General features: G+C 68.9%; 54 protein-coding genes (2 of these 54 only partly in view). 24 read left to right on the top strand and 30 right to left on the bottom strand.

Annotation, left to right across the window (positions count from 1 at the left end; genetic code table 11):
* The 3 genes in view from ACQSSQ_RS18220 to ACQSSQ_RS18230 are tightly spaced (at most 18 nt apart) and all read left to right on the top strand, a layout consistent with a single transcriptional unit that may run on beyond the window.
* Positions 1–258, top strand: the 3' end of a protein-coding gene (locus tag ACQSSQ_RS18220) for a hypothetical protein (protein ID WP_431328541.1). The gene continues 690 nt to the left of window position 1, outside the view; the window shows 258 of its 948 coding nt (coding positions 691–948); its start codon lies beyond the left edge, outside the window; it ends in the stop codon at positions 256–258.
* Between the two features lie 18 nt (positions 259–276).
* Entirely contained in the window at positions 277–519 is a 243-nt protein-coding gene (locus tag ACQSSQ_RS18225) for a hypothetical protein (RefSeq protein WP_431328542.1), read from the top strand.
* On the top strand, positions 516–944 hold the full coding sequence (locus ACQSSQ_RS18230; protein WP_431328543.1) for a TA system VapC family ribonuclease toxin: 429 nt from the start codon (positions 516–518) through the stop codon (positions 942–944). Before ACQSSQ_RS18225 ends, ACQSSQ_RS18230 begins: the two co-directional genes overlap by 4 nt.
* Before the next feature lie 34 nt (positions 945–978).
* Here ACQSSQ_RS18230 and ACQSSQ_RS18235 read toward each other — a convergent pair whose 3' ends face one another.
* Positions 979–1,179: a hypothetical protein gene (locus ACQSSQ_RS18235; RefSeq protein ID WP_431328544.1), complete on the bottom strand. Its 201-nt coding sequence runs from the start codon at positions 1,177–1,179 to the stop codon at positions 979–981.
* A gap of 26 nt (positions 1,180–1,205) precedes the next feature.
* Between ACQSSQ_RS18235 and ACQSSQ_RS18240 the strand changes: the two genes are divergently transcribed.
* The gene (locus tag ACQSSQ_RS18240) at positions 1,206–1,751 is read left to right on the top strand and encodes a CGNR zinc finger domain-containing protein (protein ID WP_431328545.1); all 546 of its coding nucleotides are present in this window, start codon (positions 1,206–1,208) and stop codon (positions 1,749–1,751) included.
* A gap of 75 nt (positions 1,752–1,826) precedes the next feature.
* Here the strand turns inward: ACQSSQ_RS18240 and ACQSSQ_RS18245 are convergent, their stop codons facing one another.
* Positions 1,827–3,737 (bottom strand): hypothetical protein, encoded by a 1,911-nt coding sequence (locus tag ACQSSQ_RS18245; RefSeq protein ID WP_431328546.1) that lies wholly within the window; start codon positions 3,735–3,737, stop codon positions 1,827–1,829.
* Between the two features lie 65 nt (positions 3,738–3,802).
* Positions 3,803–4,729 carry a MurR/RpiR family transcriptional regulator gene (locus tag ACQSSQ_RS18250; RefSeq protein WP_431328547.1) on the bottom strand — a complete coding sequence of 309 codons (927 nt, stop codon included), beginning with the start codon at positions 4,727–4,729 and terminating at the stop codon, positions 3,803–3,805.
* A gap of 110 nt (positions 4,730–4,839) precedes the next feature.
* Between ACQSSQ_RS18250 and ACQSSQ_RS18255 the strand changes: the two genes are divergently transcribed.
* On the top strand, positions 4,840–5,349 hold the full coding sequence (locus ACQSSQ_RS18255) for a hypothetical protein (RefSeq protein WP_431328548.1): 510 nt from the start codon (positions 4,840–4,842) through the stop codon (positions 5,347–5,349).
* A gap of 420 nt (positions 5,350–5,769) precedes the next feature.
* Here ACQSSQ_RS18255 and ACQSSQ_RS18260 read toward each other — a convergent pair whose 3' ends face one another.
* The 4 genes from ACQSSQ_RS18260 to ACQSSQ_RS18275 all read right to left on the bottom strand — a co-directional run bounded on the left by ACQSSQ_RS18260 (position 5,770) and on the right by ACQSSQ_RS18275 (position 12,701).
* A complete protein-coding gene (locus ACQSSQ_RS18260; RefSeq protein WP_431328549.1) occupies positions 5,770–7,137 on the bottom strand; it encodes a restriction endonuclease in 1,368 nt (455 codons plus the stop codon).
* 118 nt (positions 7,138–7,255) lie between these two features.
* Positions 7,256–10,204 carry a Z1 domain-containing protein gene (locus ACQSSQ_RS18265; protein ID WP_431328550.1) on the bottom strand — a complete coding sequence of 983 codons (2,949 nt, stop codon included), beginning with the start codon at positions 10,202–10,204 and terminating at the stop codon, positions 7,256–7,258.
* 4 nt (positions 10,205–10,208) lie between these two features.
* Complete coding sequence (locus ACQSSQ_RS18270; RefSeq protein WP_431328551.1) at positions 10,209–11,192, bottom strand: PD-(D/E)XK motif protein; 984 nt, start codon at positions 11,190–11,192, stop codon at positions 10,209–10,211.
* 9 nt (positions 11,193–11,201) lie between these two features.
* Complete coding sequence (locus ACQSSQ_RS18275; protein WP_431328552.1) at positions 11,202–12,701, bottom strand: ATP-binding protein; 1,500 nt, start codon at positions 12,699–12,701, stop codon at positions 11,202–11,204.
* A 437-nt stretch (positions 12,702–13,138) separates the two neighbouring features.
* Here ACQSSQ_RS18275 and ACQSSQ_RS18280 point away from each other — a divergent pair, with 437 nt between their 5' ends.
* Entirely contained in the window at positions 13,139–14,077 is a 939-nt protein-coding gene (locus ACQSSQ_RS18280) for a NaeI family type II restriction endonuclease (protein ID WP_431328553.1), read from the top strand.
* Between the two features lie 19 nt (positions 14,078–14,096).
* On the opposite strand, the gene ACQSSQ_RS18285 is transcribed toward ACQSSQ_RS18280, so the two are convergent.
* Positions 14,097–15,230, bottom strand: coding sequence for a DNA cytosine methyltransferase (locus tag ACQSSQ_RS18285; RefSeq protein WP_431328554.1), 1,134 nt, complete (start codon positions 15,228–15,230; stop codon positions 14,097–14,099).
* 117 nt (positions 15,231–15,347) lie between these two features.
* Between ACQSSQ_RS18285 and ACQSSQ_RS18290 the strand changes: the two genes are divergently transcribed.
* On the top strand, positions 15,348–16,247 hold the full coding sequence (locus ACQSSQ_RS18290; protein ID WP_431328555.1) for an NgoMIV family type II restriction endonuclease: 900 nt from the start codon (positions 15,348–15,350) through the stop codon (positions 16,245–16,247).
* A 2-nt stretch (positions 16,248–16,249) separates the two neighbouring features.
* A complete protein-coding gene (locus ACQSSQ_RS18295) occupies positions 16,250–16,663 on the top strand; it encodes a very short patch repair endonuclease (protein ID WP_431328556.1) in 414 nt (137 codons plus the stop codon).
* A 77-nt stretch (positions 16,664–16,740) separates the two neighbouring features.
* Here the strand turns inward: ACQSSQ_RS18295 and ACQSSQ_RS18300 are convergent, their stop codons facing one another.
* From ACQSSQ_RS18300 to ACQSSQ_RS18345, 10 genes are all read right to left on the bottom strand, one after another.
* Positions 16,741–19,671, bottom strand: a complete 2,931-nt coding sequence (locus ACQSSQ_RS18300) for a vitamin B12-dependent ribonucleotide reductase (protein WP_431328557.1) — start codon at positions 19,669–19,671, stop codon at positions 16,741–16,743.
* A gap of 154 nt (positions 19,672–19,825) precedes the next feature.
* On the bottom strand, positions 19,826–20,308 hold the full coding sequence (gene nrdR / locus ACQSSQ_RS18305) for a transcriptional regulator NrdR (protein ID WP_431328558.1): 483 nt from the start codon (positions 20,306–20,308) through the stop codon (positions 19,826–19,828).
* A gap of 238 nt (positions 20,309–20,546) precedes the next feature.
* Entirely contained in the window at positions 20,547–20,837 is a 291-nt protein-coding gene (locus ACQSSQ_RS18310) for a DUF6343 family protein (protein ID WP_431328559.1), read from the bottom strand.
* Positions 20,838–21,107: 270 nt separating this feature from the next.
* Entirely contained in the window at positions 21,108–22,763 is a 1,656-nt protein-coding gene (locus ACQSSQ_RS18315; RefSeq protein WP_431328560.1) for an ABC transporter ATP-binding protein, read from the bottom strand.
* Positions 22,760–23,923, bottom strand: a complete 1,164-nt coding sequence (locus ACQSSQ_RS18320) for a serine hydrolase domain-containing protein (protein ID WP_431328561.1) — start codon at positions 23,921–23,923, stop codon at positions 22,760–22,762. The genes ACQSSQ_RS18315 and ACQSSQ_RS18320 overlap by 4 nt, the downstream gene beginning before the upstream one ends.
* Complete coding sequence (locus ACQSSQ_RS18325) at positions 23,920–25,119, bottom strand: anhydro-N-acetylmuramic acid kinase (protein ID WP_431328562.1); 1,200 nt, start codon at positions 25,117–25,119, stop codon at positions 23,920–23,922. Before ACQSSQ_RS18325 ends, ACQSSQ_RS18320 begins: the two co-directional genes overlap by 4 nt.
* Positions 25,119–26,054 (bottom strand): N-acetylmuramic acid 6-phosphate etherase, encoded by a 936-nt coding sequence (gene murQ, locus ACQSSQ_RS18330; protein WP_431328563.1) that lies wholly within the window; start codon positions 26,052–26,054, stop codon positions 25,119–25,121. Before murQ ends, ACQSSQ_RS18325 begins: the two co-directional genes overlap by 1 nt.
* The gene (locus ACQSSQ_RS18335; RefSeq protein ID WP_431328564.1) at positions 26,054–26,929 is read right to left on the bottom strand and encodes an ABC transporter permease; all 876 of its coding nucleotides are present in this window, start codon (positions 26,927–26,929) and stop codon (positions 26,054–26,056) included. The genes murQ and ACQSSQ_RS18335 overlap by 1 nt, the downstream gene beginning before the upstream one ends.
* 14 nt (positions 26,930–26,943) lie before the next feature.
* On the bottom strand, positions 26,944–27,903 hold the full coding sequence (locus ACQSSQ_RS18340; RefSeq protein ID WP_431328565.1) for an ABC transporter permease: 960 nt from the start codon (positions 27,901–27,903) through the stop codon (positions 26,944–26,946).
* Between the two features lie 77 nt (positions 27,904–27,980).
* On the bottom strand, positions 27,981–29,519 hold the full coding sequence (locus ACQSSQ_RS18345) for an ABC transporter substrate-binding protein (protein ID WP_431328566.1): 1,539 nt from the start codon (positions 29,517–29,519) through the stop codon (positions 27,981–27,983).
* 194 nt (positions 29,520–29,713) lie between these two features.
* On the opposite strand from ACQSSQ_RS18345, the gene ACQSSQ_RS18350 reads away from it, so the two are divergent.
* The gene (locus ACQSSQ_RS18350; RefSeq protein ID WP_431328567.1) at positions 29,714–30,580 is read left to right on the top strand and encodes a MurR/RpiR family transcriptional regulator; all 867 of its coding nucleotides are present in this window, start codon (positions 29,714–29,716) and stop codon (positions 30,578–30,580) included.
* Here the strand turns inward: ACQSSQ_RS18350 and ACQSSQ_RS18355 are convergent.
* From ACQSSQ_RS18355 to ACQSSQ_RS18365, 3 genes are read right to left on the bottom strand one after another with little or no spacing between them, the layout of a single operon-like run.
* Positions 30,573–31,085 (bottom strand): GNAT family N-acetyltransferase, encoded by a 513-nt coding sequence (locus tag ACQSSQ_RS18355; RefSeq protein ID WP_431328568.1) that lies wholly within the window; start codon positions 31,083–31,085, stop codon positions 30,573–30,575. The two genes, ACQSSQ_RS18350 and ACQSSQ_RS18355, sit on opposite strands and share 8 nt — an antisense overlap.
* Positions 31,082–31,816: a M50 family metallopeptidase gene (locus ACQSSQ_RS18360; protein ID WP_431328569.1), complete on the bottom strand. Its 735-nt coding sequence runs from the start codon at positions 31,814–31,816 to the stop codon at positions 31,082–31,084. The genes ACQSSQ_RS18355 and ACQSSQ_RS18360 overlap by 4 nt, the downstream gene beginning before the upstream one ends.
* 25 nt (positions 31,817–31,841) lie before the next feature.
* Positions 31,842–32,252, bottom strand: coding sequence for an MmcQ/YjbR family DNA-binding protein (locus ACQSSQ_RS18365; protein WP_431328570.1), 411 nt, complete (start codon positions 32,250–32,252; stop codon positions 31,842–31,844).
* A 111-nt stretch (positions 32,253–32,363) separates the two neighbouring features.
* Between ACQSSQ_RS18365 and ACQSSQ_RS18370 the strand changes: the two genes are divergently transcribed.
* Both ACQSSQ_RS18370 and ACQSSQ_RS18375 read left to right on the top strand, forming a co-directional pair.
* The gene (locus tag ACQSSQ_RS18370) at positions 32,364–32,930 is read left to right on the top strand and encodes a DUF6318 family protein (RefSeq protein ID WP_431328571.1); all 567 of its coding nucleotides are present in this window, start codon (positions 32,364–32,366) and stop codon (positions 32,928–32,930) included.
* A 353-nt stretch (positions 32,931–33,283) separates the two neighbouring features.
* Positions 33,284–33,703, top strand: coding sequence for a PKD domain-containing protein (locus ACQSSQ_RS18375; RefSeq protein WP_431328572.1), 420 nt, complete (start codon positions 33,284–33,286; stop codon positions 33,701–33,703).
* Positions 33,704–33,755: 52 nt separating this feature from the next.
* On the opposite strand, the gene ACQSSQ_RS18380 is transcribed toward ACQSSQ_RS18375, so the two are convergent.
* From ACQSSQ_RS18380 to ACQSSQ_RS18405, 6 genes are all read right to left on the bottom strand, one after another.
* Positions 33,756–35,003, bottom strand: coding sequence for a hypothetical protein (locus tag ACQSSQ_RS18380; RefSeq protein WP_431328573.1), 1,248 nt, complete (start codon positions 35,001–35,003; stop codon positions 33,756–33,758).
* Positions 35,000–36,250 (bottom strand): hypothetical protein, encoded by a 1,251-nt coding sequence (locus ACQSSQ_RS18385; protein WP_431328574.1) that lies wholly within the window; start codon positions 36,248–36,250, stop codon positions 35,000–35,002. Before ACQSSQ_RS18385 ends, ACQSSQ_RS18380 begins: the two co-directional genes overlap by 4 nt.
* A 106-nt stretch (positions 36,251–36,356) precedes the next feature.
* On the bottom strand, positions 36,357–37,010 hold the full coding sequence (locus tag ACQSSQ_RS18390; RefSeq protein ID WP_431328575.1) for a potassium channel family protein: 654 nt from the start codon (positions 37,008–37,010) through the stop codon (positions 36,357–36,359).
* 58 nt (positions 37,011–37,068) lie between these two features.
* Complete coding sequence (locus ACQSSQ_RS18395) at positions 37,069–38,271, bottom strand: hypothetical protein (RefSeq protein WP_431328576.1); 1,203 nt, start codon at positions 38,269–38,271, stop codon at positions 37,069–37,071.
* A gap of 249 nt (positions 38,272–38,520) precedes the next feature.
* Positions 38,521–39,813 carry an NHL repeat-containing protein gene (locus ACQSSQ_RS18400; protein ID WP_431328577.1) on the bottom strand — a complete coding sequence of 431 codons (1,293 nt, stop codon included), beginning with the start codon at positions 39,811–39,813 and terminating at the stop codon, positions 38,521–38,523.
* Between the two features lie 124 nt (positions 39,814–39,937).
* Complete coding sequence (locus ACQSSQ_RS18405; RefSeq protein ID WP_431328578.1) at positions 39,938–41,200, bottom strand: hypothetical protein; 1,263 nt, start codon at positions 41,198–41,200, stop codon at positions 39,938–39,940.
* 81 nt (positions 41,201–41,281) lie between these two features.
* On the opposite strand from ACQSSQ_RS18405, the gene ACQSSQ_RS18410 reads away from it, so the two are divergent.
* Together ACQSSQ_RS18410 and ACQSSQ_RS18415 are read left to right on the top strand one after the other, a co-directional pair.
* Positions 41,282–42,934, top strand: a complete 1,653-nt coding sequence (locus ACQSSQ_RS18410; protein WP_431328579.1) for an FUSC family protein — start codon at positions 41,282–41,284, stop codon at positions 42,932–42,934.
* Between the two features lie 62 nt (positions 42,935–42,996).
* Positions 42,997–43,806, top strand: a complete 810-nt coding sequence (locus tag ACQSSQ_RS18415) for a mechanosensitive ion channel family protein (protein WP_431328580.1) — start codon at positions 42,997–42,999, stop codon at positions 43,804–43,806.
* Positions 43,807–43,813: 7 nt separating this feature from the next.
* Here ACQSSQ_RS18415 and ACQSSQ_RS18420 read toward each other — a convergent pair whose 3' ends face one another.
* Entirely contained in the window at positions 43,814–44,143 is a 330-nt protein-coding gene (locus tag ACQSSQ_RS18420; protein ID WP_431328581.1) for a DUF1330 domain-containing protein, read from the bottom strand.
* 161 nt (positions 44,144–44,304) lie between these two features.
* On the opposite strand from ACQSSQ_RS18420, the gene ACQSSQ_RS18425 reads away from it, so the two are divergent.
* The 5 genes from ACQSSQ_RS18425 to ACQSSQ_RS18445 all read left to right on the top strand — a co-directional run bounded on the left by ACQSSQ_RS18425 (position 44,305) and on the right by ACQSSQ_RS18445 (position 47,506).
* Positions 44,305–44,664 carry an ArsR/SmtB family transcription factor gene (locus ACQSSQ_RS18425; protein ID WP_431328582.1) on the top strand — a complete coding sequence of 120 codons (360 nt, stop codon included), beginning with the start codon at positions 44,305–44,307 and terminating at the stop codon, positions 44,662–44,664.
* 29 nt (positions 44,665–44,693) lie between these two features.
* Positions 44,694–45,170: an SRPBCC domain-containing protein gene (locus ACQSSQ_RS18430; RefSeq protein WP_431328583.1), complete on the top strand. Its 477-nt coding sequence runs from the start codon at positions 44,694–44,696 to the stop codon at positions 45,168–45,170.
* Positions 45,171–45,282: 112 nt separating this feature from the next.
* Positions 45,283–46,368 carry a threonine aldolase family protein gene (locus tag ACQSSQ_RS18435; RefSeq protein WP_431328584.1) on the top strand — a complete coding sequence of 362 codons (1,086 nt, stop codon included), beginning with the start codon at positions 45,283–45,285 and terminating at the stop codon, positions 46,366–46,368.
* Entirely contained in the window at positions 46,365–46,667 is a 303-nt protein-coding gene (locus ACQSSQ_RS18440; RefSeq protein ID WP_431328585.1) for an Rdx family protein, read from the top strand. Before ACQSSQ_RS18435 ends, ACQSSQ_RS18440 begins: the two co-directional genes overlap by 4 nt.
* Positions 46,664–47,506: a serine hydrolase gene (locus ACQSSQ_RS18445; protein ID WP_431328586.1), complete on the top strand. Its 843-nt coding sequence runs from the start codon at positions 46,664–46,666 to the stop codon at positions 47,504–47,506. Before ACQSSQ_RS18440 ends, ACQSSQ_RS18445 begins: the two co-directional genes overlap by 4 nt.
* On the opposite strand, the gene ACQSSQ_RS18450 is transcribed toward ACQSSQ_RS18445, so the two are convergent.
* Positions 47,500–47,979 carry a LysM peptidoglycan-binding domain-containing protein gene (locus ACQSSQ_RS18450; protein ID WP_431328587.1) on the bottom strand — a complete coding sequence of 160 codons (480 nt, stop codon included), beginning with the start codon at positions 47,977–47,979 and terminating at the stop codon, positions 47,500–47,502. The two genes, ACQSSQ_RS18445 and ACQSSQ_RS18450, sit on opposite strands and share 7 nt — an antisense overlap.
* A 246-nt stretch (positions 47,980–48,225) precedes the next feature.
* Between ACQSSQ_RS18450 and lexA the strand changes: the two genes are divergently transcribed.
* On the top strand, positions 48,226–48,939 hold the full coding sequence (gene lexA, locus ACQSSQ_RS18455; RefSeq protein WP_431328588.1) for a transcriptional repressor LexA: 714 nt from the start codon (positions 48,226–48,228) through the stop codon (positions 48,937–48,939).
* 192 nt (positions 48,940–49,131) lie between these two features.
* Here lexA and ACQSSQ_RS18460 read toward each other — a convergent pair whose 3' ends face one another.
* Positions 49,132–51,228, bottom strand: coding sequence for an ATP-dependent DNA helicase (locus ACQSSQ_RS18460; protein ID WP_431328589.1), 2,097 nt, complete (start codon positions 51,226–51,228; stop codon positions 49,132–49,134).
* A 247-nt stretch (positions 51,229–51,475) separates the two neighbouring features.
* Here ACQSSQ_RS18460 and ACQSSQ_RS18465 point away from each other — a divergent pair, with 247 nt between their 5' ends.
* The 5 genes in view from ACQSSQ_RS18465 to ACQSSQ_RS18485 are tightly spaced (at most 11 nt apart) and all read left to right on the top strand, a layout consistent with a single transcriptional unit that may run on beyond the window.
* Positions 51,476–52,375 (top strand): ABC transporter ATP-binding protein, encoded by a 900-nt coding sequence (locus ACQSSQ_RS18465; protein ID WP_431328590.1) that lies wholly within the window; start codon positions 51,476–51,478, stop codon positions 52,373–52,375.
* Entirely contained in the window at positions 52,372–53,097 is a 726-nt protein-coding gene (locus ACQSSQ_RS18470) for an ABC transporter ATP-binding protein (protein WP_431328591.1), read from the top strand. Before ACQSSQ_RS18465 ends, ACQSSQ_RS18470 begins: the two co-directional genes overlap by 4 nt.
* A gap of 11 nt (positions 53,098–53,108) precedes the next feature.
* Positions 53,109–53,987, top strand: coding sequence for a branched-chain amino acid ABC transporter permease (locus ACQSSQ_RS18475; protein WP_431328592.1), 879 nt, complete (start codon positions 53,109–53,111; stop codon positions 53,985–53,987).
* Entirely contained in the window at positions 53,987–55,096 is a 1,110-nt protein-coding gene (locus ACQSSQ_RS18480) for a branched-chain amino acid ABC transporter permease (protein WP_431328593.1), read from the top strand. Before ACQSSQ_RS18475 ends, ACQSSQ_RS18480 begins: the two co-directional genes overlap by 1 nt.
* 5 nt (positions 55,097–55,101) lie before the next feature.
* Positions 55,102–56,326, top strand: the 5' portion of a protein-coding gene (locus tag ACQSSQ_RS18485; protein WP_431328594.1) for an ABC transporter substrate-binding protein. It continues 98 nt past the right edge of the window; the window shows 1,225 of its 1,323 coding nt (coding positions 1–1,225); it begins with the start codon at positions 55,102–55,104; its stop codon lies off the right edge, out of view.

Below are 56,326 nucleotides of genomic sequence, written 5' to 3' on the forward strand. Positions count from 1 at the left end.
CCGCTCGACCGCGACCAGGACAAGTTCCTCTGGCGCGAACGGGCCGCCGTCCTCCATGGATTCAACGTGAGCTTCTCGATCCAGGGGATGCCAGAGAACCTGCATCACGAGCTCAAGCGGCGGTCAGACGTCTACGGCATGTCCTTCGACCAGTACGTGATTGCGGTGCTCGGGCACCTTGCATGGCGGACGCCGTTCGCGGAGGACCTCGGTCCCGTCGAGCAGTGGTGGCCAGAGAGCCCGGTTGACGAGGCTTGATGCGCTAGCATCATGTGCGTGCGCACCACGCTGGATATCGACGACGACGTGCTCCGGGCCGTGAAGGAGCGCGCGCGGCGTGAGCGTCGAAGCGCGGGCGCCGTGATCTCCGAGCTCGCACGGGACGCGCTCACACGTGCGGCCGGCACGGCGAGCCGGCGCGGTGACGACGACTTCTTCGGCTTCTCGCCGCTACCGCACCGCGGCTCCGTCGTGTCCAACGCCGCGATCGACGAGCTTCGCGAGGAGATCGGCGAGTGAGGGCGCTGCTCGACATCAACGTCCTGCTCGCTCTCCTCGATCGCGACCATGCCGACCACGATCGGGCACGTGCCTGGCTGACCGACGAGATCCGCCAGGGATGGGCGTCATGTCCCCTCACGCAGAACGGGTTCGTCCGCGTCATCAGCCAACCGCGATACCCGAGCCCCGTCCCAGTCGCGCAGGCGATCGAGCTGCTGTCCCATGCATGCGCCACCGAGCATCACGAGCTCTGGCCGAACGCCCTCAGCCTGCTCGACGACGACCACTTCGCGCACACGCGGATCCACGGGCCGCGGCAGGTGACGGACGTCTACCTCCTGGCGACCGCGGTGGCTCAGGGCGGGAGGTTCGTGACCTTCGACCGCGCGATCCCGCTGTCAGCGGTGCCCCGCGCGACCGCCGAGAACCTCGTCGTCCTGTAGGAGCGCGCGCGTGCGGGCGATCCCGTATCGGCGATCAGACGACCTCGCGACTCGTGGCGACCGGCGGCACGTCCGGGTGGGGCAGGAGGTCGACCCGCCGTACGCCGCACTCAGAGCACCGTACGTAGTGGACCATCCCCTCGGACGTGGCGTGGCGGGACTCCGTACGCCAGCCGTGCTCGTGGGTGCGGACCTGCTCGTGCGAGGTGGCGTCTGTGCGGTGGCATGTGCTCATGAGGTCAACGGTGCTGTAATGGTCTTATGCATCTCAACCCTTACGGCGAGTACGCGGTGCTGCTGGCCGCGTCGCTCGCGAACGACTGGCCCGATGACCGCGACGGCATCGCCGCACGGGCCCGCGAGCTGGGCATGACGATGACGTTCCCCGTGGGACCCGACGATCACGCAGGCACCCGCCGCGTCATCGACGACTGGCTGACGATCGTCGACGCCACCGATCCGACCGAACGCGCGCGGCTCCTCAACGCGCAGATGGCCACGGTCGCCGCGTACCCACGACTCACCGACCACAACCGCGAGGGCTGGCACCTGCACTATCGCGACGACAACGACGCCCTCCCCCACGTGCTCCGCGCCGTCATCAGCGTCGGCACTGCCCTGCACCTGACCACGCGCGGCATGCACCGGCTGAGCCGCTGCGAAGCCGGCAACGCCCCCGACGATCCCTGCACCAACGTCGTCGTCGACGTCACCCGCAACGGCCGGCAGCGCTACTGCTCGGTCCGGTGCGCCAACCGCGCCGCCGTACGCCGGCACCGCGCGCGCTCGGTCACCGCCCGCGCGTAGCGCAGCGGGCGCGCAGTCGGACAACGCGCGTGTGCGGGCGATCCCCCCATCGCCCGCACACGCGCGGCTCGCGGGTTACCGCGCCCGGAGCAGCACCGACTCCCCCGCCTTCAGGTTGAGCTGGCCGTCGCCCGCGCTCTCCCAGCGGTCCTCGTCGGGCACGTACGCATCGGCACCGGCGGGCAGCGTCAGCCGTACGCGGGCCCGCTCGTGGCGGGAGTAGTTCGCGACCAGCGTGTGGAGCGTGCCGTCGGAGTCGGTGAAGCGGCCGAGCACGACCGGGTCACCACTGACCGCCGACACCAACCCGTCCGCCGCGAACGGGTCGAGCCCGGCCGGTGGACTCGCGATCCCCGCGGCCTGGACGGCGGTCGAGGTGAGTCCGAGCATCTGCTTGCCGAGCGGGGCGAGGAACGTCGTGTTGATCTCCTTCGACCAGCGGTACAGCGCCGTACGCTTCCCCTCGACCGTGATGAGCCCGGTCGTGAACGCCTCTCCGCGGGCCGGGTCGGGGGTCCAGTACGTGAAGTACTGGATGCCCTTGCACCCGTAGGCGAGGCTGATCGAGATCTGCCAGAGGATGTCGGCCTTGGTCGGGATCGCGTGGTTCGCGTAGCCGACGCTCTGGATGTAGACCCACGAGTCGCGTCCGTGCTTGAGCGCGGCGGCGCGCACCTCGGCCCAGTTCTGGAAGTAGCCGAGGTCCTCGCCGTTCGCCACGATCGGATAGCGGTCGAACGAGAGCACCGGCGACTGGATGTCGCGCGCGGCCTGCTCGTACCCGGCCCCGAAGCCCGGCAGCATGTTCACGTACGACAGCGCGTCCGGGTACGCCGCGTTGGCCATCGCGACGGCCTTCGCCATCAGCGGGAGCTGGCCGACGCCCGGCTCGTCGTACAGGTGCATGCCGGCGAACGACGCGTACCCCGATCCGGCCGGCAGCCGCCACGCGCTCAGCCCGCCGTCGAAGTCGTCCTCGAAGAGCGTCGCTCCCCCGGGGCCGGTGATGACGACGTTGTCGAAGTACGCCGACTCGGGGCCGGCCTCGCGGAACCCGGCCGAGCCCGAGGCGAACTTGGTGTCCGTCGTCGTGTCGACCAGGACGCCGTCGATGCGGGTCGTGAACGTCGAGCCGCTGACCGTCGTCTCGACGTGGTAGCTCTTGCCCGGCTCGAGCTGGTACGGCAGCGCGACCTGCGTGACCGTCGGTGCGCCGTTGACGAACACCGCCTTCTTGAGCACCGCCTTGCCGTTGGAGCCCTGGGTCGAGAGCAGCCACACGTACGCGTTGCCCTCGTCCTTGACGCGGAACGCCCAGCCGGCCTGCGCGTATCCGCCGACGCCGGTGCGCAGCGGCTCGGTGTCGAAGGCGAACGTGTAGTCGGTCCAGGCCGACCCCTCCGCGACCCAGCCGATCGACCCGTTGCCGCTGCCGCTGGAGATGTGGAGGCGACCACCGACCGCGCGCCACGCGGGGGCGTACCGGTTGACCGCGGCGGTGATCCGCTGGCGCAGCTCGTCCTCGCTGATGGTGTTCGGCTGGGCCGGGTCGCCGACGTTCATGTTCTTGAGGACCCACTTGATGTCGGGGTCCTCGACGAGCACCCGCACGCCGGCCTCGTCGGCGACGCGGAGCATGTGGGTGGTGATCTGGACGTCGGAGTTGGAGTAGTTGCCGCCGTGGACGTAGCCGAAGCCGGCCTCCGCGATCTCGCGGTAACGCTCGACGGTGGTCTCGGTGGGCGGCGGCGGCCAGAACAGGCCGATCGGGAAGCGGCCGTCGTTCAGGAGCGGGCCGCCGGTGGTGCCGGTCGCGGCTCCGGCGGCTGCGACTGCGGCGGCTGCTGCCGTGCTGGTGGGCGCAGCGGCGTTGGCTGCCGACGCTCCTCCGAACGGGTTGACGACGCCGGCTGCGGCCAGCGCTCCTCCGATCTGGAGGATGGAGCGGCGGCTGAGGCCGTGGGGCTGGTCGGATTCCGGGGTCATGGTTCCTCCAGGTGTCAGCGGGTGAGCTGCGTGGATGTGCTGCGTGGGTGGGTCAGCGTGGTGGGTCAGCGTGCGTCGGTGCGGGTGGAGCGGGTACGGCGTTCGGGGCGGCGCGGTCGTACGGCGCGCTCGGTCTCGGACAGGAGCTGGACGGTGCGGTCGTAGTCGTGCTGGCCGACGGCGAGGTAGAGCATCTCGACGACGGCGAGCTCGGAGTGCCGGGACGCGAGCGGGCCGTCCTGGAACGTGGTCTCCTCGGCGACGGTGACGAGGACGTGGTCGGCGAGCGTGGCGAGGCGCGAGCGCGGTCCGGCGGTGATCGCGACCGTGTGCGCGCCGTGGTCGCGTGCGGTGGCGAGCATGTCGAGCGTCTCGTCGGTCTCGCCGGAGTACGAGACGGCGATCGCGACGTCGCGGTCGGTGAGCTGAGCGGCGGCGACGAGGCCGTCGTGGACGTCGGCGTACGTCCAGCACGCGACGCCGATGCGGCCCAGCCGGAGCTCGAGCTCGCGCGCCATCACGCCGCTGCCGCTGACGGCGTACACGTTGACGCGGGTCGCTCCGCTGATCGCTGCGGCCGCCGCCGCGACGGCGTCGAGGTCGAGGCCGGCGAGCGTGGTGTGTACGGCGCGGGCCTGGACCGCTTCGAGCGTGCGGGCCACGTCGGCGAGCGAGTCGTTGGGGCCGATCTCGCGGCTGATGTCGGCGTTCCAGCTCCCGTACGCCGTCGCGGCCGCCTCGGTGATGACGCTGACGCGGAGTGCTGGGTAGCCGTCGAGGCCGAGCGCGCGGCACAGGCGGGAGACGGCGCCGGTGGACGTGCCTGCGCTAGCGGCGAGGTCGTTGATCGTGCCGGCCACAGCAGAGCGCGGGTCGTCGAGGATGCGCTGGGCGGTGTGGCGCGTGGAGTCAGGGAGGTCCGGGAGAAGGAGGCGCATGCGCGCGAGGACGCCGTCAGGGGCGATCGGCTCTGTGGCGGAGGTCACAGCCATGACAAGAACTATCGCGTTGTGCGGGCCGTTGCGCAAGAGCCGATATTTCGTTTCGGGTGCACCCGTCAAATGCGGGCGACAGAAATGACGAGCCTCGGCATCCTTGAGGGATGTCTCACGGCCCCATCCGCAAGCTCATGGTGAAGCTCAACCCCCTCCTTGTGCGGGCCGGCTTCTCCGAGGCTCAGGGCGGCGGTGACACCGCCCTTTACTGCGCCGCGTTCGACGACATTGCAGACCGCTACCCCCACCTGCCCCAAGCACACGACGAGCAAGCTGAGGCCATGTCGTTCGCTTGCGTTGACCTGACCTTCGATCTCGCAGCCGGCGGGCTGCTTAAGAGCATCCAGTTCGAGAGCTACGACCTCGAGGACACGCTCGCGCTCACCGGCGCGACCGACGATGCCTGGCTGGTGCTCAACGCGTACGACCAGCCGGTCGGCGAGGTGGTCGACACGCTGCACAATGTGCTCGCCCGGCTCTTCGCGACCCAGAATGCCGATCGCCCGCGCACCTACGAGGCCGGAGTGACAGTGGTCGACGATCAGCTCGAGGAGGCCCTACGCGCGAGGCGCCAACGCCGACTTGACGACCCCCGTCGGGAGCCGCCTTTCGCATAGGCACGCGGTAGACGAGACTCGTGCGCGTGGGCTGATGGGGTGGCCAGTTGGAAGATCCGCGTGAGAGGTTGGGGACGCGAGCTGGGCACCGCTTACACGGACCGTCACCACACCTCGACGACGAAGATGGGCATGGGTACTGACTAGACGCGCGCTGGGCGGTTACCGACCGGAGCACGTCCTTCGGACATGGCCCGATGCCGTCGCTGCCGTCGCGGTGCCAAGCGGGTTACTGGGAGGCGCGTCGAGCGGATCGGAGGGCGACGGAGACGAGTCAACAGCGGCAGGAGTGAGTCCTAGACAGGCATGCACTCCACCGCGGCTCTCATTCCGTCAACCAAATGACGCGAATCTCTCATTGCGAAGCGCAGCCGTACCGGCCATGAAACGGGCTCCGACGGCGCATTGGGCATCGAGCAGCTACATGGACAGGACCTCCTCAGGCCGGCGGTGCGTCACGGCCGTCCCGTACCCGTCGACGGTGGTCTCCAGGAGCGCGCCAAGATCCCCTCCGTGGTTGGCCTCGGCCATTTGTCTGACCGCGGTCGCCAACGTCCGGCCCGAGATGAGGACCACGGGGTACTGATCGTCGATGATCTCGACTTGGGCCTGTCGAGAGAATGACCCCGTGGTGACGTAGACGCCAATCCAACCCCGTCGCAGGCGGGCGACGACGCGCGCAACCTGCTCCGGCGAGATCAAGGAGGTCGGCAAGATGCACTTCGCCTGGCCGAGCACGACTACTGGAGTACTCGCGGCGAGGGAGCCGACATCGATGCGTCCAATGAAATCGACCCCGCCGTCGCCCGAGGACCGTGACAACCAGCCCTCCTTGTAGCGCGCTCCGGAATCACGAAGTACCGCGGCGGCGACCCTCGACGCGAGTAGCTCGAAGGCGTGTTTTCGGCCGTCGTAGAACGCGTAGACCTCCTGCAGGACCCGGTCTTCCGCACTCCCGGATTCCGGCTGCTGATCCTTCGTCGAACGCACGGCGCTTGCGAGGACGCGCCGGCGGATCCCTGGAACGGCGATGCGTCCTTGTTTCACCCACCGAATCCAGGATTCGGGCGCATACCTCAACGCCTGCTCCGCAGTCAGTTTGTGGTCTCGCCTGTCGTCAATCCATCGCAGGTCGATTCCGTCGACCTCTCCACCGGATACCACTGCCAGGTCAAGAGCGAGATTCGGAAAGCTCCGCCCGGTCGCCGGGTCGCGCTGCACCACGTGCTCCAGGCGTTCGATGATCGCGGCGCCGCAGAACTCGACGTGCCCCTTGACGACGGCTCGACCCTCGCGATGAATGGTGACACTCCTGAATAGCAAGAGCGGCGGGGCCAGCAGACGCTCTTCTCGGCTTGTGCCAGCGTGGAGTCGCGTGGCTTCGAGGAGCATGCGGTTGCCCTTGGTAGCTCCAGGCAATCCGGCGGTTCTCGGCTTGTGGTCTCCGAAGTACCGCACGTGACCGTGGTCAAGATCGAACTCGTCGTGCCAGGGATTAGTCTCGTGGCCCGCCTTCCACGGACTTGAACGGATCGCAATCAGAGCCCGCCTGCCGCCGTCCGGCGCCGCCACCTCTGCGGGCGAGTTGATGCCCGCCTCGAGCATCACCATCGGGCGGCCAAGATGGGCGGGGCTCATCAGCCAGTGGTAGTTCAGAAAGCCGTCATGATCGACATGAACTTGGTTCGAGCGGCGGGCGTACCGCAACTCGTCGTGAACCAAGACGAATCGAGGGCCGCTGCCCGTCGAGAACCCGGGCCAGCCCATGTCCACCCGCAACTTTTCCACGCGCGCCCCTTCCCTCTCCCGGTCGGAGATACCAAGCTAGCGAGCCGGGACCAGCCACGATGGTCAATCGCTCCCACCCACACGCTGACGTCGTGCTGGCAACCCATCCGGCGCCGGGCTACTCCAAGTCGACAGTGGCGTCCCCTTCATGCGACTTGACTCGAACGGTCCATTGGACCAGATCGCGCTTGTGGGGAGTTGCCGATGCTGGAACTGCGAACGAGAGCAGCGGAACCACATTGTCAGGCGCCAACCTCCCTAGCTTGTGGCCGCGGTTATCTTCAGGTCGATCATCGGCGAGATACACGAGGACGACACCACGGCCGGGGGCGCCGGGGAGCCCACGCACGTCCTCGCCACGGGCAATTGCCTCGAGCGCCTTCGTGTGCTTCCTGTCCGAACCGATGAAGTCGATACGGGGGTCAGCGCGACGCCGGCGTGTGACGACCTTGGACTCGCCAAGGCCTGCAAGGTTGACCGAGCCTGCGACCTTCGTGGGCTGATGCCACGCAACCACCCACTCCCTAATCCGGCCGTCAGAGGTTGCGTGCTCAAGAAAGGTCTTGAACGGCGTGATGACTTGCGCATAGTCCGGGTGCCATGTGTATTGCTTCAGCAAACCCATGAAGTCGGCGGCAAGGATCGTCCCGATCTTGAAAGTCTCTTGCCCGGTCGTGCGGTCCTCCAGCACAAATTGCAGGGCGAGCGTCTTGTCAGCGTAGCGGAGAAGCGGAACTCCAACCGCGCTCAGGTTCGAACCGTTCGCAGCATCGCCCCGCGGCGGCAGACTGAAGCGATCTTGGAATCCGCCCGCCGTCGCCTTCGCCGCCACGACAGCGTTCCACATCTTGTTACGTGCCGTTGGCTTGAGCCAAGGGAGATGCTGGCTCACGAGCGGCGGGATCTGACGGGGTTCGAGCCGAGGCATTCCGTCCTCATCGAAGCCTTCGTACTGTTCGAGTTCTTCGCGAAATGCCTCCTCGTCAAGGAGGAGGGCTTCGAATGCGTCGTAGAGGTCGACTGTGCTATCGCGTCGGATGTACAGCCGCACGAGATCCTGGTACCCGGGCCGGAAGCCAAACCACCGACCAGCTTGCATTAGGGTGTCCGCTTGGCCAGCTTTCCTTCGAAAATAGGATACCGTCAGACCCTCTACCGTGAAGCCCCGGCTGAGTTGCGTGCCACCGACCAGTATCCGCCAGACCTTATCGGCCTCGAAGTCAAGCTTCTTCTGCTGTGCCTTGATCTGAGCGTCCGAGTTGACAATGAGGATCGGATCGCCGTCGATCATTATCTGCGCATAGGCCTGTGCGATGAACGGCTTCAGTTCATCGAAGGACGACGGCACCGAGGCACCCGCGGAGCGCGCTAACATCACCGGATGATAGTCGGCATCGTAAAGTTTCTTGAGACGCGCGTGTCCCTCCGTCGACGTGAACTTCGACCCATGCCACAAAGCTCTGACGTCCATAGCCATCGCCTCGTGCTCGGCTCGCTTTACTGACTCGTGAACAAGCATGGTGTGATGCCGGTACTGTTTCGCGTCGGTGGTTTCTCGAAATTTCTTGATCGCCCCTGAAAGAACCCAGGCATCGATTGCCTCCTGCAGTTCTTGGATTCTGCCAGTCGGATTGGTTGCCGCGTCGCCGAAAAGCCCGCGAACGTGCGCCTTCTCATTGGAAGTCGTAAAGGTCTTCTCATCGTCATCCCACCTCTGACCGAGGTCGTGAAATTCCTGCACGCCCATGTATCCCGGAGGCCTACGGAGTGACAACACGAAGTCGGATGGGAAGAGGTCGCGTTCGTCGTCAGGGTCGACGAACACATTGGCGAAGGGCGTCGCCGTGTATCCGACATATTGGGCCCGATGGCAAATCGTGAGGATATCCGTTATGAGACGATTGATCGTCGTGCGTTCACGATTCTTCGCCGAGTTTTTGTTCCACTTGGCTGGGTTGGTGGTGTCGACCGAAGCCTGATCAGACTCGTCATCGATGATGAGCACAGGCAGTTGCGCTAAATCTCCCTTATGAGGCTTTAGGTCGGCGAGCAGCTTCTCCAAGGGCGCTTTATTCTTTTTGATGACAGCAACATAGGCATCAGCGTTGAAGAGATTAGAAGGATCGTTCAGTGGCTTCTGCTTATCCGTCCGGAAGAACCGCAACTTTGTAAGACCCTGCGGCAGGCGCTTGTAGTCGCTCCTATGGGTCGTGACCCGGTCGACGTGCACTACACCGGGCTGGGCGAGCGCCGCGCCGTGCTTGACAAACCTGTCCGCAAGCCAGTCCTTGTCCTGCTGGTAATCGAGCTCCCGGGCGACCATCGGATCGGTCGGATCAAGACCGCGAAGGATGTTCTCCCGACCGATCAGCTCCATATCCATCCGTCGTTGGGTCTGCGCACGAAGGATCTCAATCGTTCCAGTCAAGACGATGATCAGGCGGTACCCGGCATCGACCGCCTTGGCAACGACCCCAGTGAAGTTGGCAGTCTTGCCACTCTGCACGTATCCGACTACTAGTCCCTTCGTCTGCTTGACCTCAGCTCGAACTGGATCGCTGAGCCGTTCGACGACCTCAGTCGTTGTCTGATCGAGAGATGCGATCGCCGATGCGTCCCAGTTCTTGACGTCGCGCAGGTAGGTCTCGTAGGCGTCCCAGTAGACATTGGTACGCTCTTTTCGTGCGTTGGCGTACCAAGGCTGGAAGACCTTCGAGATGACAATCGCTGGCGCTTCATAGACCGGGAAGTGTTCCGCGAATGCGTCCGTCATCGCGCTTGAGATTCGTAGCGCAGCGTAGATGGACTCGCGCCGGCCCGCAGTTCGCGCAACAGTATCTAGCGTTGGGTCTTCGTCGGAGTCCCACTTAGCCAGCGCCAGTCTGATCTGGGTGCAAGTCGGGTCGTTGACTCCGGCATTGTTGAGGAAGTCCAACAGTTGGGCGTCCGAGACGACCGTACCCGACATCGCGGTGAGGAGCTCACCTAACGGCGCCGGTCGCTGATGCGCGAGTGCGAGGAAGACATTCTTGAGGGCGTCGGCCCAAGCAGGGCGCTGGTACGTCACGGCGTCAATTCTCCTTCGCTTCGGCAAAGTCGGCCAGTGGATAAGGAAGCGAGTCATATTCGAGGTGGGTGAGGTCCAGTCTGTAGGAAACATCCGATATCAGACCGAAACTCGGGATGACCGGACCGACGACGTCGGGCGTCATCAATGGGAAGTCTCCGCGCACCGCGTAAGCCCGCGGTTCGTTGCGGAGGACCCAGGACGTGGGATAGAGATCAGCATCGGCGGTCCGCCACCCGAAGGTGTCGAGCTTAGCGTCGACAGCGACTTGGTGTCCGCCAGCCAGCGAGCGGATCTGTGCGATCAACTGCGGCAGTGTACGTCCCCAGTCGGGCGCGCTCCGGGTGAGCTGAATTGAAAGAAGGCTGAGTGGCACGCCGCGCACGGCGACGAGCTGGTCCATGCCGTGAATCACGTGCCTGCGACCGTCGCCGCTCGTCGTCTTGACCTCGACATCAACCGAGCCGAGCGTGAAGTCGTGTTCCTCCGACAGCGGCCCCTGCCATGCTGCAATAGCCGGACCAGCGCCCATGACGGGGATCAAAAACTCGAGGAAGAGCAGTTCACCGAAGAGGCCCACCTCCTTCTCCGTGGTGAGCGCTCCCCGGCCAGCCAGCACCTCGCGATGTCGTGCGACCCCAGCAGCCACAGCAACTGCCAGCGGGAGCTTTTGGACCTGGAGCTGGTCGGCGATTGTGGCGAGCAGCCCGTACGCGCCGTGTACGTTTCCAGCGATCCGTACCGTAAGTTCTGCCAGGTCTTCTTCTCCCGAGGAAACTGCGTCGAATCCGACGTTCAAGAGATTTGCGACCTCGGGTTCCGGCTTCTCGTACGCCGTGATGAGCGTGATGAGCCCGTTCCTCGGATCGAGCCGGAGCCGGCACGGTGGGTCTCCCTCGATCGGTAGCATCATGGGGGCGCCGCTGCTCCAGAGTTGATCGAGGGTCGTGAACGTTAGGTGTCGGGCGTCGTCCGGCGAAGCGGTCATCCGTTCGTCCTACTCCCCGCGCATGCGCGCCTCGGCCATCACCGCAGCGCCGAGGACGCTCTTCCAGAGCGCGATCTCATCCTTGTCCCTCGAGCCAAGATGCCGCCCCTCGAAGACCTCGTGTGTCAGCAAGAACATCAATGCCTTTAACACAGGTGCGTCGTTGAGGCTTCCCCCGTGCGGCGCAAACAGTGGGCGGTAGCGGCTGTTAAGCCAGAGAGTCTTGGTTGACAGCTGAACGTCGAAGAACTCCTCGGCCGGCATGCGCCGCCACTTGAGGTCGATCGAATCACCATCGATGAACGGGAGCTCTTTGCCAATACGCTTGCGGAGATCCGGAGCGAAACCCTTGTCTGGGCGAATAACTGGCCGTCGCCGACGCTTCCGTTTGTTGGCATTGGTGTAGACCGACTCGGCGACCTGCAGGTACTCGATGAACGTGGTGCCGTCAGTGGCCGCCGCTCGACCGATGGCGTCGTGGAAGATCGGCTCGAACTTGAGCCCACTCTTCTCTGGGTTCATGGTGAGGAACGAACCGATGGCCTGACCGTCCTCCAACACGACGCGAGCCAACTGTCGTGCGGGACTTGGATTTGCCGTGTCGGACCAGCCGCCAGCCTGCAGCAGCCGATCATTCCGATAGATGTAAAAGCCTTGAAACTGCTCGCCGGATTTTGTCCCGATACGGAACCCGGTGATGTCGGATTTGGCTGGCCAGACATGACAATTCAACTTGACCTGCGTGTCGCCTGCCTTCGCAATCAGGGCCTTCGGATAGGCAGGGTGCCCGGTCGTCGCATATCCGAACGGATCGATTGGAAGCACCGGTACCCCGGGGGCAGCCAACGCGTCGCCTAGCTCGTCGATAAGCACATCGATGTGGAGGCGTCCATCTGTCAGTAGACGATGAAACGTCACTCCCAGGTGCGCCCGCAACGCTTCATTCCGGGTCGCGAGCCATCGGCGAGCCTCGTCAGAAGCATTGCCACGGTAGGCATTGCGCACCTCCGTCCATATGATCGACGTCCCAACGTCCGAGCCAATGATGGCGCTTCTGTGCTCGGAATGCTCCATCGCCGCCTCGGACGAAAGCACCTCACAGGTGAAGTCCTTCGAGAAGTCGGCTCGCCGGATTCTGCGACCGACAGGTGAAGCGTCGAGCTTGGTCGACCAGACGGTCAGAGTGTCAGCGTGCCCGAAGGAGGCTGCCTTCAGACCCATGCCAAAGTGACCAAGATCGTTCTGACGATAGTCTCGTTGGTGGCCGATGGTCATAGCTGCGTTTATGGCGTCTGAATCCATTCCTCTGCCGTCGTCGAGGACCTCGACCTGAGTGAGTCGATCCCTGCGTGTGAGCAATCGCACTGACACGCGCGTCGCTCCAGCGTCGACGCTGTTATCAACCAAGTCGGCGACGGCAGATTCCAGAGTGTGATTCGCGCCTAAGCTCCTTACCAGTCCCGCGTCGGGAGCGAGCCTGATCCGCTGGACAACGTCATCACGCTCCATCTGAGTCGCTCCTGTTGGCCCGAGAGGCGCCGATGTTTTCCCACACGGTCCTCGTACTCGATTCAAACAAACTGTGCATCCTCTCCGCGCCCACGTCGAGCGCGGAGTCGCCGCTGCAGACACACGAGGGCGCCGCGGTGAACCTGCATTTCACACTGATCCCCCGGTCTCAAACCGTCGCAGCCAGGCGCCGGCTCCGACGACATGCGTACTACTGAAGCCCGACAGAACCCGCTGACCCTTAGGTGACCACGTCGAATACCGCCTCACAACACACATGGTTCCAGATGCCGCACTGTCGCCGCCTCAGTTCGACCAGATCTGGATCGGTGCCATTGTCCCCTCCCCGTTCCAGATCCGTGCCGCGACATGCCTCACTATGCAGGCGGCTCGAAGCCCGCGTGAACGCATGAGCGATCCCTAGATAGGTTTCAGCTGTGCCGCGACCTCTGAAACCAGCCCTCGCCAAACCCGGTGACGAGTGTGTCTCCGACCACTCAGGGCCGCCACACGCCATCTCTCATCCAGCCGACGACCACGACCTCCAGCAGGTGCTCACCTGGCTAGAGAGCAGGCCGGTCGAGCAACTGATGACTGTTGCTGTCGTCGAGGCGATTGAGTACGTGCTTGACGGTGCCAGAACGTTCCGGTTCGATCTCGAATCACCCGAAGTCGATTCTGATGAGAGACGCACCGTCGGAGTGAAGCTTCAGTATCGGATCCTCGAGGCGTTCGGCCTACCGAAAGAGCGCCCGCTAGACACAACCATCCTCGGGGTCCCTGTCGAGCTGAAGGCAACGATCGGCGGCAACTGGGCGATCCCGCGGGAAGGCCAGTGCCAGATCTGCCTTCTCACGCAGGTTGACGCCAAGAACGATCGCTACCGAACGTTCCTCATGCGTACGCACCGCCGTTGGCTCAATGAGGGCAAGAACCAGGATTCAAAGCGGACGATCCGTGCGGACGCACGAGACGCTTACGCCATCCCGGTCGTCGCATGGACACCACTTCCCCGCAACCCTCTGAAAGACCTGACGCCCGAGCAAGTCGCGGTGGTCTTCGAGCCTCGGGTTGGAATCAAACGGCGCGTGACGGCGCTCTTCGGGTTCCTACCAGAGGTCGTGATTCCGCGTGTCGCGATCGAGACGGTGGCGGCGATGGCGAAGGATCCGCTCCGTCGTGCTCGGCAGGCCAAGCCGGACATCTTCTTCAATCACGACCTCGTGGTGCTCATGGGCACATGGACCCCCCAGCGGGAGCTCGCCGCCGAACACGGATTCGATCTATCCGGAGACGCCTGGGTTGCGGTTCGTCCCGAGACTCTCGGCGCCGACCTCGCAGCAGCTAAGGCGATGATGGATCGGACGGACAGTTAGCCCGAGGAAAGAATCCCTCTCAAGCGATGAATGGCTTGATCTGACGAGCGATCGCGCGGGCGAGCCCGGAAGGCACGGCGTTCCCGATCTGCTTGGCGATGGCGACCTTCGATCCGACCCACAGGTAGTCCGACGGAAAATCCTGAATGAGAGACGCCTCGTAATGCGTCACGACCCGGTCGACCGACAGCTCCGGATCGCCCTTTATGAATCGTGAGCCTTCGTCAGTGCGCTGCTTTCCAGGCACCCACTGCGGATGGAGATAGGCGCCCTTCTCAGGCTTGAAGAACTCCGTGCGGATCGTGTGCGACGGAAAGTCCCACCGCATCCGACCCATGACGTCCGTCGTGCCTGTCGGCTTCTCCCGCCAACACCTAGGTAGTAGCTCGGTCGGCACATCAAAGCGACCGCCACCTGGTGGCACGAAGGAGTACCGCTCAAGCGATAGCGGGTTGGGGGTACGGCGAAAGTGAATATCCAATCCCTTGAATACACCCGGCATCGCTTCGCCAAAGATCTCGGTCACTGAATCTGGAAGTTCGGTGGAGTCGGGCCGGATCGGCAGGCCCTCGATCACATCACGGACGGTCCGCCAAGGCCGCAGTCCGTTCCCTCCGTCCCTGGCGTGAGTCGGGTCTGGCAGATCGATTGGCCCAACCCGGGATCCGATGACGATGGTGCGACGGCGGCGTTGCGAAACGCCGTAGTCTGCCGCGTTCAGCACACCGTATGAGATCTCGTAGTCCTTGAGCAGACCGTGGTCGACTTCTCCGACCAGCATCTGAAACTCGGGCGACTTAGAGAACCGATCGACGTTCTCGATCACAAAGACCTGCGGCCGAGCTGTTCGAATGAAACGCATGTACTCCCGCCACAGCTGATTCCGCGGGTCCCCGAGTGCTTTCAGCCCGAGATTGGAGAAGCCTTGACACGGCGGACCGCCGATCATGAGGTCCGCCGTCGGGATCTGGCTCGCCGTAACCTCAGCAATGTCACCAGGGATGACGTGGTCCTCGCCCCAGTTGGCCGCGTATGTCGCGGCCGCGAAGCGGTCCCACTCCACCGCGAGCACGGGCTCGAAGCCTTCGCTCGCGAAGCCGATCGTCATACCGCCGCAGCCGGCGAAGAGGTCGATCACGGTGGGGGTGCTCATGACACACGATCGTATGTCGAGGCTCTGACACTCCGTCGCAGCCTCGCCGTGGCGGAAACCGTGACGCCTGACGCGATGCCAACTGCCTTCGCTGCTGGCATCAGGATAGGTTCGGCGGTGTCTGATTCGAAGGGAACCTCCGTGCCTGCGACTTTCGCGAAGGACTTGTGCGTCTACCGCGCCACGAACAACAAGCCGAACACCTCGGACGCCAGCGAGCGCTTCTCCGTCGAGCTGGGTGAGGCTCTGTTCGATGCTCTCCATGTTTCCCCCGACGCCCGCGGCAGTGAGCCTACGGGCGATCCGTTCTCGAAGAAGGTCGCCGCCGCGCTGAGCGCTCAACTCGGAGACCGCGGGTGCAGTCTGGTCATCGAACCTGAGCGTGCACTGAACCAGTTCGAGCAGTTCCGTCACGTAGGTGCATTGCGCGACATGAAAGCAGAGCCGTCGCGCGAGTTCGTCAAGGCCTGGACGTCACTCGGTCGCTTCGCGGGCAGGAGGCTGACAGACCCGAACGATCAGGAGCGCTTTGCGAGCCTTGCGGCGGAGGTCGACGCTGCAGTCGCGAAGGAGTCCGATGCTCGCCGGATCCTTTTGGAGGAGGTTGGGGAGGAGTCATTGCTGAACCTTGATGTCACGGCCTCTCGACAGCGTCCAGGGCCGAAGACACCCAGCCTTGAGATCGGGCTGTCGCTCAAGTGGTCGCTGCGTACCGACCGCGCACAAGATTGCCGCTCGCAGGGCGCGAAGATGGCATCCCTGAGACGTGGACGCATGCCTCACTTTGCAGTCGTCACCATGGAGCCGCGTCCGTACATGCTGAACCTTCTTGGGGGTGGTTCCGGGGAGATCGACTGCGTCTACCACCTGGACCTTCCCGCTCTGCGGTCCGCAGTCGAGCAGACCTGCAGGGGACGGCCGCGACGCCGTGCAACTCTCGATACCTTCAACCGCTTGGTGGCTCAGCGCCGCCTCCGTGACTGGGACGAGCTTGTGGACTACGCGGCCACACTGTGAGTATGAGCGAGTCGTGGGCATCCTCCCCCGCCGTCCGCCGCGGTATGCAGGCGAACCGCGGTCGCGACACGAAGCCTGAGCTGGCGGTCCGACGGGCCGCGCACGCGGCAGGGCTGCGCTATCGCGTCGACCGACGTCCGATCCCAACTTTCAATCGGCGTGCGGACCTCGTCTTCACCCGCTCTAAGGTCGCCGTCTTCGTCGACGGCTGCTTCTGGCACGGCTGTCCCGAGCACCACACCATCGCCAAGTCAAACGCGACCTTCTGGGCGGAGAAAGTCCGGCGAAACCGTGAACGGGACGCCGAGACCGATAGTGCGCTTACTGCGGCGGGTTGGACGGTGATCAGAGCATGGGAGCACGAAACACCTGACGACGTAGTCGAAAGGATATTGTCGGCCGTCTCGAAAGCGTAATTCACCGGAGTCCGTGCAGCTGAAGTGACTCGGCGCCGTCCCCGGGCTCAGCCAGGGGACGGCGCCGTATGCCAATCTCAGCTGCAACCGCTCGTCGCCCCGCAGCCCTCGCACACATGGCAGGAGCCCGCTGGGCGCATCTTCGTACCGCAGGTGAAGCACAGCGGCGCGTCGACCTCAGTCCCGGAGATCACCTGTAGTAGCTCCGCACTCGTGTGCGCCTGCTTCGGCGCCGGTCGCGCGGCCTCGGCGACGATCTCCGCGTCGGCGGCGTCGACCTGGGCCTCACGCTCGAGCTCGGCCTCGGCGGCCTCGTCGATGTTCGGCGTGGTCGTCTTCAGGGACTCGGCCTCGGACGGCTCCTCCTCCACCGGCTCGTACGAACCCGTGTCGAGCTGGCGCTGACGCTCCTCCGCCGAGTAGATCCCCAGCTGCGAGCGGGTCTCGAACGACAGGTAGTCCAGCGCGAGCCTGCGGAAGATGTAGTCCATGATCGACTGCGACATCCGCACGTCCGGGTCGTCGGTCAGACCGGCCGGCTCGAACTTGAGGTTCGTGAACTTCTGGACGTAGGTCTCGAGCGGCACGCCGTACTGGAGGCCGATCGACACCGCGATCGAGAACGCGTCCATCACGCCGGCGAGGGTCGAGCCCTGCTTGCCGAGCTTGAGGAACACCTCGCCGAGGCCGTCATCCGGGTAGGAGCCCGAGGTCATGTAACCCTCGGCACCACCGACGCTGAACGACTGCGTGATCGACGGACGCTTCTTCGGGAGCCGCTTGCGGACCGGCTTCTCGATGATGACCGTCTTGACCTCGGGCTCCGCAGCCGCGGCAGACGACTTGTTCGCGTCCGTGCCCTTGTTCTCGCCCTTGCCGGTCGAGAGCGGCTGACCGACCTTGCAGTTGTCGCGGTAGACCGCGAGCGCCTTGAGGCCGAGCTTCCAGCCCTGGAAGTAGATGTCCTCGATCTCCTCAACCGACGCCGCCTCCGGCATGTTGACGGTCTTGGAGATGGCACCCGACAGGAACGGCTGCGCCGCCGCCATCATCCGGACGTGGCCCATCGGCTTGATGGCCCGCTCCCCCATCGCGCAGTCGAAGACCTCGTAGTGCTCGGTCTTCAGGCCCGGCGCGTCGATGACGTGACCGTGCTCCGCGATGTACTCGACGATCGCCTCGATCGTCTCGTTGGTGTAGCCGAGCTTCTTGAGCGCGACCGGGATCGTCTGGTTGACGATCTGCATCGAGCCGCCGCCGACGAGCTTCTTGAACTTGACCAGCGAGAAGTCCGGCTCGATGCCGGTCGTGTCGCAGTCCATCATGAAGCCGATCGTGCCGGTCGGAGCGAGCACGGACGCCTGCGCGTTGCGCCAGCCCTGCTTCGTCCCGATCTCGATGCCCTTGGCCCACTGCTTCGTGGCCTCACGGTGCACGGCGATGTCCATCGCGTGCATCGTGCGGACCGCGTCGTTGGCGGCCTGGTGCTTGCGCATCACGCGAGCGTGCGGCTCGGCGTTCTGCTTGAAGCCCTCGTACGGGCCGACGACACCGGCGAGCTCCGCCGAGCGACGGTAGGAGGTGCCCGTCATCAGCGACGTGATCGCGGCAGCGAGCGCACGGCCGCCGTCGGAGTCGTACGCGAGACCCGACGCCATGAGCAGCGCGCCGAGGTTGGCGTAGCCGATGCCGAGCTGACGGAACTTGCGCGTCGTGTCACCGATCGCCTCGGTCGGGAAGTCGGCGAACGTGATCGAGATGTCCATCGCGGTGATGATCAGCTCGACGGACTTCACGAAGCGCTCGACGTCGAACGAGCCGTCGTCCTGCAGGAACTTCAGCAGGTTGAGCGAGGCCAGGTTGCACGACGAGTTGTCGAGGTGCATGTATTCCGAGCACGGGTTGGACGCCGTGATGCGACCCGTCTCCGGCGTGGTGTGCCAGTCGTTGATCGTCGAGTCGTACTGGATGCCCGGGTCCGCACACTCCCATGCGGCCTGCGCGATGTCCTTGAAGAGCTTCTTGGCGTCGATCGTCTCGATGACCTCGCCGGTGGTCCGAGCGCGGAGCCCGTAGTCGCCGCCCTCCTCGACCGCACGCATGAACTCGTCGTTCACGCGGACCGAGTTGTTGGCGTTCTGGTACTGCACGGACGAGATGTCGTGCCCGCCGAGGTCCATGTCGAAGCCGGCGTCGCGGAGGACGCGGATCTTGTCCTCCTCGCGCGCCTTCGTCTGCACGAACTCCTCGATGTCGGGGTGGTCGACGTCAAGCACGACCATCTTGGCCGCGCGACGCGTCGCGCCGCCCGACTTGATCGTCCCCGCGGACGCGTCGGCGCCGCGCATGAACGACACGGGACCCGAGGCCGTACCGCCCGAGGAGTGCAGCAGCTCCTTGCTCGAGCGGATGCGCGACAGGTTGAGGCCGGCGCCCGAGCCGCCCTTGAAGATCAGACCCTCTTCCTTGTACCAGTTGAGGATCGAGTCCATCGAGTCGTCGACCGCGAGGATGAAACAGGCCGAGACCTGCTGCGGGCTCGAGGTGCCAACGTTGAACCAGACCGGGCTGTTGAAGCTGAAGACCTGGTGCAGAAGCATGTAGGTGAGCTCGTGCTCGAAGAGCTCGGCGTCGGCCTCGGTCGCGAAGTAGCCGTTGTCCTTGCCGGCCTTCACGTACGTCAGGACGACGCGGTCGAGGAGCTGCTTGAGCGACTGCTCGCGCTGGTCGGTGCCGACGGCGCCACGGAAGTACTTCGTGGTGACGATCGTGGACGCGTTGACGCTCCAGAAGTCGGGGAACTCCACCCCGCGCTGCTCGAAGACCGTCGCGCCGGTCTTCCAGTTGGTCTGCACGACGTCGCGACGCTCCCACGTCACCTCGTCGTACGGGTGCACACCCTCCGTGGTGTAGACCCGGTCGATCGTCAGGCCCTTGCCGGCGCTCGCGCGCTTCGTCGTCTTGCGCGAGCGCGGCGCCCCGCTCGGACCGCTGACCGTCTCCGTCATCTGCTGTGCCCCTTCTCCCCGTGTGCCCCGTGAATGTGAGTGGTGCGTCGTACGTCGTGCGTGGTGCTGTGGTCTGTGGTCTGTGGTCTCGATACGCCGGCTCGTTCCTCGCCGGGCTACTCGACCACCTGTTGCTGCTCGACCACCTGTTGCTCTACGCGCGGTCGGTCTCCTTGACGAGCTCGCAGTCGGCGTCGGCCGCCATCAGCACGGCGATCTCGTCGGCGAAGTCCGCCACGTCGGTGAAGTTCTTGTAGACGCTGGCGAATCGCAGGTATGCGACCTTGTCCAGCGCCTTCAGCGGCTCGAGGACGGCGAGCCCCACCTCGTGCGAGCTCACCTCCGCTCCCCCGGCCGCCCGCAGCGCATGCTCGACCTGCTGGCCCAGCCGCGCGAGATCGTCCTCGTCCACCGGGCGCCCCTTGCACGCCTTGCGCACGCCGGACACCGCCTTGTCCCGCGAGAACGGCTCCGTCGCCCCCGAGCGCTTGCAGACGGTGAGCTGGATCTGCTCGACGGTCGTGAAGCGCTTGTTGCACTCGGTGCAGCTCCGGCGCCGGCGGATCGCTCCCCCGTCGTCGGCGACGCGGCTGTCGAGGACCCGGGTGTCGGTGTGCCGGCAGTATGGGCAGTGCATCCGCGACTCCTCTCTCGCTGTGGACGAAATGTGGAGAACCCCGTGTTTTCTGTGGGCTTCACCACGGTCCATGTGGACTAGATGTGGATAACTACATCCGTGTAAGTACTAGATGTAGTGGCTACCGTACGCGTCTGCCCCAAGCCATGCAACTCATGTTCCTCGTCGGAACTGACATTTCTGTCGTCGCAGGTCAGAGGCGGTTTTGGAGGTACGGCGCGGCGTGTCGCGGCGATTTCTAACCTCGATGGCGAGGCTCCGGACCCTTGTGCGGCTGACCGTTGCGCATCCGCCTCACGATCGTCACGAGATCAAGCGCGGCGAACACCGCGATGAACACACACGCGACGCCCACCACGTCGGCGACGAACGTCGTCCCCGGCGTCAGCAGCACCCACAACGCGATCGCCGCAGCGCCGATCAGGCCGAACAGCGCCAGCGCGAGCCGCAGCCCGTACGCACTCAGGGCCGACTTCGGCTCCGAGCCGGTGTGCCGCAGCCGTGGGAAGTGGGGGTGGGACGAGCTCATGGCGCACCTCCTTCGGGTGTCACCAGTACAACGTCTGACATGTCCCGATTCATCCCAGTCTACGCCGCTCGCGTGTGGGCAAAACAGGCCGCTGACCTGCGAAAACGCGGCTGCCGCAGATAGCTCGGTGACGCCTGAACCGTGTCCGACCCGGCCGACCGAGCGCCGGACAAGTGCATCGAGCGCCGCGAATACCCGACGCTCGGTGCGCGTATGCGGCGCTCGGTGCGATGAAGGTGATCGCGCCACCTACCCCGCCGCCGCGCTCGCTCAACTGGCGGCGGAGGTCACCCCGTGCGGGATCGCGGCGATGAGCTCCTTCGTGTAGTCCTCGCGCGGCGCACGGAACAGCTCCGCCGGATCGCCGCTCTCCACGACCCGCCCCTCGCGCATCACGTACACCTGGTGCGACACGAGGCGGACGACGGCGAGGTCGTGGCTGATGAAGAGGTACGACAGCCCCATCTCCTGCTGCAGCGTCACCATCAGGTCGAGGATCTGCTCCTGGACGAGCACGTCGAGCGCGCTGACCGCCTCGTCCATCACGACCAGCTCGGGATCGAGCGCGAGGGCCCGCGCGATCGCGACCCGCTGGCGCTGCCCGCCGGACAGCTCGTGCGGATAGCGGTCCGCGAACGACCCCGGCAGCGCCACCTTGTCCAGCAGGTCCGCGACCCGCTTGCGCCGGCTCGCCTTGTCGCCGATCTTGTGGACGCGCAGCGGCTCGGAGACGGCCTCCTCGATCGTGTAGCGGGGGTCGAGGGACGCGTACGGGTTCTGGAACACCGGCTGCACCGACCTGCGGAACGCCAGCAGCTCCTTCCCCTTCAGCGACGCCACGTCCGCCCCGCGATAGCGGACCGTGCCCTCGTCGGCCTTCTCGAGGCGCAGCGCCAACCGAGCCGTGGTCGACTTCCCCGAGCCCGACTCCCCCACGATCGCCACGGTCTGCCCCCGCGGGATGACGAGGTCGACCTCGTCGACGGCGCGGAACGGCTCGTGCTGGCCGCGGAGGCGGTACGTCTTGACGGCGCCGCTGACCTCGAGCAAGTTGTCGCGCTCTAACGCCGCAGACTCACCTCGTACGGCGGGGGTCGCTGCGATCTTCACGCTCGCCATGCTGGGGGCGGCGGCGAGGAGGCGCTTCGTGTACTCGTGCTCCGGTGCGCTCACCACCCGCGCCGCGGTCCCGGTCTCGACGACCTCGCCGCGGAACATCACGACGATCCGGTCCGCCCGCTCCGCCGCGAGCGCGAGGTCGTGCGTGATGAGCAGCACGGCCGCGCCCATGTCGGCGGCGAGCGCGCCCATCTGGTCCAGCACGATCCGCTGCACCGTCACGTCGAGCGCGGACGTCGGCTCGTCGGCGAGCAGCACCTCGGGTCGGCAGGCGAGCGCCATCGCGATGAGGGCGCGCTGGCGCATGCCGCCGGAGAACTCGTGCGGGTACTGGTGGTAGCGCGCCGCCGCGTCCCGGATCCCCGCCTGCTCCAGCAGCTCGGTCGCCCGCTCCTTGGCCGCGTCGCCCTTCGCGAGGCCGTGTACCAGCAGCGCCTCGGCGATCTGGTCGCCGATCTTCATGACGGGGTTGAGGTTCGTCATCGGGTCCTGCGGGACCATGCCGATCCGGCCGCCGCGGATCCGCGTCATCACGTTCTCCGACGCACCCGTGACGTCGACGTCGCCGAGGGTGATCGTGCCCTGCGAGATCCGGCCGTTGTCCGCAAGGAGGCGGTTCACGGCCGCCGCGAGCGTCGACTTGCCCGACCCCGACTCCCCCACGACGGCCACCGTCTCGCCGGCAGCGATGTCGAGGCTCACGTCGCGGACCGCCTCGACCTCGCCGCGGGAGGTGGCGAAGGTGACGGTGAGGTTCTCGACGCGCAGGACCGGCTCGCGGTCGTGCGTACGGGCAGTGGTGGTCATGGGTTCCTCACCGCAGGTCGGGGGTTCAGCAGCCGGAGGCCCGCCTCGAGCACCACGGCCTGGATCTGGTCGCTGGGGATCAGGTCGGGCAACGCCGTCGGGGGCGGGTCGTACGCGATCGGGCCGACCGTGCCGTACAGGCGCATCGCGGCACCCGCGACGACGAGGTCGCGCTCGAGCGTGAACCCGAAGGACGTGCCCGTGAAGCCGGGGTGGTGCAGCAACGTGACGTCCTCGCCGTCGACGCTCAGCACGCGACGCCGGAAGCCGACGGCCTGCTCCGCGTTCGCGGCCGACGGCTCCGCGAAGCGTGCCAGCACGTCGTGAGGCACGATCTCCCCGCGTCGTACGGCGGTGCCGAGCGTCAGCAGGTCGTCGACGGTCGCGAACAGGCCGGCGTGCCCGGCGACACCACCGAGCGCATGCGCCGCGTTGCCGTCCCGGACGGCTCCCCGCAGCGGCGTCTCGCGCCAGCCTACGAACCGCTCCGGCCCGAACGGCACCGCGTACGGCGTGCCGGTCGTGACCATCGCGTACTCGTACGCGTCGTCGTCCGCGCTCACCGCCGCCCGCTCTGGCGCGACCGGGCCTAACTGCGCCCGAAGGCCGAGCGGCTCGGCGACCCTCGTCCGGAAGGCCTCGCCCAGCGGCATCGCCGTGACCTCCTCGACGACGCGGCCGGCGAGGATGAGCCCGAGGTCGGAGTACGCCCACGCGGTGCCGGGCGCGGACACCAGCGGCGCCGCCTCCACCCACCGCACGGCGGCGTCGCGGTCGGTGGTCTCGGCGTACAGCGGCCACCACGGCCGCAGCCCCGCCGTGTGCGTCAGCAGGTGCTCGAGCGTGACGTCGTCCTTGCCGTCACCGGCGAAGGCGGGAAGGTACCGGCGTACGGGGTCGGCCAGGTCGAGCCGGCCGTCGGCGACCAGCTGCATGACGAGCAGCGTCGTGACGGCGACCTTCGTGACCGACGCCAGATCGATCAGGGTGTCACGGGACATCGGCACGCCGGGCCCGTCGCCGTCGGGCAGGACGGCCCATCCGCCGACGGCGACCTCGCGCGACTCCCCCGCGACCACGCCGAGGGCCGCACTCGCCGGGTGCCGTCCGTCCGGCCCCAGGGCGAGCAGCCGCTCGATGCCGGGGGCGAGCGCGGTCACGGCCGCCCCTCGAACGCGAGCGCCTCCGGCCACGCCGCCAGCGACGCCCCCGCCGTCAGCCCGTCGCGACCCGGCGTGACACGGCCGAGCACGCGCGGGCCGGACGCACCGGTGCAGCTCGGCACGTTCGACGGCAGGCCGTGCAACGTCGCCCAGCCGATCATCGCGAACGCGACCGCTTCCTTCTCGTCCGACGGCACCCCGAACGCGTCCGTCGTCGTCACCTCGACGCCCGGCAGGAGGTCGGCGAGACGCACCATCAGCACGGGGTTGCGGACACCGCCGCCGGACGCGACCAGCGTGGTGACCTCCGCGGCTCGTACGGCGTCGGCGACCGTCACCGCGGTCAGCTCGGTCAGTGTCGCGACCAGGTCCTCCAGGCTCGGCTCCAGGCCGGTCCGCTTCAGCGCCTCGGCGACGTACCCGCCGTGGAACAGCTCCTTGCCCGAGCTCTTCGGCGGCGTGAGCGCGTAGTACGGCTCGGCCAGCAGGTGCTCGAGCAGCGGGGCCACCACGGAGCCCGCAGCGGCGAGCGCGCCGTCGCGGTCGTACGACGCCTCGCCCGCTGTCGCGTCGACGACCGCCGCGTCGATGAGGGCGTTGGCGGGGCCGATGTCCCAGGCGACCGGATCCCGGTCGGGGTCGCAGACCGTCATGTTGGAGATGCCGCCGAGGTTCAGGGCCGCCGCACGCTCGCCGCGAGCGACCCGCGGGGCGAGCAGCTGGGTGTCGAGGATCGGGACCAGCGGCGCGCCGTGTCCGCCGGCGGCGATGTCGGCCGCACGGACGTCGGAGACGACCGTCAGGCCGGTCGCCTCGGCGATCCATGCGGGCTGGCCCAGCTGCAGCGTGCCGAGCGCGTGCGCGCCGTCGACCCAGTGGAAGACGGTCTGGCCGTGCGAGCAGATCGCGTCGACCGCTCCCCCGCCGGCGCCCGCGTGGTCCGCCAGCGCCTGCACCGCCGCGCCCGCGAACGCCTGACCGAGCAGCGTGTCGAGCGCGCAGGCCTCGTCGAACCCGACCGGTGACGGCGGCAGCGCGGCCACGAGCCGGCGCCGCAGTGCGGGGTCGTACGGGATGGAGGCCGTGTGCTCGATCCGCGCCGACAGGGCGGATCGGCCGGACGCGTCGAAATCCACCACCGCGACGTCGATGCCGTCGTGGGACGTGCCGGAGATCATGCCGAGAACGCGCATCAGGCCTCTTCCTTCGTGGGTCGGTCGTCGATGACGGCGCGCAGGACACCGCCTGCCTCAGCCAGCGCCGTACGCGCGTCGTCCGCGTCGCGGCCGGTCGCGAGCATCGCGATCGCGAGCTTCGCGTGCCAGTCCGCCGCCTCGAGCGTGCGTGCGGCCACGTCGGCGTCGACGCCGGTCGCGAGCATCACGATCCGCACCGTGCGGCGGCGCAGCTTGGCGTTGGTCGCGCGGACGTCGACCATCAGCGTCCGGTAGGTCTTGCCGAGCCGGATCATGCTGATCGTCGAGAACATGTTGAGCACCATCTTGGTCGCGGTGCCGGCCCCGAGCCGCGTCGATCCCGTCACGACCTCGGGTCCGACCGGAACCTCGATCGGGTGGTGCGTCACCGACGACAGCGGCGTGTCCACGTTGCACGAGATCCCGACCGTCAGCGCGCCGCGCGCCGAGGCGCGACGGACAGCGCCGAGGACGTACGGCGTGCGTCCGCTCGACGCGATCCCGACGACCGTGTCGAGCGCGCCGATCTCGTGCGCGTCCATGTCCGCGGCGCCGGCGGCCTCGCTGTCCTCGACGGACTCCACGGCGCTCACCAGCGCGTCGTACCCTCCGGCGATGACGCCGAGGACCAGCTCGGGGTTCGTGCCGAACGTCGGCGGGATCTCGGACGCGTCGAGCACCCCGAGACGGCCCGACGTGCCCGCTCCGACGTAGACGAGTCGTCCGCCGCGCTGCATCCGCTCGGCGGTCGCCTCGACGGCGAGGGTGATCGCGGGGAGCGCCTCGCGTACGGCGCCGGCGATGTGCTGGTCGCGCTCGTTCATCAGCGCGACGAGCTCACCCGTGCCGAGCTCGTCGAGCGCCAGGTGGTCGTCCACGACCGACTCGGTCTCCAGCGCGTCGAGGCGCGCGAGGTGGGGCGGCAGCGACATCAGCGGCCTCCGGTCTTCGGGTCGAGCGCGGCCCGCAGGCTGTCGCCGACGAGGTTCAGCCCGATCACCGCGACGATCAGCGCGAGGCCCGGGAAGATCAGCATCCACGGAGCCACCGACGTGAGCGCCTGCGCGTCGTACACCATCCCGCCGAGCGACGCGGCCGGCGGCGGGGTGCCGAAGCCGAGGAAGCTCAGCGACGCCTCCGTGAGGATCGCCCACGACAGCGACAGCGTCACCTGCACGACCAGGATGCCGGACATGTTCGGCAGGACGTGCTCGAACAGCGTCGACAGCCTGCTGCGCCCGATCGCCGTCGACGCGAGCACGTAGTCCGCCGAGCGCAGCGTCAGCACCGGCCCGCGCGCCACCCGCGCGAAGATCGGCAGGTAGACGACCGCGATCGCGAGGCTCACCGTCACCCAGCTCCGCTCCAGCGTCGCCGCCAGCGCGAGCGCCAGCAGCAGCGACGGGAACGCGAAGAGCACGTTCGTGATCACGCCGACGCCGCGGTCGACCAGACCCTGGTAGTAGCCCGCGACCACGCCGAGGAACGTGCCGACGACCGCGGCGGCCGCGACCGAGACGACCGCGACCCGCAGGGAGTTCGCGAGTCCCGAGCACACCCGGGAGAAGATGTCGCGCCCGAACTGGTCGGTGCCGAACCAGTGGCTCGCGCTCGGTCCCTGCAGCGACACCGCGACGTCCTGGTGCGCGGGATCGTGCGGAGTCAGGTTGAACGCCGCCAGCAGCGACAGGACCACGACGATCCCCATGAGGACCAGCCCGATGATCCCCGACGGCGTACGGAACGCCGCGATCCACGCCCGCGACCGCCGGCTCGTGTCGAGCGCGACGTCGGGGACGTTGCTCATGTCCGCCGCGGCGCTCACTGGGCACGCACCCGCGGGTCGACGAGCCGGTAGACGAGATCGGTCAGGAGGTTCACGAGGACGAACATCGCCGCGATGATCAGGACGGTGCTCTGCACGACGGCGTACTCCTTCTGCTCGAGACCGAGGAGGACCTGGCGCCCGATGCCGGGGATCGCGAAGATCTGCTCGGCGACCAGCGCGCCGCCCAGCAGGAAGCCGAACTGCAGGCCGGTCATCGTCACGACGGGGATCCAGGCGTTGCGGAGGATGTGCCGCTCCTGGAGGCGGCGTGGGGGTACGCCCTTGGCCCGCGCCGTACGGATGTAGTCCTCGGCGCGCACGTTGAGGATCGCGGCGCGGGTCGTCTGCAGGACCGGTGGCGCGATGCTGATGCCGAGGACGAGCGCCGGGAGCAGCATCTGCTGCAGGTTGAGCCCGGGGTCCTCGAAGAGCGTCACGTAACCCTTGCCGTTGGGATACCAGCCGAACTGGTTCGCCAGCCAGCTGCCGAGCGCCGTGGCCAGCAGGAACGACGGCACCGAGAGTGCGAGCAGGCTGCCGAGCTGCGTCACGCTGTCGCGGGTGGCGCCGGGGCGGCTGGCCGCGAGGACGCCTCCCGGGACGCCGAGGACCAGGCCGATGACGATCGCCAGGATCGCGAGCTCGATCGTGTTCGGCAGCGCCTGGGCGGTCATCGACGCGACGGACATGTGCGACGTCATCGAGACGCCGAGGTTGCCCGTCAGGACGCCGCCCAGCCAGCTGAGGTATTGCATGACCAGCGGCTGGTCGACGCCGTAGTAGGCCTCGAGCGCCTGCACCTGGTCGGGCGACAGCTCGCCGGCGGCCGTGCCGTACGCGGCGGTGATCTGGTCACCGGGCACGACGCGCAGCAGGAAGAAGGTGAACAACGAGACCCCGAGGAGCGTGAGGAGCGCCTCGGCGAGGCGTCGGGTCACGGGGTGGCGTGCCACGGACTTGAGTCGGTTCATATGGGGTCACCGGTCGGGGGACGGAGCGGGCGTACGGACGCCCGCTCCGTCCCGGGCGATCAGGAGATCGAGGCCTTCCACAGCATCGAGAGCGAGGCGTCGGTCCGCGTCTCGAGGTCCTTCACGCCGGTGTTCGACGCGACGAACTCCTGCGGGGTGAACAGCCAGATCCACGCCGCGTTGTCGACGAGCTGGTCCGACACCTGCGTGTAGACCGCCTTGCGCTGCTCCACGTCGGTCGTCGCGATGCCGTCGGCGAAGAGCTTGTCGAGCTCCGGCGAGCGGTAGCCCGCGACCTTGTTGTAGCTGCCGCCCGTGGTGAAGTAGCGCGCGTACATCGTGTTGGGGTCGGCGCTCCCGGCGTTCTGCGCGATCGCGGCGTCGAAGTCGCCCGCGAGCCACTTCTCGACGTACGCGTTCGAGTCGAGCGAGTCGACCTTGACCTTGATGCCGATCTCGCCGAGCTGCGCCTGGACGTTCTGCGCCTCGTCGACGGCGGTCGAGTAGAGACCCTGCGAGGTCATGAGGTTGAGCTCGAAGCCGTTGGGCTTGCCCGCCTTGGCGAGATAGCTCTTGGCCTTCGCAACGTCCTTGTCGGGGCAGGGCTGCGCCTGCGGGTCCGACTTGTACTCGGGCGAGGTGATCGGGCCGGTCACGTCACCCGCACCGAGCGCGGCGGTGTCGACGACGTCCTGACGCGAGATCGCGCACTGGATCGCGAGGCGGACGTTGACGTCGGACAACACCGGGGAGTCCGCGCGCAGCTGGAGCACGTGGTACTGCAGCGACTCGACCGGCGTCGTCTTCACCTCGTTGGACGTGGCGGACTTCGCGGTCACCGGGTTGTCGAAGACGGCCAGGTGGACCGAGCCGGTCTTGAGCGCCGAGACCATCGCCTGGTCGTCGGGGATGATGCGGAACTCGAGCGTCGGCGCGCCCGGCTTGCCCGCGTAGTAGTCGTCGTTGCGCTTGAGAGTCAGTGACTCGTTCGCCTTGCGGCTCTCGAACGCGTACGGCCCGGAGCCGACGGGCTTGGTCTCGAGGCTCTTGACGTCCACGTCGGACGGGACGATGGAGGTGTTGACCAGGCTCAGGCCCGAGACGAACGAGGCGTCGGGCTGCTTGAGCGTGACGACCACGGTCGTCGGGTCGGGCGCCTCGACGGAGGCGACGGAGCCGAAGTACGACGCGGAGCTCGCGCTCGACGCCGGGTCCATGATCGTGTCGTACGTGTACTTGACGTCCTCGGAGTCCAGCGCCGAGCCGTCGGTGAACGTGAGTCCGTCCTTCAGCGTGAACGTGTAGGTCTTGCCGTCGTCGGAGACCTTCGGGAGGTCCGCCAGGCCGGCGACCGGCGCGCTGTTCTCGTCGGTGTTGAGCAGCGGGCTGTAGATCTGCGAGAGGACCTGGATCGCCTGCTCCGACGTGGCGGTCCACGGGATCATCTGTGCCGGGTCGGCGGTGATGCCGAAGACCAGCGTGCCGTCGCCGCTGGCGTCGGAGTCCGATCCCGAGCAACCGCTCATCACCAGCGCGGCTCCGAGCGCTGCTGCGCCGACCGCGAGAGCGCGGCGTCCGCGCCTGTTGTCCCTCTTCACGATTCCTCCAAGCTGTCGCACCACGGGGGTTGGGTGAGCCGCGTCACCGGCGCACCCCAGCGATCCTAGGTCAACTTCTTTCCCTGTCTAGACCCAGCATGTAAATTTCTTACACCCGCGGTTTGCGAGCGCTCTCGTAGCGGGAGCCGCGACGATGGAGCCCGCACGACGAGAGCGACGGCGAGGAGGCTGCGATGACCGAGAACGTCCTGGTGGGCCTGCGCCAGGCGCTGCCCACCCTCCGGCCCAGCGAGCAGCGCATCGCGCACGCGGCGCTCGCTGACCCGGCCGGCGTGTCGCGCATGAGCATCACGGACCTGGCGACCCACTGCTCCACCTCGACCGCGACGGTCGTCCGGCTCTGCAAGAGCATCGGCTTCGACGGCTACAAGACCTTCTGCCTCGCGCTGGCACGTGCCGGTGCCGACGAGTCCGGGCGGCGGGTCGAGTTCGGGGTCGCGGAGGGCGACATCGACCCGGCCGACACGACGCGCGAGATGGTACGCAAGCTCGCGTACCAGGAGGCCCGTGCCGTCGAGGAGACCGCCGAGATGCTCGACCTCGACCAGCTCGACCGCGTCGTGACGGCGATCTCCGCGGCACGAGTCGTGGACGTCTACGGGTCGGCGTCGAGCGGGCTCGCGGCGCAGGACCTCCAGCAGAAGCTGCGCCGCATCGGCCACCAGGTCAACGCCTGGACCGACGCGCACCTCGCCCTCACGAGCGCGGCTGTCCTCTCCCCCGACTCGGTCGCGATCGCGTTCTCGCACTCGGGCGAGACCGAGGAGGCGATCTCGGCGTTGCGTACGGCCGCCGAGCGCGGGGCGTTCACGGTCGGCGTGACGAACTTCCCCGAGTCGCCGCTGGCGCGTCTGGCCGATGCCACGCTGACGACGGTGTCGCGGGAGACCCGCTTCCGCTACGGGGCGATGTCGAGCCGCATGGCGCAGCTGATGATCGTGGACATGATCTTCCTCGGGGTCGCGCAGCGCGATCCCGAGGACGTGTCCGCGTCGCTGGCGGCGACGCTCGCGGCTGTCGCCGATCGCCGCGTCAAGTGAGGTTCTTGGCGAGACGGACCTGCGGCTGGCCCCACTCGGAGAGCGTCACGGACTCGCCGTCGGGACTCCACCCCTGCCGCGCGTAGAACCGCACCGACGGAGCGTTGTCGGCGAAGACCCACAGCGATGCCGACGTCGCGCCCGCGTCGCGCAGTCCGGCCTCGGCGGTGCTGAGGAGGAGACGGCCGATCCCGGTGCCCTGCGTCGCCGGGTCGACGTAGAGGGAGGCGACGTAGCCGTCGTACGGATCGTCCTCTCCGGGCGTCAGCCGGTACGAGGCGACGCCGGCGATGTGCGCGTCGGCGGCGGTGGCGACGATCGTGTGAGAGGCGTCGCTCGCGAGCGCCCGCGTCCACAGGTCGTGCGCGGACTCGTCGGTGACGCGCGCGACGAGCTCGGCCGGCAGTGCGGCGGCATAGCTGATGCGCCAGCAGTCGAGGAAGACCCGCACGATCCCGGGCAGGTCCTCGGGACGGGCGTCGCGGACCAAAGGCACGACGCTCACGCCACCACCCGCCGTACCGTGTCCACCAGCATCCACGCCGCTCCCCCGGCGCACGCCGCGGTCGCGAGCCAGAACGACGCGAGCCAGACCGACGCCGGGATGCGGGTCAGCATGGCGAGCGCCACTGCGTCCGACTCGCCCCGGCTGCGGTGCCATGCCCGACTGCGCCAGGTGTCGGCGAGCGTACGCAGGCCGCCCACGATCAGGAACGCACCCACGCCCACGGCCGCGCCGCTCTGCACGACGGGCGCGGCCCACCACCACAGCGCGGCCGACGCACCCGCGCAGCCCAGCAGCACGAGAACCGTGAACGCGCTGCGCGCCCAGAGCAGGCAGACGACGAAGACGATCCCGAGCACGAACAACCCCGGCGCGGCCCACCCCTTCACCGCGACGAGCACCGCGAGCAGGCCCGCGATCGCCGGTGCGGGATAGCCTGCCCAGGCGCACACGACCATCCCGAACCCGCTCCGCTTGCCGCGGGTGTGCGTCACGCCCGACGCGTCGAGCCGTACGCGCAACGCCGTCAGCTTCCGCCCGGCGAACACCCCACCCAGCGCGTGCCCGAGCTCGTGCGCGACGGTGACGACCACGCTCGTACGACGCCACAGCGGGTCGGCGACCGCGGCGACGGCCACGAGGAGGGCGAGCGCCCAGACGAGGAGGTCCGCGGTCGTGTACGCGGCGGGGTCCACCGTCGCGAGGCGCGCGTGGACGTCGTCGAGGGTCACGTCGAGAAGCGTAGGCGCCGCACCGTCACTCTCCCTGAGAGCGGGCGTCGAGCTCGGCGATGCGCCGCTTGGGGGCGATCAGCCGGTAGGACGCGTCGACCAGCTCGGCGACCTCCGTCCAGTCCACGGCGGCGTCGTCGAGGTCGAGCGCGCGCCAGCCGAACGGGCCGTAGGACGCAGGCAGGAAGAACCGCTCGTCGTCGTCGAGCGCCTGCATCTCGGACTCGGCGACCTTGACGAGAAGTGCGCTGGGGACCTGACGGTGGTGGCCGGGGCTGAGCTTCTCGGAGCCACCGAACGCGGCGAAGATCTTGCCGCACTTGAACGTCGGCCGCCCGTACGACACGTGCTCCTCCGCGCCGGGGAACGCGAGACAGATCTCCCGCAGCTCCGCCAGGCCGGGGTCGTCGTCGCTGAACATCACTGGGTGCGCCATGACGAGAGTCAACCATCAGCGGGTGACATCGAGGAACTTCGCGCATCGACTCTCCACAACCCGAGGCCGATGCCTTCCGTGTGAACCCGCGGTGCCACTACGTTTCTCGCCATGACGTACGCCCGGGCGGCCCTCGCCGGACTGGTCCTGCTCGCGGTGGCGGGGTGCTCGGGCAGCGATCCGGCGGACGGCGACCCGACCACAGCGCCGCCCTCGCCGACCGCGTCGCCCTCCCCCACCCTCGCGCCCCCGACCATCCCGCCCGAGGCGCAGGAGTTCGGCGCGGAAGGAGCGGCAGCGTTCGTTGAGTACTGGTACGCGGCGATGCGCTACTCCGCGATGACCGGCGATAGTCAGCTCCTGCTGGACGCCTCGACGGACGAGTGCGATTCGTGCTCGGCACTAGCCAAGTACGACGCCGACTTGCACGCCGCGGGAGGCGACTACGAGGACCTGCCATGGAAGCCGACCGTCACAGCGAGCCAAGCAGAGCGCGACTATTTCGCTGTCACGACCGAGATCCACTCGGATGAGTACCGATATCGCAAAACGGCGTCCAGTCCCTGGCTGCGAGTCCGCCCAGAGCAGCGGCGCCATCTCTTCCGCCTGGAGTTTCGCGAGTCGGTTGGCTGGCAGATCTTCCACTTCACGGCCCAAGCCGAAGCTCCGAAGCCGTGATCGTCTCCGCGGTGTTGTCCATCGCGCTACTCCTGGGGCTTCCGTCGGAGGAGCCGTACGCTGACGATGATCACGATCAGGTCGTCTTAGAAGAGGACGACGAGCGCTCCGGCACCGAGGCACCCCTTGAGGGTGCTCCAACAGGCTCGGCGAATGAGTACCGATGGCAGCCGATGTGCACGCCCGGAACGGGCAGCGACACGACATGCAGCCTCACCTTCACCTGTCCTCCGGGCGAGACCATGTGGAACCTCTACTCGCGTCCTCCGGGTGGAACGTGGACGATCGTCCGATCCGAGTGCCGCGGCGGCGCGCCAGAGGAAGCCGCGGCACCGGTCGTCACGCCGGGCGACGTGCTCCGCGAGGTGCGACGCCTCCCGCTGCCCAAGGCGCGGCTCAGCATCCAGCCCGCAGGCCGGACGCTGGTGAACCTCGACACCGTCTTCTCGACAACGCCACCCGCGTTCGACCGCACAGTCACGATCCTCGACCAGCGCGTCCACATCACGGCGACCGCAGCCCGCTACACCTGGCACTTCGGCGACGGCACCACGCAGGCCACGACCAGCCCCGGCCGCCCGTACCCCGCGCTCGACGTCACCCACCAGTACGCGAAGGCCGGCGAGACGGTCAGCCCACGCGTCGACGTCACCTTCACGATCAGCTACTCCGTCGACGGCGGCCCCACGCAGACGCTCGAGCAGACCGTCACCACCGATGGCGTCGCCACGACTCTGACGACCCACGAGGCCGTACCGGTCCTCGTCGACTGAGGCTGACGCCGATCGCCGGGGCGCGGCATGACACCGTGCCCCGGCGAGGCGCTCACCGCACGCGGAAGGACTTCACGACCTTCGGGCTCCAGCCCTTCGCGGTCTTCGCCCGCACGGTCACCGTGACCTTGCCGCGACGCAGCCCCGACTTCGCGACCCTGTACGACCGCCGCCCCTGCTTCAGCGTCACCGTCTTGAGCGTCTTCGAGCCCTTGCGGAAGACGAGCTTGTACGACCGCACGTCACGCCCACCGTCGTACGAAGGCTTCTTCCACCGGACGGTCCGCTTCGCCGCACCCGGCTTCCCGGACACCGTCACCGACCGCACAGCCGTCGGCCGCACCGGGAACAAGGTCCGGAACACCCTGATCTGCTTGCCGCCCGTGGCGTACGCGAGGTCACCGCGTCCGTCCACGGTCAGCTGCCGAACAGGTCGCTTCGCGAGCCCCGAGCGACGCGCTCCGAGCTCGCGCAGCGGACGCTCGTCGTGTGCGCCCGCACGGAACACGCTGAGCCAGACCTTCGAGAGCTCGGGAGCCACGAAGAACTGCGAGACGTACACACGCCCGCGGCGATCGACCGCCAGGTCGGTGAGCTCGGCGTGCATCGTGAACGCCGTCAGCACGTGGCTCGGCGCCACGTCGCCGGCGGCACCCGGTGCGAACCCGATCACCCGAACCCCACTGGCGATCATCCACAACCGCCCGGCGGGGTCGAACGCCATCGGCCCGACCGCCCCGATCCCGGTACGCGGCCCCGCGAGGACCCGCGCCGGGTTCGGCGTGCCGGTCGCACCAGCGGCGTACACCTTCACGTCGCCGAGCCCTTCGACCGCCACCTCACCGCTGCGCGACACCGCCATCGTGCCGGGCCAGTCGCTGGCGACCTGGAAGGTGCGGATCGGCGCGACGTCTCCGTGCGCGCCGCGGGCGAAGACCGCGACCCGGCCCGACGCCGACAGGACGTAGACCTGGCCGGCGTCGTCGACGCCGACGTCGGTGATCCGCCCGAAGTTCGCCCGAGGACCGGCGATACGCCGTGGGGTCCGGCTGCCGTCGGCGTTCGGGCCGATGATCCACACGACGTCGGCACCGGGTCGGGAGCCGGCGAGGTACAGCGTCCCGTCGGCACGCGACGCCAACCCGATCGGTTCGCCCCACACCTCACCCCGCGCGGTGACGACCCGATAGGGCGGGTAGTCGACGGAGTCTGCGGAAGCAGCACCGGCACCGGCGACGACGAGGCCGCCGGCCATGATCGCGGCCGAGGCGGCGGCGAGTGCCGATCGGGAGCGCCTCATCGGACCCGGAACCTCTTGACGACCTTCGGGCTCCAGCCCTTGGCCGTCTTGGCCCGAACCGTGACGGTCAGCGAGCCGCGTCGCAGCGCCGACTTGGCGACCTTGTACGAGCGCCGCCCCGGCTTCAGCGCCACGGTCTTCAAGGTCTTCGAGCCCTTGCGGAAGACGAGCTTGTACGACCGCACATCACGACCGCCGTCGTCTGCCGGCTGCTTCCACCGAACCGTCCGCTTCACCGCACGCGGCTTGCCGGACACGGTCACCGAGCGTACGGCGGTCGGCCGCACCGGGAAGAACGTCCGGAACACCAGCACGTCACTTCGCGGGTGTCCGGTGACGGCGACGTCGCCGCGCCGATCCACGGTCAGGGCCGTCGCGGCGTCGATCGTCTCGAGCCTGGAGCGCGTCCCTTCGAGCACCCGAAGGGGGTCGACCTCACCCTGGGCGCCGGCGGGGTACGCGGCGACCGACGAGTACGCCTTCGTCTCCGACTCCTCGTGCGAGAACGAGAGGAAGAGGCGGTTGCGGTGGTCGACGGCGAGGTCGTCCGCCTTGGCGAACTCGAACCGCCCGGTCCGCAGCGGACGCGCCTTGTTCGCGGGAGCGACGTCCCCCGTCGCCGCCGCGGCAAAGCCGAGAAGGTTCCCGTCGGCGAGGACCCAGAGCCGTCCGGTCCCGTCGTACTCGAGCTCCTGCAGACCCTCTTCGAGTCCCGTCTTCGGGCCCTTGATCGTCCGGGTGGGGGCCGGCGTGCCGATGGAGCCGGGCGCGAAGACGACAACCTCGTCGCCCGCGGCGCGGCCGATCGCGACCTCACCCGCGGACGAGACCGCCATGCCTGTCGCTGGGCCGCCGGTGGCGAAGACGCGAATAGGTGCCACGTTGCCGAACGCGCCGGCGCCGAACACGGACACCCGCCCGTCGGCCGTCGCCGCGTACACCTGCCCACGGGCGTCCAGCCCGACGTCCACGACCTCGTCGAGTCCCGCGTTCGCCCCTTGGATCGCGCGCGCCGACGGCCGGTGACCGGTCGCGGTCCGCTTGATGATCCAGATCCGGTCGAACCCGGGGCCGCCGTCGGCGACGTACAGCGTGCCGTCGGCTCGTGCGGCGAGGCCCACGGCAGAGTTCACGCCGCTCGGTCCCGGCTTCACGACCCGGTCCGGCGGGTAGTCGATCGTGTCCGCCGACGCGGGTGTTGCGCCGGCGAGCATGAGTCCGCCGGCGGTCATCGTCGCTGCCGTCACTACGGCAGCCCTTCGTCTGATGCGCATGGATGCGCTCCCTTCGTGTGGTCCGTGGCGGGGGTGAGGTCTCAACTCGCTCACCCGCCGGGCGGACCCCGCGGGAGCGTCAGGCGGGACGTCGGCGTCGTGTGACGCCAGAGACCGCCAGCGCGACCACGGTCACCAGGTAGACCTGGCCGATCAACGCCTCGAAGGCCGCGACCATCTTGCCGGTGTCGGTCACCGGCGTGAGGTCGCCGAAGCCGGTGGTCGTGACCGTGATGAAGCTGAAGTAGAAGTAGTTCACGCCGTCGTGGTCCGCACCGGACTGGGCGAAGAACCCGCCCTGCCAGATCCCGAGCACGGAGTACACCCCAGCGAAGGCGATCCCCAGGAGCACGTAGACGACGATCACGCCCAGCACGATGTGGACGTCCAGCGACGGGTCCCGGATCAGGTGCGCCCCGATCGTGGCGATCGTGCCCACGCACAGCAGGACCACGATGCTCGAGTAGACCGCCTGAGCCGTGGACTCCTCGAACGCCTGGGCACCCCCGGCGACGAGCACCGCGACACCGGTCAGCACCGCAGAGACCCCGATGACCGAACGGCGAGCTCCCGAGGTCCGCTGGGCGAAGAGCAGGACAGCACCCAGCAGTGCCGTCACCAGCGGCCGCAGCGCCGCGGCGTCGACGGGCACGAGGAGGATCACCAGGCTGAGCAGGATCAGCAGGATCCCGTAGCGGTCCTGCCGTGCCGTCCGCGCCCCACGCTCCTCCACGACACGTGAGCCTAGGGCTCACGTGCGTCGTCCGCACGACCTTGGCACAGCGCATCCGCTACTTCCTCACCGTGAGGGTCACCCGCACCGCCGGGCCGTACCCCTTGCGGTTCTTGGCGCGGACCACCACGGTGCTCGTCCCCGCCGGGAGGGAGCGCCGCTCGAGCACGTACGACCGGCGTGAGGCCTTGAGAACGGCGGTGGTGACGAGCCTGCTCCCGTGTCGCACCGACACGCGGTAGCGCGTGAGGGGCGCACCTCCGTCGGCGAGCGGCTTCTTCCAGCGCACGACCCGGCGGACCGCAGCCGGCGAGCCGGACACCGTCACGCTGCGAACCGCCCACGGCCGCGTGGCGGCAAGGAGCCGTGGGTAGACGGTGATGCTGCTGCCGGAGGTGACCGCGAGCTTCCCCGTGCGGCTGACCGAGAGCCCGCCGATGCCGCCGAGCGGGGTCCGGGCAAGGCTGAGGACGGGGGTCGCCTGTCCCTTCGCGTCGTGACGCAGCACCGTCACCTCACCGTCGTGCTGTCCGATGTACGCCCGTCCGGCGCGGTCGAACCCCACGCTCTCGACATCCCACAGCGGCCGGTCCTGGGTGATCGTCCGCTCGGGCGCGACGTCGCCGCGCGCTCCGGGCGCGAAGACCGTGGCGAACGCCCCCTCGCCGAAGACGGCCCAGATGCGGCCGTCGACGTTCATGTCGGCGTCGAGGAGGCCGCGCAGCTGCGCCTTCTCCCCCGCGATGCGGCGCAGCGGAGCGGCGTCACCCGAGGCGGTCCGCCGGTAGATCGCGATCCCGGCGCCGCCCGAGACCATCAGGCGCTCGCCCCGGACCGCGATCCCGGCCCCGATGTACATCCCCGTGCGCAGGACGCGGATCGGACGCGCGTTCCCGCGAGCCGACGCGCTGAAGACGAGCACGCGCTGGTTGCCGTTGGCGACGTAGAGACGACCTCCGGCGTCGCGCGCGATCCCCATCGGCCAGAAGATGCCGCTCCGCGATCCGCGGATGCGGTAGAGCGGGCGCGCCTTCCCGCGCGCCTTCGCGCCGTACACCACGATCGCGCGTCCCTGGAAGTCCAGCGTGTACGAGCGCCCCGCGGCGCTCAGGTGCACGGGTCCGGCCGCCGGCACGGAGATCGTGCGTTCGGGGCGGACCTCGACCGGCTCGGGTGCGACCCCCGACGCAGGAGCGGCCGAGAGCAGCCCGCCGGTCACCGCGGTCGCGGCGACGGCGCTCGAGAGGACAAGGAGTCTCATCGTCTACCTCCTCGGGGGAATCAACCAGGTTTCGGTGTCACGCACGGCTGCACTGGAGGCGCAGCGTCCGCCTTGTCCTCGTTTGTACGAGGGCATGCGGCAGCCTCGCGTCCGCATGCGACGTGCGGCAACGACTTTTGATGTGGATGGCCGAGAACCTGGCTGCTTCTGGCCGGATCACCGGCACCCGGGCCATGACAGAGGTCGGGGTCGGCTCTCCGGAGCCGACCCCGACCTCGTTCGTACGGGCTACTTGCGCACCCGGAACGGCTTCACCGCGACCCGCCCGTAGTGCTTGTGGTTCCTGGCCTTGACGACGACCACGTGCCGGCCGTTGCGGAGCGCGGCGCGGCGGAGCACGAACGACCGACGGCTCGGCCCGACGTTCCTCACCAGCAGGGTCCTCTTGCCCTTCTTCACCACGATCCGGTAGCCGGTGACGCGCGCGCCCCCGTCGTACGCCGGTGCGCGCCACCGCACGACGCGGCGGGCGTGGGTCGCCGCTCCCGTCACCTTCAGGCGGGTTACGCGACCCGGAGCGACGACCGGCTTCGGCGCCGGTGGCTGCACGACGGGCGCCTTCGGAACAGGAGTGGGACGCGGCGGTGGCGGCGGGAAGGGTGTCGCGTACACCTTGACCGACCCCGCAGCGGTCACGTTCGCCACGGCGATCGCGCCGCCCTCGAGCGCGACGATCCCCCACGGCTGGACGAACCCGGCATTCGCGCCCTGCAGCCACGCGACAGGGGCGACGTCGCCGGCCGCGTCGGCGGGATAGACCGCGACGGCGAGCGAGACGCTGTCGCTCACGTAGACCCGACCCTGAGGGCCGACGACAACACCGGCCGGGTTGGCGAGCCGTGTCGTCGCTCCGGCGATGACACGTTCGGGAGCCACGTCCCCCTCGGCGGCCACGTCGAAGGCCAGGACCGAGCGCCCGGTCGCGTTGGCTACCCAGAGCGAGTCGCCGTCGACGGTGATGCCGAGGGCGCGGACCAGCCGCGTCCGGGCGCCGGTGATCTGGCGTGTGACGACGGGCTTCCCGCTGGTGTCCGGGACGAGGACGGTGATCGCGCGCTCGGCCGACACGTACACCGTGCCGTCATCGGCGACGGCGACGCCGAGCTGTTTGCCGTAGGTCTTGCCGAGCGGGACGACGTGCGACGGCGCGACGTCACCGGCGGCTCCGGGCGCGAAGACGAGAAGGCGGTCCTCCTGGGAGACCACGTACGTCGTCCCGTCCGCGTCCAGGGCCACGCCGGTGGGGTGGTTGAGCTGCGTCGCTGCACCGACGATCCGGCGACTCGGCGGCGTGCCAGTCACCGCGCCCGGCGGGAAGAACGTGACGGCGTGACCGGCGTTCTCCGCCGCGGCGAGCGTGCCGGCTGCATCGCGCGCGAGGCCGGTCGGCAGGGCGACGGGGGTCAGCACGTGCAGCGGCACGACGTCGTCAGCGGCATCGACCGGCGCCGACGGGGCGACGAGCACGGTGACCACACCGACGGAGACAGTGGTGATGAGTGCGCTGATCCGAGATTTCATGCGACTCCTCCTGGGCCAACTGTCGCGTGCGACCGGGGTCTCCCGCAGCAGATTTGACATAACGGATCGGTGAAGACGGACGGGGCCGGCTCCCGAGAGCCGGCCCCGACCCACGTCGTACGGCCTACTTCCGCACGCGGAACGACTTCTTGGCGTTCTTGCCGAAGCCCTTCACGTTCTTGGCCTTGACGAAGACGACGTTCTTGCCGTTGCGCAGCTTGGAGCGCTTGAGCTTGAACGACCGCTTGTTCGGACCGAGGTTCTTCGTGAGCAGCGTGCGGCTGCCCTTCTTGACCACGAGCCGGTAGCCGGTGATCTTCGCGCCGCCGTTGAACGCGGGTGCCCGCCAGGTGACCTTGCGGGTCTTGGCACCGCGCGCGCCCGCGACCTTGAGGGCGCGAGGCTTGCCCGGCACCTTCAGCGAGCTCACCGGGACCGCGAACAGCGACTTGAACGTCGAGATGTCGTTGCCGCCGTAGTCGGCCACGACGATCGCGTTGCCCGCGCCGATCGCGACGCCGGCCGGCAGGTTGAGCGCCGCGGCCGGTCCACCGAGGGACTTGAGCGGCGCGACGTCGCCGTTGGCGTTCGCACCGAAGACCTTGATCGTCTTCGAGGTCTCGTCCGCGACGTACACGCGTCCGACGGAGTCGACCGCCACGTCGCTCGCGAACTGGATCTGCGTGCTCGGGCCCTTGATCTGGCGCACCGGCGTGGCGTTGCCGCTCGCACCGGGCGCGAACGCGACGACGGAGTCCCCGGAGCCGTTCGCGACCCAGAGCCTGTTGGAGCCGTCGACCGCGAGTCCGCGGGCGTTGGTCAGCTGGGTGCTCGTGATCGTGCGCTCGGCAGCAGGTGATCCGGCAGCCGACGTCGGGAAGACGCGGACCTCGTTGGCCCCGTTCGAGACGTTGACCTTGCCCGCCTTGTCGATCACGATGCCGAACGGCGTGAAGCCCGGGTTGAAGTTGCCGTCAGGTGCGACGTTGCCGTCGGCCGTCGGGCCGAAGGCCAGGACGCGGTTCGTCGCCACGGCGGTCGAGTTCGCGAGCCACGTGAAGCCGGCGGAGTCCGCGGCGATGTAGCGCGGCGCGCTGATGCCGGTGTTCCCCCCGGCGAGGCGGCGCTCGGGCGGCACGTCGCCGTTCGCGCCCGCACCGAAGACGGTGATCGACCCGTTGCCGAAGTTGCTGACGTGGATCTTGCCGTTGGCGCCGACGTACACGCCGAGCGGGTTGCTCAGCTGGGTGTTGACGGGTCCTTTGATGGTGCGCAACGGCGCGATGTTGACGTCGTCGGCCGAGGCGGTCGGTGCGCCGGCTACCAGGACGCCGCCGACGAGTGCGCTCGCGGCCCCGAGGCCGATCACGCGGATGGTGTTGTTCATAGGAATCTCCCCCTTCGCGTTCAACCGTGAGGGCAGAGGGGGCCACGACGTGTCCGTTTTGTCCGACGCGACAATAGATCGGTGACGACAGCGGCAGCCCCGGACGGCGTACCCCAGCCCGAGGACTACCGCCAGATGCTCCTCCGGCTCGCCCCCGCACCCGGCCGCTGGCGCGCCGCCCTGATCGCGACGCTCGCACTCGTCCTTCCGGCCACCGCCCTCACGCTCGCCGACTGGGGCCACGACGCCGTCCTGGTCTCGATGGGCGCGTTCACCGCGATGTACGCCACCGACCGTGCGTACCGCATCCGCGCCCCGTTCCTCGCGGTCGTCGCCGTCCTGATCGTGACGGCGGCGTTCGTCGGCGGCCTCGCGGGCGACGTACCTGGCGCGTGGGAGTCCGGCGTCGCGCTGGTCGTCACGCTCACCGTCGTCTCGGGTCTGGCCGTCTTCGGCGCGAACGCCCTCGCGTTCGGCCCGCCCGGCGGCTTCTTCCTCGCGCTGGTGACCGGGCTGGCCGCGCACGTGACCCACGTCGGCACCCCTCTCGGCACCGTCGTCGCCGCGGCCGCGATCGGCGCCGCGTCAGCGTGGGTCGTCTCGATGACTCCGGCGCTGTGGGCGTGGCGCCGCCCGCAGACGCGTTCGGTCGCCACCGCCGTCGGGGCCGTCGAGGCGTACGCCGCTCGCGCCCGCGCCGACCAGCCGTCGGTCCGCGCTCGTGACACCGCCGCCCGTGCGCTGCACGACGCGTGGGGCGCGCTCGCCGACGCCGGCACGCGCGAGGGGCCGCTCTTCGACCGCCTGTACGAGGCGCACCTCCGCTTCGCCGCCGCGATCGCCGACCCGCACGCACCACCGTCGACCGGCACGGTCGCGCACGTGCCGCTCGGCCGGACCGAGGCCGCCACGCGACTCCGCAGCTCCGCCCACGCGCTGAGCGCCGACGTCGTGATCACCGTCCGGGTGGTCGTCGCGGTCGCCCTGAGCGGAGTCCTCGCGTACGCCCTCGGCACCGGCCGCGCGGACTGGGCGATGGTGTCGGCGGTGCTGATCCTGCACACCGGCGTCGACCGCGTCCGCAACACCTACCGGGCGCTGCAGCGGGTGGTCGGCACGGTGGTCGGCGTCGGGCTGTTCGCGGTGCTCGCGCTGCTCGAGCCGCAGGGACTGCTGCTCGTGGCCGTCCTCGGGGTGCTGCAGCTCGTGATCGAGATGCTGGTCGTCCGCAACTACGGTGTCGCGGTCGTCTTCATCACCGCGCTCGTGCTGCTCATCTCCGAGCCGCCGGGCGACGTCGACCTCGGCATCGTGAGCGACCGGGTGCTCGACACGCTCATCGGGGCCGCCGTCGCGGTCACGGTCCTGTGGTTGACGGGACGGCGGTTCAACGCGGGGGTGCTGCCTTACGAGGTGGGCCGAACCGCGACCGCGATCCGCGCGCTCGCCGAGGTCCTCGAGGGGCAACCTCCGACGACGCCCGCGGCGGCCCGCGCCCGCCGTACGCTCCAGGTCGAGCTCCTCGCGTCGTCCTCCGCGGCCGACACCGCCTACCGACAGGCACCGGTCCAGGCACGCGCCGCCTGGCCGGCGTACGCGCAGACGCAGGAGCTCGGCTACGACCTGCTGGCGCACTGCTGGCTGGCGGGCACCCACCGCACCGCGCTGCCCGACACGCTCCGCGGCCGTATCACCGACCTTCCCCCCAGTTCCGGAACCACCCGCCTCGGGTGATGCCGCTCCCCCCATCCGAGCCGCACGCTGGAGCACGACCCGGGCCGCGGTGAGAGGACGACATGCAGGACTTCCTGGCGAACCTCGGCGGAGGCTCGCTGACGTGGTCCGACGTCGCCCTCGCCCTTCTCACGCTGCTGGTGGCATGGCTCGTCGCGCGCTACCTCGGGCGCGGCGTACGCCGTCTGCTGAGCCGGGTCCAAGGACTGTCGCCGTGGATCACCGACTCCGCCGAGCGGGGCACGCGCTACTTCGTCCTCGTCCTCGGGTTCGGCGTGGCCCTGGCGTTCCTCGGGGCCAACGTCCAGCCGCTCCTGGCCGGCGCGCTCATCGTGGTGGTCGTGGCCGCGCTCGCGCTGCGCGGCGTCGCCGACAACTTCGGCGCGAGCATCATCCTGCAGACCCGTCGCCCCGTGGTCGTCGGCGAGGAGCTGGAGTCGCAGGACTGGCACGGGGTCGTGACCGCGATGAACGGACGGTCCGTGGTGATCCGCACGTTCGACGGACGCGAGGCGCACCTGCCCAACAGCGAGGTCCTCGCGAACCCGCTGGTCAACTACTCGCGATCGCCCGGCAGGCGGCTCGAGGTCGAGGTCCGGATCGCCGGGACCCGCGACGACGACGCGCTCCTCGACGCCGTGCGATCCGTCGAGGGGTTCCTCGCCGACCCACCTCCGACGGTCGTCGTGGTGTCCCGGGAGGCGGAGCGGACGACCGTGCTCGTGCGCTTCTGGCACGCGAGCACCGGCTCGCCGAAGGCGGTGTCGGACGCGATCGACGCGCTCGCGGCCACGCTGCACGGTCGCTCCGAGCCGTGGGTCGTCGTGTCTCCCCCGCCAGAGACGCTGCGCGTTCCGCAGACCGACGTCTGAGCCCGCCTCACCCCGCGGCGTGCAGGACGTCGGTGGCGCGGTGCGTCTCGTCCACGCCGTCCACGACGATCACGTCCGACGCGGAGTTCTCGGTGCGCAGGGGCAGGATCGCCTGGTAGGCCTCCGACGCGTACCAGGCCTCCACGTGCTCCCGGTCCGGGAACTGGATGATGATGACCGTCCCCGGCCACTCTCCCTCGACGGGCGTCACGGTTCCGCCGTGGACGACGAACCGGCCGTCGTACGGCGCGAGCGTCTCGTCGATCCGCTCGAGGTACTCGACGATCTCCGGGCCCATCGAGACCTCTCGCATGTGGGCGATGGCGTACGCGGTCATGGCTGCTCCTTCTGAGTGGTGGTGCTTCTGAGTCGGTGGAGCTTCGAGCATCGCGGACGGACGTAGGCGCGTCGATGACGTCGAAGGTCATGGGGTTGACACGGGGACGGCGGCGAGGCATTCTAAAACCAATCAGTTATACAACAGATTGGTTATGGATGATGAGCGACGACGAGCTCGACGCGGTGTTCGGGGCCCTGGCGGACCCGACCCGCCGCGCCATTCTCGGGCGGCTGGCCCAGGGCGACGCGAGCGTCAATGAGCTCACGGCGATGTTCGCGATGTCGCAGCCGGCGGTCTCGCGCCACCTGAAGGTCCTCGAGCGTGCAGGGCTCGTGTCCCGCTCACAGCAAGGGACGATGCGGCTCAGTCACCTCGAGGCCGAGCCGCTGCGGGAGGCGACGGACTGGCTCGCGGACTACCGCGCGTACTGGGAGGACAGCTTCGCCCGCCTGGACGCACTCCTCGCCGAGGCCGAGGCACCCGGATCCCGTCCCGACCCGCCGTCGACATCGACCTGACCGATCACCCACAACCCATAGGGGGAACCATGTCCGACCTCAAGGTCACCGCAACGCCCGGCACCAGCACGATCGAGATCACGCGCACGTTCGCCACGACACCCGAACGGCTCTACGAAGCCATGACCGACACCGAGCTGCAGAAGAAGTGGCTCGGCCCCGACCGCCTCTCCACCGAGATCGAGGTCAACGAGGTCCGCCACGGCGGCCGCTACCGCTGGGTCCAGACCGATACCGACGGAACCCAGTACGGGTTCACCGGCGTCTACCACGGGGAGCCCTCGGTGAAGGACGGCGTCATCCGCACCTTCGAGTTCGAGGGCGTCCCGGGCCGCCCGTCGCTGGAGAAGGCGACGTTCCACGACAACGGCGACGGCACCACGCAGATCCACATGGTGTCGACGTTCCTCTCCGTCGACGACCGCGACGGGATGGTCCAGTCCGGGATGGAGGGCGGGATGGAGGAGGGCTTCGTCCGCCTGGACAAGATCCTCGCCGGATCCTGACCGCCCCCGCCCCGCCCGCCCCACGATTTGACGGCTAATCCACCGTTTCGTACGCAGATCCGGTGGACAGGCCGTCAAATCGTGGGGCGGCGGACCGCATAGGCTGACGGGCGTGGCAGCGTTCGCATCAGACAACTACGCCCCGGCCCATCCCGCGATCCTCGACGCGGTCGCCGCAGCCAACGCGGGACACGCCGTCTCGTACGGCGAGGACCCGTGGACAGACCGGCTCACCGAGCACGTACGGCACCACTTCGGCGACCAGGCGCAGGCGTACCCGGTCTTCAACGGCACCGGCGCCAACGTCGTCTCGCTCGGAGCACTCCTCCCCCGCTGGGGCTCGGCGATCGTCACCGACGTGGCCCACCTCCACACCGACGAGAACGGCGCACCCGAGCGCGTCGCCGGCGTCAAGCTGCTCCCCGTCGACGCGCCGGACGGCAAGATGCGGCCCGAGTCGTGGGGTCCCTACACGATCAACCTCGGCGACCCGCACCGCCCGCAGGCGCTCGCGGTGTCGCTGACCCAGTCCACCGAGCTCGGCACGGTCTACTCCGTAGACGAGGTACGCGGCCTCGTCGACACCGCCCACGCGTACGGGATGGGTGTCCACGTCGACGGCTCGCGCATCGCCAACGCCGCTGCGCACCTCGGTCTCCCGCTGCGCGCGATCACGACGGACCTCGGGATCGACGTGCTCTCCTTCGGCGGGACGAAGAACGGCATCCTTCTCGGCGAGGTCGTCGTGGTCCTCAACCCCGAGTCCGTCCACGGCATCGAATTCGTGCGCAAGATGTCGATGCAGCTGGCGTCGAAGATGCGGTACGTGTCCGCGCAGCTGGCCGCGCTCCTCGACCCCGAGCACGACCTGTGGCTCGCGAACGCCACCGCGTCGAACGCGCGGGCGACGCAGCTGCGTGACGGCGTCGACGCGCTCGCCGAGGAGCTCGCCGCCGACGGGCGGACGCACGAGTCCGGCGCTCCCCTGCTCCACGTCACGAACCCGACGCAGGCCAACGTGGTCTTCCCGACGCTCCCCCGCTCAGTCGCGGACGCCGTGCGGGCGGAGCACCCGTTCTACGACTGGCGCCCCGGCGCGCACCCCGACCTCGTCGAGTCGCGCTGGATGTGCTCGTGGGACACCACCGAGGACGACGTCGACGCGTTCCTCGCGGCCTTGCGCAAGGCGTTCGGATGACGCTGCCCCGTGTCGAGATCACGTACTGCACGATGTGCCAGTGGTTGCTCCGCGCGGGCTGGATGGCGCAGGAGCTGCTGAGCACCTTCGGCACGGAGCTCGGCGCCGTCACGCTCGTGCCGAGCACCGGGGGCGTCTTCCGGATCACCGTCGACGGCGACGTCGTGTGGGACCGCTCGATCGACGGCGGCTTCCCGGACGCCGCCGAGCTCAAGCGCAGGGTCCGTGACCGCATCGACCCGGATCGACCGCTCGGCCACGCGGACCGTACGCCGGACGCGCCGGAGGTGGACGCGTGACCGTGCCGCCCTTCCCCCGGCTGCGCGAGGACGTCCGCTGGTCGGTCGAGATCCGCGACGCCGACTCCGACGCCGTCCTGGTCGCCCTCGAGTCGGAGCTCGTCCTGCCGACGGCGAGCATCGGCAAGCTGGTGCTGCTCGTGGAGGCGGCGCACCAGATCGCCACGGAGCGGCTGGACCCGGCGGAGCCGCTCGCCCGTACGGAGGAGGACTGGGTCGCCGACTCGGGCCTCTGGTATCGGCTCGCCACCGACACCCTGCCCGTCGCGGACGTCTGCAGCCTGGTCGGAGCGGTCAGCGACAACCTGGCCACCAACGTGCTGCTGCGCCGGGTCGGACTGGACGCGGTGACAGCGACGGCGGCGCGGATCGGGATGGAGCGCAGCCGCCTGCTCGACCGGGTGCGCGACGACCGCGGTCCCGAGCACCCGCCGACGCTGTCCGTCGGGTGCGCCACCGATCTCGCACACTTCTGCGCGCGGCTGCACCGCCGCGAGATCGTGTCACCCGCGGTCAGCGAGAGCGTCAGCGGCTGGCTCAGCGCCAACGCCGACCTGTCGATGGTCGCCGGCGCCTTCGGCCTCGACCCGCTCGCGCACGCGGAGCCGGACCGCGGCTTCGTCCTCTGGAACAAGACCGGCACGATCTCCACCGTGCGCGCCGACGTCGGGCTCGTGTCCGGCCCCGCCCGCACCCTCGCGTACGCGGTCGTCGCGGAGTGGGACGAGGACGCAGATCCCGGCCTGCGGGACGACGTCCTGCGCGACATGCGCGCGGCCGGCCGGTGGCTCCGGGAGGTGTCCGCGGCAGCGGACGGGGTCGGAGCCGCGGCTCAGTAGATCGGGACGTAGATGGTCTCGCCCGCGCCGATCTCCCCGGCGCTCGGGAGCGCGTTGAGGTCGGCGATGTCCTGCACGGTCTCGCGGATGTCGCCCGTGGGGTTGGCGTCGGCGGCGAGGTCCCACACCGTCTCGCCCGGCTGCACGGTCACGGGCCGGCTCGGAACGGGCTCCCCCTTCTCCGAGGTGGCGATGACCTGCGTGCCCAGACCGACGGTCAGACCGCCGAAGGCCAGCAGCGCCACCAGGAACACCACGAACCGCCCCCGGCGCGTCAGCCGGTAGCCCGAGCGCCCCCGCGTCCTGTCGACGGGCTGCCGCTGCGCACGAGGACGCGGCGGGGTGGTCGGACGCTGGCCGTCGCGCAATCCTCGGCCCGCGGGGTGTCGCTCGACGGAGCGCATCAGCGGGGTGTCGATCACGACCACGGTGCGGTCGACGGGGTGCTCGAGGGTGCTGCGGACGGTGCTCATCGTGTCCTCCATGTCTCGGACTCGTACGGCCTGTCCGACCGAGGCGAGGCGGCTGATCAGCTCGTGGATCCGAACTCGGAGCCGAACACGCGTTCGATCGAACATGCGTACGAACTTAATCACACCCACTGACAGAAACGGAAGCATCCGTTCGAACAAACTTTCGACGTGTCGCGCCGACCTGCGACGACACGCGGGTCGAACATATGTTTGATCGTGTCGCCGCCCAGGTCTAGGGTCAGGGCCATGACCAGAGCCGAGGTTTCCGAGCTTCCCGACGGACCGCCGGACGCGAGCGGACTGACCCCGCGTCAGCGCCGCGTCCTCGAGATCATCCGCGAGTCCATCGAGCAGCGCGGCTACCCGCCGAGCATGCGCGAGATCGGCGCCGCGGTCGGTCTCGCGAGCGTCTCGTCCGTCGCGCACCAGCTCAAGGTCCTCGAGCGCAACGGCTTCGTCCGGCGCGACCCCAACCGGCCGCGCGCGATCGAGGTCTTCCTCCCCGACGTGCTCGCGGCACGGCGCTCCATCGGCGACGCCCTCGACTTCGGCTTCGACGAGACCGGCGCCGGCGACTCGCGGCCCGCTCCGGCGTACGTTCCGGTCGTCGGCCGCATCGCCGCCGGTGGCCCGATCCTCGCCGAGGAGCGGGTCGAAGAGGTCATGCCGCTCCCCCGCACCCTCGTCGGCGAGGGCACGCTGTTCATGCTCGAGGTGCGCGGCGACTCGATGCTCGAGGCGGCGATCTGCGACGGCGACTACGTCGTGGTCCGCCAGCAGCCGACCGCCGAGAACGGCGAGATCGTCGCCGCCCTGCTCGACGGGGAGGCGACCGTCAAGACGCTCCAGCGCAAGGACGGCAAGGTGTGGCTGCTGCCGCACAACCCGGCGTACGACCCGATCGACGGCACCGACGCCACGATTCTCGGCAAGGTCACCACAGTCATGCGGCGCGTCTGACCCCACGCACCGTGTGCGCACGGGCGCGAGAGCCCCTCGGTCTCGCGCCCGTGCGAGCGCTCTGACTCAGCCGCATCCGGGCGCGATCGCGGCGGACCGGCTGGGGTACCCCACCGAACCCCCACTGACCCGACCGTGCTCGGTCGGGTCAGTTCTCCGTCGCTGGGGTACCCGCGCCGCGCGCGCCGCAGCTCAGTCCGCGCTCGCCGCCGCGTCCAGCCGCCGCAAGGCCCCGAGCACGAGGTCGCGGTCGACCGTGCGCCACATCGGCGGCATCGACGACGCGAGAAACCCGCCGTAGCGGGCGGTCGCGAGCCGCGAGTCCAGCACCGCCACCACGCCCTTGTCGTCGGCGCGTCGGATGAGGCGACCGGCTCCCTGGGCGAGCAGCAGCGCCGCGTGCGTCGCCGCAACCTGCATGAAGCCGTTGCCGCCGTGCCGCTCCACCAGCCGCTGGCGGGCACTCATCAGCGGGTCGTCGGGGCGCGGGAACGGGATGCGGTCGATGATGACCAGCTGGCACGTCTCCCCCGGCAGGTCGATGCCCTGCCACAGGCTCAAGGTCCCGAAGAGGCACGTCCGCGGGTCCTCGACGAACCGGCGCGCGAGCTCGGGCAGCTGCGCGTCGCCCTGGCACAGCACCTCCAGGTCGGGCATCCGCTCGCGTACGGCCTCCGTCGCCGCCTCCGCACCCCGGCGCGACGAGAACAGGCCGAGGGTCCGTCCACCGGCCGCCGTGACCAGGTCGACGATCTCGTCGAGCGCCGCAGCGCTCATGCCGTCGCGTCCCGGCGGAGGGAGGTGCCGCGCGACGTAGAGCATGCCCTGCTTCGCGTAGTCGAACGGCGACCCCACGTCGACGGCCCTCCAGGTGTACGACGCCGGTGGCCGGTCGCTGTCGTCCTCGGCGCCGCCGTCCCTGTCCGCCCGCGACCCGTTGTCCGTCCGCGCGCCGTTGTCCGCCGCCGCCCCGTCCTCGACGCGGTCCGACGCCCACAACCCCACCGTGCGCGCGACCGGGTCGAAGCCGCCGCCGAGCTTGAGCGTGGCGCTGGTGAGCACGACGGTGTTCTCGCCGAACAGCTTGTCCCGCAGCGTGAGCGCCACGTCCACCGGCGCGACCCGCAGCTCGTTGCCGCCCCGGGAGCCGTCGCGCTCGGCCATCCACATCACGTCGCCGTCCGACGTCGCGGCCATCCGCTCCGCGACCTTGCGGACGTCGTCGACCATCGCCTTGGCCTGCTGGCGGGCGGCATCGCCGTCGCCGGCGTCCTTGGGCTCCTTCGGGATCGCGGCATGGCAGTCCCGTGCGGCGTCCCGGATCAGCGACAGCGCGTCGGCCAGCCGCTCGGACGGCGTCGGGATGCGCCCGGGGGCGGTCACCTCGAGCGCCTCGCGCAGGGCATCCGAAGCGTCCTCGAGGTCGTCGGCCTCGCGTCCGCGGACGAACGACCGCGCGCGACGTGCCGCGCGTTCGACCATCGGTGGGCCGAGCTCGGACGTCGACGCCTGGGTCACCCGCGCGACCAGCTCATGGGCCTCGTCGACGACCACCGTGTCGTACTCGGGCAGCATCGGCACCCCGTCGATCGCGTCGATCGCGAGCAGGGCATGGTTCGTCACGACGAGGTCGGCCCCCGCGGCATGGTCGCGCGCAGCCTCGGCGAAGCACTCCGTCGCGTACGGGCAGCGCGAGGCGCCCAGGCACTCCCGCGCGTGGACGCTGACCTGGCGCCAGGCCCGCTCGGTGTGCGGCGGCGCGGCGTCGCGGTCCCCCACGCCCCCGCGGTCGGACTCCTCCTCGGCCCACGCGCGCAGCGTCACCACCTCTTCGCCGAGCGACCCGCTCGGGGCCTCGATGAGGACGCCCTGGTCGTCGGGCGCTCCCTCACGGATGCGGTGCAGGCACGCGTAGTTGCCGCGACCCTTGACCACGGCGGCTCGCGGAGAGCTGTCGAGGACCGCGCTCGCGCCGTCCAGGAGCGCCGGGATGTCGCGCTCGACGAGCTGGTGCTGCAGGTTGAGCGTGGCCGTCGCCACCACGACACGGCGGTCGTGGAGCAGGCTCGGGACGAGATAGCCGAGCGACTTGCCGGTGCCGGTCCCGGCCTGGACGAGCAGGTGCTCGCCGTCCGCGAACGCCTGGGCGACCGCCTCGGCCATCTGCACCTGGCCGGGCCGCTCGACCCCGCCCACGGCGCCGACGGCCGCGTGCAGGACCTCACGCAACCTCGTGTGCCGGCCGTCGTCGGCGGTCGCGGCGGGCTGGTCCGAGATCGACGAGGTCACCGACGCAGCCTACCGATCCCGCGGCCAGCACCGCGCAGCCCACACACAGGGCCCCGGCCGGTGTCCGAATAGTCGCGGAAAGCAACTGAATGTGGCGCGCGTCACCATCCGGTAACGATTGAGGCTCGCCGACGACTAAGCGCTTGCTTAGTTCCGCCAGATCGGTAGCGTTCGGCGGGCAAGACTGCCTTGTGGCCTGGGTCACAGACGACCCGACTGCACGACACTGCCCCTCGGAAGGACTCGCATGACCCCTCCCATCGAGCCCACCCCCGAGTCGCCGCCCCGCGGTGACTCGCCTACCAGGAACGGCGGCCGCTTCGTCGCCGACGGCGTGACCGTCCGCTTCGGCGGCCTGGTCGCCCTGGACGACGTCGGTCTCACCGTCGAGCCCGGCCAGGTCCACGGTGTGATCGGCCCGAACGGTGCCGGCAAGACGACGTTCTTCAACGTCTGCTGCGGCTTCGTCCGCCCCGACTCCGGCACCCTCACGTGGGACGGTGACCAGCTCACCAACCTCCACGCGCACGACCTCGCCGGCCTCGGGATCGCCCGTACGCTCCAGGGCGTCGGCCTCTTCCCGGGCATGAGCGCACTCGAGAACGTGATGACCGGCGCGTCGGTCCGCTCGACCAGCGGCTTCCTCTCCGCCGCCTTCGGTCTGCCCCGCGGCCGCCGCGACGAGAAGGCGCTCCAGGAGCGCGCGATGCAGGCGCTGGCCGAGCTCGGCGCCGCCCATCTCGCGCCACGCTACCCGGGGATGCTCCCCTACCCCGACCAGAAGAAGGTCGCCCTCGCCCGCGCCCTCGTCGCCGAGCCGCGCCTGCTCCTCCTCGACGAGCCGGCCGCAGGGCTCTCCGAGGGTGAGATGGACGAGCTCGGCGACCTGGTCCAAGGACTGACCAGCCGGATGTCGGTGCTCATCGTCGAGCACCACATGGACCTCGTCATGCGGATCTGCGACGCGATCACGGTCCTCGACTTCGGCCAGGTCATCGCGCGCGGGACCCCGGCCGAGGTTCGCGACGACCCGAAGGTCGTGGCCGCCTACCTCGGCGCCGAGGTCTCCGCGGGCTCGGAGATCGACACCGCCGTCCTCGAAGCCGCCGGCCCGTCCGGCACGGCCCGTCCCACGAAGGAGGGATGAGCATGCTCGAGATCTCCAGCCTCACCACCACGTACGGCCCGGTGAAGGCTCTCGACTCGGTCGACATGACGGTCGAGACCGGCAAGATCACCGCCGTCCTCGGCGCGAACGGCGCCGGCAAGACGTCCCTGCTGCGCACCGTCTCCGGTCTCGTACGGCCGGCGAGCGGCACCATCTCCCTCGACGGCACCGACATCACCACCGCACCGGTCGAGTCGATGGTCCACCGGGGCATGGCCCACGTCCCCGAGGGCCGCGGCGTGATCGCCGAGCTGACGATCGAGGAGAACCTCCGCCTCGGCATGCGTGGAGCGGCGAAGCGTCCGACCGACACGCCCGCCCCGGTCCGTACTCTCGACGACGCCTACCGCCTGTTCCCGGTGCTCGGCGACCGTCGCAGCGCTCAGGCCCACACGCTGTCCGGCGGCGAGCGGCAGATGCTGGTCATCGCCCGGGCGCTGCTCTCGCGGCCGACGCTCCTGCTCCTCGACGAGCCGTCGCTGGGTCTCGCTCCGCGGATCGTGGCGCAGATCTTCGACCTGGTCCGCACCCTGGTCGCCGACTCCGGGCTCACCGTGCTCCTCGTCGAGCAGAACGCCCGCAGTGCCCTGTCCATCGCGCACACCGGTGTCGTGCTGAACCTCGGGAAGGTCGTCGTGACCGAGTCCGCCGAGGTCCTCCGCGACGACGCCACGCTGCGCCACTCGTACCTCGGGTTCTGAGGGAGGACACCGTGCAGCACTTCATCAACGTCCTGCTCAACGGGATCACCCAGGGCATCGTCATCGCGGCCTTCGCGCTCGCGCTGGTGCTGATCTTCCGTTCCACGCGCGTCGTCAACTTCGCGCAGGGCTCGCAGGCCATGTTCACCACCTACATCGCGCTGACCCTGCTCAACCGCGACTTCCCCTACTGGGCCGCGTTCGGCGCAGCCCTCGCCGCCGGCTTCCTGCTGGGCGCGGTCCTCGAGCGCTTCGTCATCCGTCCGCTCGAGGGCGGCATGGAGCTCAACATCGTGATCGCGACGCTCGGTCTGTACGTCGCGATCCAGGCGCTCGCCGCGATCCTGTTCGGGTCCGACTACCAGTCGTTCCCCTCGCCCGTTGGCGTCTCCGGCTTCCAGGTCGGCGACGTCAACCTCGCCCTGACGCCCACGAGCATCTTCGTGCTCTGCACCGTCGGCGTGGTCGTCGTCGGACTGACCCTGCTCTTCCAGAAGACGCAGCTCGGCCTCACGATGCGGGCAGCGGCGTTCGACGGCGAGGTCTCGCGGATCCTCGGCGTCAAGGTCTCGCACCTGCTCACGTTCGGTTGGGCGCTCGCCGGTCTGGTGGGCTCGGTCGCCGGCATCCTCGTCGCCACCGGGTCGTTCATCTACCCGAGCTACATGGAGTCGCTGATCGCCTTCGGCTTCATCGCAGCCGTGATCGGCGGCCTCGACAGCCCGGTCGGCGCCGTCGTCGGCGGTCTCATCCTGGGGGTCGCCAACTCGCTGGTCTCGGGCTACCTCGACCCGGGCCTGGTGACGATCGGCGCGTTCGTCGTCCTGATCGCGGTGCTGATCCTCAAGCCCGGCGGTCTGTTCTCCAGCACGAAGGCCAGGAGGGTCTGATGTCGACCGACACCACCACGGCACCGCCGGCACCGTCCGGCCCGTCGACCGTGCAGAACCTGCTCGACCTCAACCTCGTCCGGAGCCTGCTGGTCTGCGCCGGCGTCCTCGCCGCCGGGGTCCTCCTGCTGGAGTCGACCAGTCCCTACACCAACACCCAGCTGTCCTCGCTGGCGTACTACACGATCGCCACCATCGGCCTGACCGCCCTCACCGGCCTCAACGGCCAGATCTCGCTCGGCCACGGCGCGCTGATGGCGGTCGGCGCGTACACGACGGCGCTCATGCTCGACACGGACTCCCCTCTCCCGTTCCCCGCGATCGCCCTCGTGGCCGTCATCGTGACGGCGCTCGTCGGCCTCCTCGTGGGGATCGGAGCGGCGCGCCTGCACGGGCCGTACCTCGCCGGTGCGACCCTCGCGCTCGCCATCGCCCTGCCGAGCCTCGCGCTCTACTTCAAGGGGACGTTCAACGGCGAGGCCGGCCTGACGGTCGTCTCACCGCGTCCGCCGGAGTGGTTCGTCTCGTTCGTCGACGCGGTGTCGGGCGTGTTCGCCACCTCGTCGAAGTACGTCGCCTACCTCGGGCTGTTCTCCCTGATCGTGGCGCTCTTCTTCGCGCTCAACCTCCGCCGGTCCAAGGTCGGGCGCCACTGGCGTGCCGTCCGCGACCAGGAGGTGGCCGCGGAGATCGCCGGCATCAACCTGGGCCGTACCCGCGTGCAGGCGTTCGTCATCAGCGCCGCGTACGCCGGGCTGGCCGGGGCCGTCATGGCGATGGTGGTGCGCCTGGCCGCGCCGAGCGTCTTCACCATCGTCCTCTCGCTCTCGCTGCTCACCGCTGCGGTGATCGGTGGGCTCGGCAGCATCACCGGAGCCTTCATCGGCGCCGCGGTGCTGGTCTTCCTGCCGCCGTTGGTGACCGACCTGTCGACCGAGTCGGGTCTGTCGGACACCCAGTCCGCGCAGATGTCACCTCTCATCTACGGCATCGTCCTCGTCCTCGTGATGCTCCTCGCACCCGGAGGAGTGATGGGGACCCTCTCGACGGCATGGCGCCGCGCGCGCGCACGCCGTCAACTCTCCGCAACACCCACCAAGAAGGGATGAGATCCATGGCTCATCAGCCCAGCCCGGCACGCAGGAGTCGCCGGCTCGCACTCGGGGCCGCACTGGCAGCCTCTGCTCTGGTCGTCGCCGCGTGCGGCGGCGGGGGCGACGACGGCGGCGGGAACGACCCCGGCATCACCGAGGACTCGATCAAGATCGGTGGCCACTTCCCGCTGACGGGTGTTGCAGCGCCCGGCTACAGCGAGATCCCGCTCGGCCACAAGGCGTACTACGACTTCGTCAACGCCGAGGGCGGCGTCCACGGCCGGGAGATCGAGTTCCTGGCCAAGGACGACGGCTACAACCCGGCCAAGACGTCCGAGGTCGTCAACGAGCTCGTGCTCAAGGACGAGGTGTTCGCGATCGTCGGCGGTCTCGGCACCCCGACCCACCAGGCGGTCACCAACTTCCTCAACTCCGAGGGCGTGCCCGACCTGACCGTCTCCTCCGGCTCGATCCTCTGGGACGATCCCGAGGAGAAGCCGATGACGTTCGGCTGGCAGCCGGACTACGAGTCCGAGGGCAAGATCATCGGCCAGTACATCGCCGAGAACCTGCCCGACGCCAAGGTCGGCATCTTCGGTCAGGACGACGAGCTCGGCGAGGACGGAACGAAGGGCCTCAAGCAGTTCATCGAGGACCAGATCGTGTCGGAGGTGAAGTACATCCCGGGCAACACCGACGTCGGCCCGCAGATCGCGGAGCTGCAGAAGTCGGGCGCGGACGTGGTCGTCGGCTTCAACGTGCCGTCGTACACGGCGCTCTCGCAGCTGGTGTCGCTGAAGCTCAACTACAAGCCGACCTGGTTCTACACCAACGTCGGCTCGGACCCGGGCCTCGTCGGCTCGCTGCTGGAGAAGTTCTCCGAGGGCGCGATCAAGGGCAGCAGCCCGCTCACCGGCGTCTACACGACGACCTACATGCCGCAGGCCACGGACACCGAGGACGCGTGGACGCAGCTGTGGCAGAAGGTCTGGGACCAGTACGGCGACGGGTCGCCGCTGACGAACTACAAGATCTACGGCATGGCCGAGGCGTACACGATCGTCGAGGCGATGCAGAAGGCCGGCGAGGACATGTCCCGCCAGTCGATCGTCGAGACGTTCGAGCAGGACGGCGGGGACTTCACCGGCCCCAACTACGTGCCGTTCCGCTACTCCGAGGACCGTCACGCCGGCATCGGCGGCATGAAGCTGATCCAGCTGCAGGCTGACGGCACCACGGCGGACA

Origin of the sequence: Mumia spirodelae (assembly GCF_050632745.1) — a bacterium.
Classification (GTDB): domain Bacteria; phylum Actinomycetota; class Actinomycetes; order Propionibacteriales; family Nocardioidaceae; genus Mumia.

What these genes read in the sequence shown, in the direction of transcription:
- ACQSSQ_RS18270 (WP_431328551.1), bottom strand. Translation starts at nt 11,192, where the DNA reads ATGACCGCTTCGCCGGACGACGCCCGACACCTAACGTTCACGACCCTC.
- ACQSSQ_RS18275 (WP_431328552.1), bottom strand. Translation starts at nt 12,701, where the DNA reads ATGGAGCGTGATGACGTTGTCCAGCGGATCAGGCTCGCTCCCGACGCG.
- ACQSSQ_RS18470 (WP_431328591.1), top strand. Translation starts at nt 52,372, where the DNA reads ATGAGCATGCTCGAGATCTCCAGCCTCACCACCACGTACGGCCCGGTG.
- ACQSSQ_RS18440 (WP_431328585.1), top strand. Translation starts at nt 46,365, where the DNA reads ATGACGCTGCCCCGTGTCGAGATCACGTACTGCACGATGTGCCAGTGG.
- ACQSSQ_RS18255 (WP_431328548.1), top strand. Translation starts at nt 4,840, where the DNA reads ATGTCTCACGGCCCCATCCGCAAGCTCATGGTGAAGCTCAACCCCCTC.
- ACQSSQ_RS18250 (WP_431328547.1), bottom strand. Translation starts at nt 4,729, where the DNA reads ATGGCTGTGACCTCCGCCACAGAGCCGATCGCCCCTGACGGCGTCCTC.
- ACQSSQ_RS18335 (WP_431328564.1), bottom strand. Translation starts at nt 26,929, where the DNA reads ATGAGCAACGTCCCCGACGTCGCGCTCGACACGAGCCGGCGGTCGCGG.
- ACQSSQ_RS18395 (WP_431328576.1), bottom strand. Translation starts at nt 38,271, where the DNA reads ATGAGACTCCTTGTCCTCTCGAGCGCCGTCGCCGCGACCGCGGTGACC.
- ACQSSQ_RS18240 (WP_431328545.1), top strand. Translation starts at nt 1,206, where the DNA reads ATGCATCTCAACCCTTACGGCGAGTACGCGGTGCTGCTGGCCGCGTCG.
- ACQSSQ_RS18465 (WP_431328590.1), top strand. Translation starts at nt 51,476, where the DNA reads ATGACCCCTCCCATCGAGCCCACCCCCGAGTCGCCGCCCCGCGGTGAC.
- lexA (WP_431328588.1), top strand. Translation starts at nt 48,226, where the DNA reads ATGACCAGAGCCGAGGTTTCCGAGCTTCCCGACGGACCGCCGGACGCG.
- ACQSSQ_RS18245 (WP_431328546.1), bottom strand. Translation starts at nt 3,737, where the DNA reads ATGACCCCGGAATCCGACCAGCCCCACGGCCTCAGCCGCCGCTCCATC.
- ACQSSQ_RS18430 (WP_431328583.1), top strand. Translation starts at nt 44,694, where the DNA reads ATGTCCGACCTCAAGGTCACCGCAACGCCCGGCACCAGCACGATCGAG.
- nrdR (WP_431328558.1), bottom strand. Translation starts at nt 20,308, where the DNA reads ATGCACTGCCCATACTGCCGGCACACCGACACCCGGGTCCTCGACAGC.
- ACQSSQ_RS18380 (WP_431328573.1), bottom strand. Translation starts at nt 35,003, where the DNA reads ATGAGGCGCTCCCGATCGGCACTCGCCGCCGCCTCGGCCGCGATCATG.
- ACQSSQ_RS18325 (WP_431328562.1), bottom strand. Translation starts at nt 25,119, where the DNA reads ATGCGCGTTCTCGGCATGATCTCCGGCACGTCCCACGACGGCATCGAC.
- murQ (WP_431328563.1), bottom strand. Translation starts at nt 26,054, where the DNA reads ATGTCGCTGCCGCCCCACCTCGCGCGCCTCGACGCGCTGGAGACCGAG.
- ACQSSQ_RS18350 (WP_431328567.1), top strand. Translation starts at nt 29,714, where the DNA reads ATGACCGAGAACGTCCTGGTGGGCCTGCGCCAGGCGCTGCCCACCCTC.
- ACQSSQ_RS18415 (WP_431328580.1), top strand. Translation starts at nt 42,997, where the DNA reads ATGCAGGACTTCCTGGCGAACCTCGGCGGAGGCTCGCTGACGTGGTCC.
- ACQSSQ_RS18405 (WP_431328578.1), bottom strand. Translation starts at nt 41,200, where the DNA reads ATGAACAACACCATCCGCGTGATCGGCCTCGGGGCCGCGAGCGCACTC.
- ACQSSQ_RS18315 (WP_431328560.1), bottom strand. Translation starts at nt 22,763, where the DNA reads ATGACCACCACTGCCCGTACGCACGACCGCGAGCCGGTCCTGCGCGTC.
- ACQSSQ_RS18370 (WP_431328571.1), top strand. Translation starts at nt 32,364, where the DNA reads ATGACGTACGCCCGGGCGGCCCTCGCCGGACTGGTCCTGCTCGCGGTG.
- ACQSSQ_RS18480 (WP_431328593.1), top strand. Translation starts at nt 53,987, where the DNA reads ATGTCGACCGACACCACCACGGCACCGCCGGCACCGTCCGGCCCGTCG.
- ACQSSQ_RS18300 (WP_431328557.1), bottom strand. Translation starts at nt 19,671, where the DNA reads ATGACGGAGACGGTCAGCGGTCCGAGCGGGGCGCCGCGCTCGCGCAAG.
- ACQSSQ_RS18400 (WP_431328577.1), bottom strand. Translation starts at nt 39,813, where the DNA reads ATGAAATCTCGGATCAGCGCACTCATCACCACTGTCTCCGTCGGTGTG.
- ACQSSQ_RS18235 (WP_431328544.1), bottom strand. Translation starts at nt 1,179, where the DNA reads ATGAGCACATGCCACCGCACAGACGCCACCTCGCACGAGCAGGTCCGC.
- ACQSSQ_RS18285 (WP_431328554.1), bottom strand. Translation starts at nt 15,230, where the DNA reads ATGAGCACCCCCACCGTGATCGACCTCTTCGCCGGCTGCGGCGGTATG.
- ACQSSQ_RS18420 (WP_431328581.1), bottom strand. Translation starts at nt 44,143, where the DNA reads ATGACCGCGTACGCCATCGCCCACATGCGAGAGGTCTCGATGGGCCCG.
- ACQSSQ_RS18295 (WP_431328556.1), top strand. Translation starts at nt 16,250, where the DNA reads ATGAGCGAGTCGTGGGCATCCTCCCCCGCCGTCCGCCGCGGTATGCAG.
- ACQSSQ_RS18310 (WP_431328559.1), bottom strand. Translation starts at nt 20,837, where the DNA reads ATGAGCTCGTCCCACCCCCACTTCCCACGGCTGCGGCACACCGGCTCG.
- ACQSSQ_RS18365 (WP_431328570.1), bottom strand. Translation starts at nt 32,252, where the DNA reads ATGGCGCACCCAGTGATGTTCAGCGACGACGACCCCGGCCTGGCGGAG.
- ACQSSQ_RS18425 (WP_431328582.1), top strand. Translation starts at nt 44,305, where the DNA reads ATGAGCGACGACGAGCTCGACGCGGTGTTCGGGGCCCTGGCGGACCCG.
- ACQSSQ_RS18450 (WP_431328587.1), bottom strand. Translation starts at nt 47,979, where the DNA reads ATGAGCACCGTCCGCAGCACCCTCGAGCACCCCGTCGACCGCACCGTG.